Raw genomic sequence first — 56946 nt, forward strand, 5'->3', positions numbered from 1 at the left:
CACAGCTGGCTACGGTGGCGAGCAGACGGCCATCGACCGGGCTGATGCACTCGAAGGTGTCACCGGAAGCGGCGGCGGTGTATTCGCCATTGATGTACGCGCGGCCTTCGATCTTCAGGTCCTTGGCGCGTTGTTCCCAGTCGGCACGGGTCAGGGTGGTCATGCAAGTGTCCTCCTCTTATTTGGATACAAGGGCCTGGGAGATTTAATCCCGGCGCCTCCACGAATTCTTGCCTGGCCAGCCTGCTGTTCGGCTCAAGGCACTTGCCACCCTAAACCAGCGACTGGGGATGTTTCAATATATTTGACATAACGGCGGCAAACGCCCTTGCGATGTTCATTTTAATAAACATAGACTTTGAGCTTTCCAACCGCAGGCCCGACGGGATAAGCCCATGAGCATCCAGGACATCGTTGATTTCAGCCAAGCCAACACCGCCCCCGAACGCTATCGCCCTGCCCCCGAAAAAATCCTCAAGGGCGATCCCGAACAGACGATCTACAACCACTACAACAGCCCATGTGGACAAATGAACGCGGGTGTCTGGGAAGGCGATGTCGGGCAGTGGACAGTCAATTACACCGAACATGAATACTGCGAGATCGTGCAGGGGGTGTCTGTGCTGCGCGATGCCGAGGGGAACGCCAAAACCTTGCGCGCCGGCGACCGCTTCGTGATCCCTGCCGGCTTCAGCGGCACCTGGGAAGTGCTGCAAGCGTGCCGCAAGATCTATGTGGTGTTCGAACAGAAAGACTGATCAGTGAACAGCGGGACGCGGAGCGCCCGAGGCGGCGTTACCACGCAGAGCGTGGGAACGATCATCACAGGCAAAAAAAAGCCCGTATCGTGAGATACGGGCTTTTTTTCACAAGGAAGGAAATCAATTACTTGATTTTGCCTTCTTTGTAGATCACGTGCTTGCGAACGCGCGGGTCGAACATTTTCTTTTCGAGCTTGTCCGGGGTAGTACGCTTGTTCTTGTCGGTAGTGTAGAAGTGACCAGTACCGGCGCTAGAGATCATTCGAATCAATTCACGCATGATAGAGCTCCTTAGATCTTGCCGGCGGCGCGGATTTCGGCCAGCACGACAGTGATGCCACGCTTGTCGATGATACGCATGCCTTTGGCAGATACACGCAGGCGAACAAAACGTTTCTCTTCTTCAACCCAGAAGCGGTGATGCTGCAGGTTCGGCAGGAAACGACGACGGGTTTTGTTATTTGCGTGGGAAATGTTATTCCCAGTCACCGGACCCTTACCGGTAACTTGACAGACTCTCGACATGCCTCAGCCCTCTAAAACCACATGCCCAACCCGGCATGGGTTGGCCGCTTAATCTCTCAGTCATTTGGCGCCAGGCGCCGCGTTTCTTTAGGGTCTTACCGGCTACACCTACAAGCGAAGGAACCGGGCCCCTAGAAAAGAGCGCTGCTTTATACCAGAAAGACCCAGATGCAACAACAGCGAGTGTGTTTTTACCTGGGTAAATCTCGGCTATTGGCGCCTGAACCGTTGCCAGGAGGGGCCGCTACAACAGCCGACCGCTCGTCGCACAGAATGATTTTCAGCGCCCGCAAGTACTCGGACCTGCAAGGTGAAACGCGCTGAGGCGCCATCAAAACAGCATTTGAGCCAAAAGCACAGGCAAAAATAGGCTAGTCATTTAACCAACAGGCCACTACGGTAGGCCTTTTCCAGACTGCACTCGCAGATGGGCCTTCGATTTGCACAGGAAACCTAATATGCGCCTCGCTGCCCTACCGCTATTGCTAGCCCCCCTCTTAATCGCGCCGACGATGGCCGTTGCCGCCACCAATCTGAGCGTTTGCACCGAGGCCAGCCCCGAAGGGTTCGACGTGGTGCAGTACAACTCGTTGACCACCACCAACGCCTCGGCGGATGTGCTGATGAACCGTCTGGTGGACTACGACGCAACCGGCGCAAAACTGGTGCCGAGTCTGGCGGACAGTTGGGACGTCTCGCCAGACGGCCTGACGTACACCTTCAAGCTGCACCCGAACGTGAAATTCCATCGCACCGAGTATTTCACCCCGAGCCGTACCCTGACCGCCGAAGATGTGCGCTTCAGCTTCGAACGCATGCTCGACCCAGCCAACCCGTGGCATAAGATCGCCCAGAGCGGCTTTCCCCATGCGCAATCCCTGCAATTGCCCACGCTGATCAAGAAGATCGACGCACTCGACCCGCTGACCGTGCGCTTCACCCTCGATCACGCCGATTCCACGTTTCTTGCCGCACTGAGCATGGGCTTTGCCTCGATCTACCCGGCCGAATATGCCGACAAACTGCTCAAGGCCGGCACCCCGGAAAAACTCAACAGCCAGCCCATTGGCACCGGTCCCTTCGTTTTTGTGCGATTCCAGAAGGATGCGGTGGTGCGCTACAAGGCCAACCCGGACTACTTCGCCGGCAAACCGACGGTGGACAACCTGATCTTCGCGATCACGCCGGATGCCAATGTGCGCCTGCAGAAATTGCATCGCGATGAATGCCAGATCGCCCTGTCGCCCAAACCCCTGGATGTGGGCGAGGCCGAAAAAGACCCAGCCCTGAAGGTGGAAAAAACCGCAGCTTTCATGACCGCGTTCGTCGCCATCAATAGCCAGCACCCGCCGCTGGACAAGCCCGAAGTACGCCAGGCGATTAACCTGGCCTTCGACAAAGGCAGCTACCTCAAGGCCGTATTCGAAGGCACCGCCGAAGCGGCCAACGGTGTTTACCCACCCAATACCTGGAGCTACGCCAAGGAGCTGTCGGGTTACCCACAGGACCTAGCCAAAGCCAAGGCGCTGCTCAACCGCGCCGGCCTCAAGGATGGATTCAAGACCACTATCTGGACCCGCCCTACCGGCAGCCTGTTGAACCCCAACCCAAATCTTGGCGCTCAACTGTTGCAGGCCGACCTGGCCAAGGTCGGCATCCAGGCCGACATCCGTGTGATCGAATGGGGCGAGTTGATTCGCCGCGCCAAAGCCGGCGAGCATGACCTGCTCTTCATGGGCTGGGCTGGTGACAATGGCGACCCGGATAACTTCCTCACCCCGCAATTTTCCTGCGCGGCAGTCAAGTCCGGCACCAACTTCGCCCGCTACTGCGACCCTGCGCTGGACAAGCTGATCAGCGCTGGCAAGACCACCAGCGAACAAGGCGTGCGCAGCAAGCTCTACCAGCAGGCGCAGGCGCAGATCCAGCAGCAGGCGCTGTGGTTGCCCTTGGCGCACCCCATGGCGTTTGCCCTGACACGCAAAAATGTCGACGGCTATCAGGTGAGCCCGTTTGGTCGCCAGGATTATTCCAAAGTAAGCGTCAAGCCTTAAGCTGCAAGCTGCAAGCTGCAAGCCCGCTTGTGGCTTGCAGCTTCAAACTTGCAGCTGTCCTCACATCCATCCATATTCCGCCATCGACAACGGATCACCATCACCCACGATGATGTGATCCAGCACCCGCACGTCCACCATTTCCAAGGCCTTCTGGAGAACTTTGGTCAACTTTCGATCAGCGGCGCTTGGATCCGCGCTTCCCGAAGGATGGTTGTGGCACAGGATCAATGCCGCCGCGTTGTACGCCAGCGCGCGCTTGACCACTTGCCGGGGATAGACCACAGCCGTATCGATAGTGCCGTGGGACAGCGCTTCGAAACCCAGCACTCGATGTTTGGAGTCGAGAAACAGGCAGCCAAACACCTCGTGAGTTTCATGACGCAGCAGCGCCTTGAGGTATTCGCGCACGGCCAGCGGACTCTCCAGCACCGAATCGTTGCGCAGGCGCTCGGCCATATGGCGCCGGGACATTTCCAGTACCGCCTGCAACTGGGCAAACTTCGCCGGCCCCAGGCCCAACTGCTGATTGAACAGCGTCTGGCTGGCTTCCAGCAGCGGGCGCAGGCCTCCGAATTGCGCCAATAAATGGCGCGCCAGGTCCACCGCACTCCTGCCAGACACTCCGGTGCGCAGGAAGATCGCCAGCAATTCGGCATCGGACAGACTGGCCGCGCCCCACTCCAAAAGCTTCTCTCGCGGCCGCTCGGCAGCAGGCCAATCGCGAATACTCATCCCACCTCCTCTCCATGATGTACGCCGCATGCGCCGCTGTTGCCAGACGGACGCTGTGTTATCGTAGGCCCTCTTTTTTGCATGCGATTTCACCTGGGGAGGGGTCATCGCAGGCGTCACTGAACTGGAAAGGCAAACCAATGCAGCGTCTGTATCGGAAACGCATCGTTCTCGGCGTCGGCGGCGGCATTGCCGCCTACAAGAGCGCAGAGCTGGTTCGCAGGCTCCTGGACCAAGGCGCCGAAGTGCGCGTGGTCATGACCCGTGGTGGCAGTGAGTTCATCACCCCGCTGACCATGCAGGCCTTGTCCGGCCACCCGGTTCACCTGGATCTGCTGGACCCGGCGGCCGAAGCCGCCATGGGCCATATCGAACTGGCCAAATGGGCCGACCTGGTCCTGATCGCGCCGGCTACCGCCGACCTGATCGCGCGCCTGGCCCAGGGCATCGCCGATGACCTGCTGACCACCCTGGTACTGGCCACCGACGCCACCGTCGCCATCGCCCCGGCGATGAACCAGGCCATGTGGCGCGACCCGGCCACCCAGGCCAACACCCAGCTTCTGCAAAGCCGTGGCCTCAAGGTCTTCGGCCCGGCGTCCGGCAGCCAGGCCTGCGGCGACGTCGGCATGGGCCGCATGCTCGAAGCCACCGACCTGGCGCTGTGCGCTGCCGAGTGCTTCCAGCACCTGGCCCTGACCGGCAAACACGTACTGATCACCGCTGGCCCGACCCAGGAAAACATCGACCCGGTGCGCTACATCACCAACCATAGCTCAGGAAAAATGGGCTTTGCCCTGGCTGAAGCTGCGGTTGAGGCAGGCGCACGGGTCACCCTGATCACCGGCCCGGTGCATTTGCCAACGCCTGATCGTGTGACGCGAATCGACGTAGTCAGCGCCAGGGACATGCTGGCGGCCTGTGAGGCTGCCATTCCGTGCGACCTGTTCATCGCCTCGGCAGCGGTTGCAGACTACCGACCGGAAGTCGTTGCGCCGCAAAAGCTCAAGAAAGACCCTACAAGCGGTGATGGCCTGCTCCTGCAAATGGTGCGCAACCCGGACATCCTGGCCACCATCGCCACCCGTCCGGATCGTCCGTTCAGCGTCGGTTTCGCCGCCGAGACCGAACATTTGCTGGACTACGCCGCACGCAAATTGAAAGACAAAAACCTCGATCTGATCGTTGCCAATGATGTCGCCAACCCGAGCATCGGCTTCAACAGCGAGGAAAATGCCATCAGCGTGATCGACCGCGAGTTGCACGCCACCGTTTTCGCCCAGACCAGCAAGGGCAAGATTGCCCGCCAACTGATCTCTTTTATCGCCCAACGGCTGAACCAGGTTTAATGTCCATGCACGCTTTGCAAGCCAAGATCCTCGACCCCCGCATCGGTAGCGAATTTCCACTGCCGGCCTACGCTACCCCAGGCTCCGCTGGCCTGGACCTGCGCGCCATGCTCAAGCAAGACACCGTGCTCGAGCCGGGCCAGACCCTGCTGATCCCCACCGGCCTGTCGATCTACGTCGGCGACCCAGGCCTGGCAGCCCTGATCCTGCCGCGCTCGGGCCTGGGTCACAAACACGGCATCGTGCTGGGCAATCTGGTGGGGCTGATCGACTCCGACTACCAGGGCGAGTTGATGGTGTCGTGCTGGAACCGCGGCCAGACCGCGTTCAACATTGCTGTCGGCGAGCGCATTGCCCAACTGGTACTGGTGCCGGTGGTACATGCACATTTCGAACTGGTGCAGGAATTCGACGAAACCGAGCGCGGCGCCGGCGGTTTCGGGCATTCCGGCAGCCACTGACTAAGCTGAACCTGGCCGGATGCGATTGTCCGGCCAGACGCCACCGCCCGGCTTTTCCGGATGAAGAATACGCACACGGCATCGGCGATTTTTCTACAATAAAATCAAAGAATTACGTACAAATAAGCACGCCGCCGAAGCGCCGATGGCACTTTTACACCACGAACTCTCTGCCGAAAACGCCGTCATACCCTTCAGTTTGAGCCTGCCGGCCAGCCACACCAGGCCAGCCTTGCCCCCTTTCAGATGGAGTTCTTCCCGCGATGAGTACCGCAGCCCGTGTAGCCCCGACTTTTCCCGACAGCATCTTTCGTGCCTACGACATTCGTGGCGTGGTGCCCAAAACCCTGACCGCCGAAACCGCCTACTGGATCGGCCGCGCCATCGGCGCGCAGAGCCTGGCCCAGGGCGAGCCGAATGTTTCGGTGGGCCGTGACGGCCGCCTGTCCGGCCCGGAGCTGGTGGAGCAACTGATCCAGGGCCTGGCAGACAGCGGTTGCCATGTCAGCGACGTCGGGCTGGTGCCCACGCCTGCGCTGTACTACGCCGCCAACGTGCTGGCCGGCAAATCCGGCGTCATGCTTACCGGCAGCCACAACCCGTCGGACTACAACGGTTTCAAGATCGTGATCGCCGGCGATACCCTCGCCAACGAACAGATCCAGGCCCTGCACACGCGCCTGAAAACCAACGACCTGACCAGCGGCACCGGCAGCATAACCAAGGTCGATATCCTGCAGCGCTACTCCGACGAAATCACCCGCGACGTCAAGCTCGACCGCCGCCTGAAAGTGGTGGTGGACTGCGGCAACGGCGCGGCTGGCGTGATCGCCCCGCAATTGCTCGAAGCCCTGAACTGTGAAGTGATCCCGCTGTTCTGCGACGTCGACGGCAACTTCCCCAACCATCACCCGGACCCAGGCAAGCCTGAAAACCTGGTGGACCTGATCGCCAAGGTCAAGGAAGTGGGCGCCGACGTGGGCCTGGCCTTCGACGGCGACGGCGACCGTGTAGGGGTGGTGACCGAAACCGGCGAGATCGTGTACCCGGACCGCCTGTTAATGCTGTTTGCCCGTGACGTGGTGGCGCGCAATGCCAACGCCGAAATCATCTTCGACGTTAAGTGCACCCGCCGCCTCACGCCGCTGATCAAGGAATACGGCGGCCGCCCGCTAATGTGGAAGACCGGACATTCGTTGATCAAAAAGAAAATGAAGGAAACCGGCGCCTTGCTGGCCGGCGAAATGAGCGGTCACGTGTTCTTCAAGGAGCGCTGGTTCGGTTTCGACGACGGCATTTACAGCGCTGCGCGCCTGCTGGAGATCCTCAGCAAGGAAAAATCCACGGCGCAAGAGCTGTTTCAGACTTTCCCCAACGATATTTCTACGCCAGAGATCAATATCCATGTGACCGAGGAGAGCAAATTCAGCATCATTGACGCACTGCACGATGCGCAATGGGGTGAAGGCGCCAACCTGACCACCATTGATGGTGTGCGAGTCGATTACGCCAAAGGCTGGGGCCTGGTTCGCGCGTCCAACACCACGCCGGTGCTGGTGCTGCGCTTCGAGGCGGATACCGAGGCTGAGTTGCAGCGCATCAAGGACGTCTTCCACGTCCAGTTGAAACGTGTTGCCCCTGATCTCCAATTACCGTTCTGATTTTTTACCGGAGCCCTGAATGACTCTCGAACGCGAAGCCGCTGCCAACACCGCCAAGGTCCTGTCCGAAGCGTTGCCTTACATTCGACGCTACGTCGGCAAGACGCTGGTGATCAAGTACGGCGGCAATGCCATGGAAAGCGACGAGCTGAAAACCGGCTTTGCCCGCGACATCGTGATGATGAAAGCCGTGGGGATCAACCCGGTTGTCGTCCACGGTGGTGGACCGCAAATCGGCGATCTGCTCAAGCGCTTGTCGATCGAGAGTCACTTCATCGATGGCATGCGCGTCACTGACGCGCAGACCATGGACGTGGTGGAGATGGTGCTCGGTGGCCAGGTCAACAAAGACATCGTCAACCTGATCAACCGCCACGGCGGCAGCGCCATCGGCCTGACCGGCAAGGATGCGGAACTGATCCGCGCGAAAAAACTGACCGTGACCCGTCAGACGCCGGAGATGACCCAGCCGGAAATCATCGACATCGGCCAGGTGGGCGAAGTGATCGGCATCAACACCGATCTGCTCAACCTGCTGGTCAAGGGTGACTTCATCCCGGTGATCGCGCCCATCGGCGTGGGCGTCAACGGTGAGTCCTATAACATCAACGCCGACCTGGTGGCGGGCAAAGTGGCTGAGGCGCTGAAGGCTGAAAAGCTGATGCTGCTGACCAACATTGCCGGCCTGATGGACAAGCAAGGCAAGGTGTTGACCGGCCTGACCACCCAGCAGGTGGACGAGCTGATTGCCGACGGCACTATCTACGGCGGCATGCTGCCGAAAATCCGCTGCGCGCTGGAAGCCGTGCAAGGCGGCGTCGGCAGCTCGCTGATCCTGGACGGGCGAGTACCGAATGCGATCCTGCTGGAAATCTTCACCGATACCGGCGTGGGCACGCTGATCAGTAACCGCAAGCGTCCCTGATTTACAAAGCACCAAAAAACCGCAGTTTCTTACTGCGCCTACGACAATACGTACCCATGTACGGAATCTTCGTCAGGCAAAGTAGAATCTGCGGTTTTTTATGCACAATGGAAACGCAGCCTACAACGATGATCACGAAAACGCCGCTGAATTTTTTCAGTATTAACGGATATTTCAACACTCACTGAAAACATCATAAAGGGTGAAATTCCTCGACTTTTTTCACCGTAATAGCTATTTTCAACATTCGCTGAAAAGGGCTCAATTAATGAAAGAACTCGAAATTCACTCCAGAGACGCGCTGCGAAGCCTCCTGAGCAAGGTACCGATTCTCGAGATTAAAAGCCTCACATCCATGCCTCCTTCAAAAGGCTGGACTCCCGACTTCATTATCGAGATTAACGCATCAGGCAAATCACGCCCTCTGGTGTGCGAGGTAAAAGCAAACGGTCAGCCCCGATTCATAAACGCGGCCATACTTCAGCTTCGCGACTATGTGAGCGAGCAAAGGCCAGAGGCGACGCCTATTGTGGTAGCACCCTATCTTTCACCCGTAGCAAGACAACTGTGTCGGGAAAAGGGTGTGGGATATCTGGACCTGGAAGGTAATGCCTGGATCTCGTTCGATGGTGTATTCATTGATCACCAAGTAGCTGACAAGCCGCTCTCGGAGCACAGGGAGCTTAAGTCTTTCTTCAAACCGAAATCAGCGCAGATCATACGCACGATGCTTCGGGATCCGGGCCGAGCCTGGCGGGTGGTGGAACTGTGCGAAGCCGCCGGGGTGAGCCTGGGACAGGTCAGCAATGTCCGCACAGCACTACTGAATCGAGAATGGGCAAGAGCGACAAACGACGGCGTATGTCTATCCGATCCTCAAGCGCTCCTGGATGCATGGGCCGAAGCATACGAACCTCCATCAGGAGAGCGTAAGAGCTTCTATACCACCTTACATGGCAGCGCATTGGAAAATGCCGCGCGCATCGCTATTGGAGAAAGGAGCGGCGGACACGCACTTTTTTCCTCCTTTTCTGCCGCTCAATGGCTCGCACCCTATGCCCGCATCAGCACGAATTACTTTTATGCCGACATTGAAGGGCTAGAGAGACTGGTTAAAGCACTACAGTTGGTTCCTGCATCAAAGGGAGAGAACGTTGTCATCACTTTACCCAACGACGAAGGACTCCTACTGGACACCGTTGAACCCGCACCGGGCGCCCTGTGCACCAGCCCAGTTCAGACCTATCTGGATCTATCGGTTGCGGGAGAGCGCGGAAAGGAAGCCGCCGAATATCTACGACAGGAAAAACTGACATGGTCTCGTTAATCCCTCAAGAACCTCAATCTGCCTTAGATTATGACGACAGAACGACAGCTGCCGTGAAGGCGGTATTAGTCGAGATCGGTCAGATCCTTGGTTCCTTCAAAGGCAAGTTTGCAGTGATCGGTGGAGCGGTGCCTTGGCTACTGCTGGCGAACGACGATATGCAGCACGTTGGAACCCTTGATGTCGATTTGAGCTTGGACGCAGAGGCTCTAGGAGATGGCGAGTACGCGACGTTGATTGAAGCACTGATGGGTAATGGGTACGAACAAAGAGGAGAACTGCGGCGATTCCAGCTCGTTCGCCAGGTTCCCGTGCAAGACGGCGGATCGGCGATAGATGTGATCGTGGACTTCTTGATGCCGCGCGACGCCGAAATCATCCAGAACAAACCTCCCATTCTCAACGACTTTGCAGTTCAGCGCGCTGACGGTGCCGACTTGGCGATGCGCTTCTATCAAATGGTTGCCATTGAAGGCTCCATGCCTACGGGTGGCAAAAATCGTGTCGAGGTCGCGGTGTGCTCGATCCCCGCCCTGCTGGCGATGAAGGGATACGCCCTGAACGGAAGACACAAACAGAAGGACGCATATGACATCTACTACTGCGTCCGTAATTTCCCCGGTGGCATGCAAGCGCTTGCAGAGGAATGTCGATCAGTACTGGAAACCGGGAGTGGAGAGCTGGGGTTTCAGTTCATCGGCGAAAAGTTTGATATCGCCGATGGCTATGGTCCGACAGCCGTAAGGCGATTCGTCGAAGACAGCCAAATACTCGGAGATCGCACACCGGACCAATGGCAACAAGACGCTTTCGGGCAGGTTGACGCTTTATTGCGCGTCTTGCGACTGCGGGAGTAGCAGCCCCCCAAGACCCGAGCTGAAAAAAGGCCCCGACCAATTGAATTGGACGGGACCTTTTTTATTGTGGCGATTATTGAACGCCGAACTGCTCGCGATACGCCTTAACTGCCGGCAAGTGCTGCTTGAGCTGCGGATCATCTTCCAGGAACTGCAACACCTGGTTCAACGATACGATGCTTACCACGGGAATGCCGAAATCACGCTCCACTTCCTGGATCGCCGACAACTCACCGTTGCCGCGCTCCTGGCGGTTCAGCGCGATCAGCACACCGGCGGCCTTGGCGCCGTCCTGGGACGCGATGATCTGCATCACTTCACGGATAGCCGTACCGGCCGTGATCACGTCATCAATGATCAATACATCGCCAGTGAGCGGCGCACCCACCAGGCTGCCGCCTTCGCCATGAGCCTTGGCTTCCTTGCGGTTGAAGCACCATGGCAGATCGCGCCCATGGTGTTCCGCCAGGGCAACGGCTGTTGCAGCTGCCAGGGGGATGCCCTTGTAGGCCGGGCCGAACAGCACGTCGAAGGAAATACCGCTTTCAACGATGGCCGCCGCGTAAAAACGACCCAACTGAGCCAGCGCCGAACCCGAGTTGAACAAGCCAGCATTGAAGAAATACGGGCTGGTGCGCCCGGACTTGAGGGTGAACTCACCGAAGCGCAAAACCCCGCGATCGATGGCAAAACGAATGAAATCGCGTTGATACGCCTGCATGAAAAAAGCCTCAGATACCGCGGATTTAGCTAATTAGGTAGACGGCGTGTATCATACACGCACGCGATTTTTGGGGCCATTTATGCGGATCATCAGTGTGAACGTTAATGGTATTCAGGCTGCAGTCGAGCGTGGTTTGCTCAGTTGGCTGCAAGCACAGAATGCCGACGTCATCTGCCTGCAGGACACCCGCGCCTCCGCCTTTGAACTGGACGACCCAGCCTTCCAACTGGATGGCTACTTCCTTTATGCCTGCGATGCCGAAGTGCCCACCCAAGGTGGCGTGGCTTTGTACTCGCGGTTGCAACCCAAGGCGGTCATCAGCGGCCTCGGCTTCGAGACAGCCGACCGCTACGGGCGCTACCTGCAAGCCGATTTCGACAAGGTCAGCATCGCGACCTTGCTGCTTCCTTCGGGGCAGAACGGCGATGAAGACTTGAACCAGAAATTCAAGCTAATGGACGATTTCGCCCGTTATCTGGATAAACAGCGACGCAAACGTCGCGAGTACATTTATTGTGGCTCGCTGTACGTGGCGCAACAGAAGCTGGATATCAAGAACTGGCGCGACAGCCAGCAATCCCCGGGTTTCCTGGCGCCGGAACGGGCCTGGATGGACGAGATTGTCGGCAACATGGGCTATGTCGACGCCCTGCGCGAAGTCAGCCGCGAAGGCGACCAGTACAGCTGGTGGCCGGATAACGAACAGGCCGAAATGCTCAACCTGGGTTGGCGTTTCGACTACCAGCTGCTGACCCCGGGTCTGCGCCGGTTCGTACGCAGTGCCCGCTTGCCACGCCAGCCGCGGTTCTCGCAGCACGCGCCACTGATCGTGGACTACGACTGGACCTTGACCATCTGAGGTCTTTTTCCAGGCAGAAAAAAACCGACAGCGATGTCGGTTTTTTGTGGATGGCTATTATTTGACCAGACGCCAGGTCAGAGGATAGCGATAGGCGATCCCCTTGTTGGCCTTGATACTGCCGATGATGGTCAGCACCACCGTGGCAATCGCCAGGGCAATCATCAGGAAGAAACCAATCACTGCGAAGGCCAGCACGATGCAAGCGATCCAGGCGATGGCGACGGTGATCTGGAAATTCAGGGCTTCCTTGCCCTGATCATCAATAAACGCATCCTGCTCCTTCTTCATCTGCCACAGGATCAGTGGCCCCACAACGCTGCCGAAAGGGAACACGAACCCCAGAAACGCCGCGAGATGGCACAACATCGCCCCCTGCCGCACTTCATAGGAAGGCGCAGGCACCGGCATTTGGCTGTTGTCATTCATGGCGTTTCTCCTTGAGACCGGCTCAGTCAGCCAGTGCGGCGTTCTGCAGTTCGAAAATTTCGCTCATGCCTTTCTGCGCCAGGTCCAGCATGGCGTTAAGTTCAGCTGGCTGGAACGGCGCGCCTTCGGCGGTGCCCTGCACTTCGATGAAACCACCGGTGCTGGTCATAACCACGTTCAGGTCGGTCTCGGCGGCCGAGTCTTCCAGGTAGTCCAGGTCCAACACCGGCTCGCCCTGGTACATGCCCACCGAGACGGCGGCGATCATTTGCTTGAGCGGGTCGCCGCCTTTGAGGCCGCCACGCTTCTTGATCACTTTCAGTGCGTCAACCAGGGCCACCATGGCGCCGGTGATCGAGGCGGTGCGGGTGCCGCCATCGGCCTGGATCACGTCGCAATCGACGTACAGGGTCACGTCGCCCAGCTTGGTCATGTCCAGGGCCGCGCGCAGGGAACGGCCGATCAGGCGCTGGATTTCAAGGGTACGCCCGCCCTGTTTGCCACGGCTGGCCTCACGCTGGTTACGCTCGCCAGTGGCGCGCGGCAGCATGCCGTATTCAGCGGTCAACCAACCCTGGCCCTGGCCTTTGAGGAAGCGCGGCACGCCGTTCTCGACGCTGACGGTGCAGATGACCTTGGTATCGCCAAACTCGACCAGTACGGATCCCTCGGCGTGTTTGGTGTAGTTGCGGGTGATGCGGATCGAGCGGAGCTGATCGGCAGCGCGACCACTTGGACGTTTCATAGGGAATACCTGTACTGAGGACGAAAAACTGCCGAGCATTATAGAGCCGCCAGCCGATTCGGGGCACTTCTAAAAATCCGGTTACGAATGCGCATGTTTGGGCGCCTCCTGCGCACTGCGCTACAATCCTGCGCCTTCTTAACCACCAGCCCGTGTTTGCGGGACTGTAACGCGAGGTACCTCCATGGTGCACAGCATGACCGCCTTCGCCCGCGTCGAAAAAGCCGGCGCACAAGGCACCCTGAGCTGGGAACTGCGCTCGGTCAACAGCCGCTACCTGGAGCCGCATCTGCGCCTGCCGGAGTCGTTCCGCGACCTCGAGGGCGCCGTGCGTGAAGCGCTGCGCCAGGGCATTTCCCGCGGCAAGCTGGAATGCACCCTGCGCTTTACCGAAGAAACCACCGGCAAACCCTTGCAGGTCGACCGCGACCGCGCCGCGCAACTGGTGGCCGCCGCTGAAACCATCGCCAGCCTGATCAAACAGCCGGCCGCGCTGAACCCCCTGGAAGTGCTGGCCTGGCCCGGCGTGCTGGTGGCCGACGCCACCGACCCGCAAGCCCTCAACGCCGAGGCCCTGGCCCTGTTCAACCTGGGCCTCAAGGAACTCAAGGCCGGCCGCGAGCGTGAAGGCGCCGAGCTGGCGCGGTTGATCAGCGAGCGCTTGAGCTCAATCGAAGAAGACGTCGTCACCCTGCGTGAGCTGGTGCCGCAAATGCTCGCCACCCAGCGCCAGAAGGTCCTGGATCGCTTCGCCGACATGAAGGCCGACCTCGACCCCGTGCGCCTGGAGCAGGAAATGGTCCTGCTGGCACAAAAGAGTGATGTCGCCGAAGAGCTCGATCGCCTGAGCACCCACATCCTCGAAGTACGCCGGGTGCTCAAGTCCGGTGGTGCCGCCGGTCGGCGCCTGGACTTCCTGATGCAGGAACTCAACCGCGAAGCCAATACACTGGGCTCCAAAGCGTTCGATCCGCGCAGCACCACGGCTGCGGTCAACCTCAAAGTGTTGATCGAGCAAATGCGCGAACAAGTACAGAATATTGAGTAAGGCACCCTCCATGACCCACAGCACCGGCACCCTTTACATCATTTCCGCCCCTTCGGGCGCGGGCAAGAGCAGCCTGGTCAAGGCCCTGACCGACGCTGACGAGCAGATCCGCATCTCGGTTTCCCACACCACGCGCGCCATGCGCCCGGGTGAAGTGAACGGCGTGCACTATCACTTCGTCGAGCGTACCGAGTTCGTCAAGATGATCGAGCACGGTGACTTCCTGGAGCGCGCCGAAGTATTCGGCAACCTCTATGGCACTTCGCAAAGCCATCTGCAGCAGACGCTGGATGAAGGCCATGACCTGATTCTGGAAATCGACTGGCAGGGCGCCGAACAAGTGCGCCAGCTGATGCCCAAGGCGCGTTCGATCTTCATCCTGCCGCCCTCGCTTGAAGCCCTGCACCAGCGCCTGACCAACCGTGGCCAGGACAGCGACGAGATCATCGAGGGCCGCATGCGCGAAGCCGTCAGCGAAATGAGCCACTACGTCGACTACGACTACCTGATCATCAACGACGATTTTGCCCACGCGCTGGATGATTTAAAGGCGATTTTCCGCGCCAACCAGCTGCAGCAAAAGCGTCAACAACAGCGTTTCGGCAAATTACTCGCCGAACTGCTCGGCTGATTGGCCCTTCCCAAAACCGCTGCAAGGGCTTTACATTGGCACTTTCAGCGGTTTTGCGAGGGTCTGCGAAAAATCAGCGCTTCCCTAAACGCTGGTGATTTTTTAAACTGCTCAGTCCGCTCGCCCAACCGGGCAGCGCGCATCTTGCATTCGCTCCGAGGAATACCATGGCCCGCGTAACCGTTGAAGACTGCCTAGAACACGTGGATAACCGCTTTGAGCTGGTCATGCTCTCTACCAAGCGTGCCCGTCAACTGGCCACTGGCGGCAAAGAGCCCCTGGTCCAGTGGGAAAACGACAAGCCTACCGTTGTAGCCCTGCGTGAAATCGCAGAAGGCCTGATGAGCTATGAGTTCATCGCCAACGCTGAAATCGTTGAAGACGAACCGCTGTTCGCAGCGTTCGAGGACGAGTCCAACGAGGCCGTCTAAGCCTATGCCTGGTCGACGTAGCACGGCGCGGGGTCACAGCCTTCGGCAGGAGTTCACACTTTGCCGAGCATAGACGCCCTCGCCGATCGCTTATCGGCCTACCTCGGCCCCGACCAGGTCAACCTGGTCCGCCGAGCGTATTTCTACGCCGAACAAGCTCACGATGGCCAACGCCGTCGTAGTGGCGAAGCGTATGTCACGCATCCTCTTGCGGTGGCAAATATTCTGGCCGACATGCACATGGACCATCAGAGCCTGATGGCCGCGATGCTGCATGACGTGATCGAAGATACCGGCATCGCCAAGGAAGCGCTCAGCGCGCAATTTGGCGAAACCGTGGCCGAGCTGGTCGACGGGGTCAGCAAACTGACCCAGATGAACTTCGAGACCAAGGCCGAAGCCCAGGCGGAAAACTTCCAGAAGATGGCCATGGCCATGGCCCGCGATATCCGCGTGATCCTGGTCAAGCTGGCCGACCGGCTGCACAACATGCGCACGCTGGAAGTGCTCTCCGGGGAAAAACGCCGGCGAATCGCCAAGGAAACCCTGGAAATCTACGCGCCCATCGCCAACCGGCTGGGCATGCATGCCATTCGTATCGAGTTCGAAGACCTCGGCTTCAAGGCCATGCACCCGATGCGTTCAGCGCGCATCTACCAGGCGGTCAAGCGCGCCCGGGGCAACCGCAAGGAAATCGTCAACAAGATCGAAGAGTCCCTGAGCCATTGCCTGGCGATCGACGAGATCGAAGGCGAAGTCAGCGGGCGGCAGAAACACATCTACGGCATCTACAAGAAGATGCGCGGCAAGCGTCGGGCCTTCAACGAGATCATGGACGTTTATGCGTTCCGGATCATCGTCGACAAGGTCGACACCTGCTACCGCGTGCTAGGCGCTGTACATAATTTGTACAAACCTCTGCCGGGGCGCTTCAAGGATTACATCGCGATTCCCAAGGCCAACGGCTATCAGTCGCTGCATACCACACTGTTCGGGATGCACGGCGTGCCGATCGAGATCCAGATCCGCACCCGCGAAATGGAAGAGATGGCCAACAACGGCATCGCTGCCCATTGGCTGTACAAATCCAGCGGCGATGAGCAGCCCAAAGGCACCCATGCCCGTGCGCGCCAGTGGGTCAAGGGCGTGCTGGAAATGCAGCAACGTGCCGGCAACTCCCTGGAATTCATAGAAAGCGTAAAGATCGACCTGTTCCCGGACGAGGTCTACGTGTTCACGCCCAAAGGCCGGATCATGGAGCTGCCCAAAGGCTCCACGGCGGTCGACTTTGCCTACGCCGTGCATACCGATGTGGGCAACAGCTGTATCGCCTGTCGGATCAATCGTCGTCTCGCGCCGCTGTCCGAACCGCTGCAAAGCGGCTCCACGGTGGAGATCGTCAGCGCCCCAGGCGCGCGGCCGAATCCAGCCTGGCTCAACTTCGTGGTGACCGGCAAGGCGCGTACGCATATCCGCCACGCTTTGAAACTGCAGCGGCGTTCCGAATCCATCAGCCTGGGCGAACGCCTGCTGAACAAGGTGCTCAACGGTTTTGACAGCGCCTTGGACAAGGTCCCGCAGGAGCGCGTGCAAGCGATGCTTCACGAGTACCGCCAGGAAACCATCGAGGACCTGCTCGAAGATATTGGCCTGGGCAACCGCATGGCCTACGTGGTTGCACGCCGCCTGCTCGGCGAAGGCGAACAGCTGCCGAGCCCCGAAGGCCCGCTGGCGATTCGCGGCACCGAGGGCCTGGTGCTCAGCTATGCCAAATGCTGCACACCGATCCCGGGCGACCCGATTGTCGGCCACCTGTCGGCGGGCAAAGGCATGGTGGTGCACCTGGACAACTGCCGCAATATCAGCGAAATCCGGCACAACCCGGAAAAATGCATCCAGCTTTCGTGGGCCAAGGATGTCACCGGCGAATTCAATGTCGAGCTGCGCGTGGAGCTGGAGCACCAGCGTGGCTTGATCGCGCTGCTGGCCAGCAGCGTCAACGCGGCCGACGGCAATATCGAGAAAATCAGCATGGACGAACGCGATGGGCGCATCAGCGTGGTCCAGCTGGTGGTCAGCGTGCACGACCGCGTGCACCTGGCCCGCGTGATCAAGAAACTGCGTGCCTTGACCGGCGTGATTCGCATCACCCGCATGCGTGCGTAGTTCTTCAAACAAGCCATCGCCTATTACAAGGAGTCATTCATGACCAAGACAGTAATCACCAGCGACAAAGCCCCGGCCGCCATCGGTACGTATTCCCAGGCGATCAAGGCGGGCAATACCGTCTACATGTCCGGCCAGATCCCGCTGGACCCAAAGACCATGGAACTGGTGGAAGGCTTTGAAGCACAGACCGTACAGGTCTTCGAAAACCTCAAGTCCGTGGCTGAAGCGGCTGGCGGTTCGTTCAAAGACATCGTCAAGCTGAACATCTTCCTCATCGACCTGAGCCACTTCGCCAAGGTCAACGAGATCATGGGCAAGTACTTCGAACAGCCGTACCCAGCCCGCGCCGCCATCGGCGTCGCTGCCCTGCCAAAGGGCGCGCAGGTTGAAATGGACGCGATTCTGGTCATCGAGTAAAAACACCCGGCGCAGCCTCAACCGCTGCGCCGACTTTGTTTCAGAAGGATTTAGTCATGCGCAAAGCGCTTATTGCCTCTTCGTTGCTCGCATTGCTGCTCGGCGGCTGTGCCAGCAACCCTGCCAATCTGGATGTGAGCGGTACCTGGATCAACCAGGCCGCCATCGATGCGGCAGCCAAGGGCGGCCCTTTGCGTGAAGCCTTGCAGACCTTTGGCCCGAACCTCGAATGGGAGGTCAACACCAAGGCCCTGCAGGCACGCTACTACAACGGTTTTGAAGTAGCGGAAGGCAAGTTGCTGGCGCAAAAGCCCGGCGCCTGGAGCGTGGACTTCTACGGCAGCTCTGCCACCGAGCTCAAGCGTAGAGGCAAAAAGCTGCTGCAGGTGGCCAACGACAACGAGCCTGAGCAACTGTTCACGCGCTCCCAGGACCCGGCTCCGGAGGGCGCACCACTGGGCGCCAACTTCGAGCGGGCGCTTTATGCGGCGTACCTGGGCGGAGACTGGAAGATCACCGACGGTGTCGGTAATGGCGCCACGGTACAGTTCCAGGCCAACGGCAAAGTCGCCGGCCTGCCTGGCGCTGATCAGTATTCGCTGTGCCTGGCCGGGGATTGCGCCTCCATGAGCGGCGGCTACGACAGCCTTTGGCTGCAGGAGAATGGCGTGGGCAACCCGTGGATCTTTGCGCGCAAAGGCAAGCAGCTGGAAATCTTCCAGGCGATCAACACTGCGCAAGCCGATGAAGTGCCTTCCTTCACGCCTGGCCAGCGCCAGTGGTTGCTTGAAAAGCAATAACCGCTGCGACACAGATCCAAATGTGGGAGGGGGCTTGCCCCCGATAGCGTTTCTTCAGTCAACCTCTCTTTGGCTGACACACCGTTATCGGGGGCTAGTCCCCTCCCACATTTTGTCCGTCGTTCAACCTTTCAAAATGGCGGCATAGCCTTCGCGATAAGTCGGATAGGTCGGCTTCCAGCCCAGCGCCTTGATGCGCGCATTGCTGCACTGCTTGCTGCCCGCACGCCGCACACTGGCGTCCTCGGACCACTCCGTCACGCCCAGATACTCGCGCAACCAACCCACCACCTCGGCCAATGGCGCCGGCGCATCGTCGACCCCGATATAAACCTTGTCCAGCGAACCGCCCTGCTCCACATGCCGCAACAAAAACGCCAACACGCCCGCAGCGTCATCGGCGTGAATCCGGTTGCCATATAAAGGCGGGTCGACGGCTACGCGATAACCCTGCCGAACCTGTGTCAGCAGCCACTCGCGGCCCGGGCCATAAATGCCGGTCAGCCGCACGACGCTCGCGGGGATACCACTATTGAGTGCCACTTGTTCGGCTTCGAGCATGATTTGGCCGGAATAACCCTTCGCCTGAGTTTCAGAGGTTTCGTCGACCCACTCGCCATTCTGCTGCCCATATACGCTGCTGCTGGACACAAACAGCAAATGCCTGGGCGTCTGGCCGTAATCGTCCAGCCACTCCAGCACATGCTGCAACCCTTGCACGTAGGCAGCACGGTAACCGGCCTCATCGTGGTCGGTGGCCGCAGCGCAGTACACCAGGTAATCCACCCCGCCGATCGGCCAGGTATCGGGACAGGCTTTATCGAACAGATCACCGGCGATGCCGATCACGCCGGCGGGAAGGCGCGAAATATCGCGGCGCAGGCCATGCACCTCCCATCCTGCGGCCAGCAATTGGCTAGCCAGCCGACTACCCACATCGCCGCAACCGGCAATCACAACAGAAGGCGCAGACATCATAAAACTCCATTCTCAAAGGCGCAGATTAGCCGCGCGAGAGGATCAACGGCCAGTAAAAAGCGAAATAAAGTAACAGTGCCACTTTAGTTAACAAGAATTACTTGCAATAATAACCACCCATTTGTCCTCGACCCACAGGGGTCTGGCAGGACGATCACCCATTCTTTTCTCTCAGGTCCGGCCAGCATGACACGTCATACAAACCCCGCTTCGCCAACCAAGCCTCACAGCCCATCCCGCGCCTGGCGTGCGATTGCTGCGATGCTGTTCAGCGTACTGCTGGCGCCGACCGCCGCCTTCGCTGATGCCACCGCACCTGCCGCACCAGCCGCTGCCGAGCAGAATACCGCCACCCCGGCTGCGCCTGCTGCCGCGCCAACCGACCCGGCCCAGGCTGCAGCTCCTGCCGACGGCACTGGGGTAGTGCTGGAAGAAGACAACACCCTGGGCATGGCCCATGACCTGTCCCCGTGGGGCATGTACCAGAACGCCGACGTGGTGGTGAAAGCCGTGATGATCGGCCTGGCTATCGCCTCCATCATTACCTGGACCATCTGGATCGCCAAAGGCTTCGAGCTGCTGGGCGCCAAGCGTCGTCTGCGCACTGAAATCGTCCACTTGAAAAAGGCCGCCACCCTCAAGGAAGCGAGTGAAACCGCCACCAAGAAGGGCACCCTGGCCAACCTGCTGGTGCATGACGCCCTGGAAGAAATGCGCCTGTCGGCCAACACCCGCGAAAAAGAAGGCATCAAGGAACGCGTCAGCTTCCGCCTGGAGCGCCTGGTGGCCGCTTGCGGTCGCAACATGAGCAGTGGCACCGGCGTACTGGCGACCATCGGTTCCACCGCCCCCTTCGTCGGCCTCTTCGGTACCGTGTGGGGCATCATGAACAGCTTCATCGGCATCGCCAAAACCCAGACCACCAACCTCGCCGTGGTTGCTCCCGGCATCGCCGAAGCCTTGCTGGCTACCGCCCTGGGCCTGGTTGCCGCGATCCCAGCGGTGGTGATCTACAACGTCTTCGCCCGTTCGATCGCCGGCTACAAGGCCCAGGTATCGGACGCGTCGGCAGAAGTCCTGCTGCTGGTCAGCCGCGACCTCGATCACCTGCCTACCGAGCGCAGCTCGCAACCGCACATGGTGAAAGTGGGGTAATCGGCCATGGGCCTGCATTTGAATCAAGGCGACGACGAGCTCGTCGAGAATCACGAAATCAACGTCACGCCGTTTATCGACGTGATGCTGGTGCTGCTGATCATCTTCATGGTGGCAGCACCGTTGGCTACCGTGGACATCAAGGTTGACCTTCCCGCGTCCAGCGCCAAGCCGGCGCCACGCCCGGAGAAGCCGATTTTTCTCAGCGTGAAGGCCGACCAGCGCCTGTTCCTGGGCGAAGAAGAAGTCAAGGCTGAAACCCTGGGGCCGGTGCTCGATGCCAAGACCCAGGGCAAGAAAGACACGACCATCTTCTTCCAGGCCGACAAGGGTGTGGACTACGGCGACCTGATGAGCGTGATGGACGCCTTGCGGGCAGCCGGCTACCTCAAGGTAGGCCTGGTCGGACTTGAGACGGCAGCCAAGAAATGATCACGACGCGCCACAAACTGACGCGTTATGGCAGCAGCCTCGCAGTCGTGCTGGGCGTGCATGCCGTCGCGATCATCATCGCGCTTAAATGGTCCGCGCCCCAGGCGATCCCGTTGCCTCCGGCCGCGATGGTCATCGACTTGGCGCCCCTGCCGGCGCCACCGCCACCGCCTGCACCGCCCAAGGTCGTTGCGCCACCGCCACCACCGGTCGAAGAGCTGCCGCTGCCGAAGTTGGCCGAGGCGCCCAAGCCGACGATCCAGGTGCCTAAGCCGGTCAAGCCCAAACCCAAGCCACAACCGCCCAAGCCGGTGGAGAAAAAGCCCGAGCCGCCCAAGGAGAAACCTTCCGAGGAGCCACCGAGCGACACGCCGCCGAGCAACGCGCCTGCGCAAAAGTCCGCACAGCCTGCTCCGGGTCCATCGGCGCAACAGCTTGCCGCCCAGGCCTCCTGGCAAAGCACCCTGCTGGCGCACCTGCAGAAGTACAAGAAGTACCCGCCGGGCGCCCAGCAACGTGGCAAGGAAGGCATGAACCGCTTGCGCTTCGTGGTCGATGGCGAAGGCAATGTGTTGTCCTACGAGTTGGAGGGCCGCTCCGGCAACGCCGATCTGGACCGCGCCACGCTGGAGATGATCCGCAAGGCTCAACCCCTGCCCAAACCACCGGCAGACCTGTTGAAAAACGGCAGTGTGGAGCTCGTCGCACCGTTCGTTTACAACATCGATAAACGTCGCCGCTAGAGGGCAATGGAAGGGGGCTGGCTCCCTTCCACATTCAGCGGCAGCGAATCAGCAAAATTACCGACAGTCCTCGCTCAATCCCCAGCAAAGTTCTGATAACGTGCGTCTATCGATTGCAGCCGGTATGCTTGGCTCGCAACCTCATGGACGCCCGCTATGACTCTTACAGAATTACGCTACATCGTGACCCTCGCCCAAGAACAGCACTTCGGCCACGCGGCCGAGCGTTGCCACGTCAGCCAGCCGACGCTGTCGGTGGGCGTGAAAAAGCTCGAAGACGAACTCGGTGTGCTGATTTTCGAGCGCAGCAAGAGCGCCGTGCGCCTCACCCCGGTGGGCGAAGGCATTGTTGCCCAGGCCCAGAAGGTGCTGGAACAAGCGCAAAGCATTCGCGAGCTGGCCCAGGCCGGCAAGAACCAGCTGACCGCACCGCTCAAGGTCGGCGCCATCTACACCGTCGGCCCGTACCTGTTCCCCCATCTGATCCCGCAACTGCACCGCGTCGCGCCGCAAATGCCGTTGTATATCGAAGAAAACTTCACCCACGTGCTGCGCGACAAACTGCGCAACGGCGAGCTGGACGCGATCATCATCGCCTTGCCGTTCAACGAGGCGGACGTGTTGACCCTGCCGCTCTACGACGAGCCGTTCTACGTACTGATGCCCGCCTCGCACCCGTGGACGCAGAAGGAAACCATCGACGCCGGCCTGCTCAATGACAAGAGCCTGCTGCTGCTCGGCGAAGGCCACTGCTTCCGCGACCAGGTGCTGGAAGCCTGCCCGACCCTGACCAAAGGCAACGACGGCGCCAAGCACACCACGGTGGAATCCAGCTCCCTGGAGACCATTCGCCACATGGTCGCGTCCGGCCTGGGTATTTCGATCCTGCCGTTGTCGGCGGTAGACAGCCATCACTACGCCCCCGGCGTAATCGAAGTGCGCCCACTTACGCCGCCAGTGCCCTTCCGTACCGTGGCAATCGCCTGGCGCGCCAGCTTTCCACGGCCAAAAGCGATTGAGATCCTCGCCGACTCGATCCGCCTGTGCTCGGTGGCCAAGCCGCCTGCTGCGAGCTAAGTAACCGTATGACTGAGCTGTCGCAGGTGCCGGTGACGGCACTCAAGGGTGTCGGTGAGGCCATGGCCGAGAAACTCGCCAAGGTCGGCCTGGAGAACCTCCAGGACGTGCTGTTCCACCTGCCGCTGCGCTATCAGGATCGCACCCGCGTCGTGCCCATCGGCCACTTGCGTCCCGGCCAGGACGCGGTGATCGAAGGCACCGTCAGCGGCGCCGACGTGGTAATGGGCAAGCGCCGCAGCCTGGTGGTGCGCCTGCAGGACGGCACCGGTGGCCTGAGCCTGCGCTTCTACCATTTCAGCAATGCGCAGAAAGAAGGCCTCAAGCGCGGCACCCGCGTGCGTTGCTACGGCGAAGCGCGTCCGGGGGCCTCGGGCCTGGAGATCTACCACCCGGAGTACCGCGCCATTACCGGCGACGAACCGCCGCCGGTGGACACCACCCTCACGCCGATCTACCCGCTGACCGAAGGCCTTACCCAGCAACGCCTGCGCCAGTTGTGCATGCAAACCCTGACGATGCTCGGCCCGCAAAGCCTGCCCGACTGGCTGCCGCTGGAGCTGGCCCGCGACTATCAACTGGCGCCTCTGGCGGATGCGATTCGCTACCTGCATCACCCGCCGGCCGACGCCGATGTGGACGAACTCGCCCTCGGCCATCACTGGGCCCAGCATCGCCTGGCCTTCGAAGAACTGCTGACCCATCAACTGTCCCAGCAGCGCCTGCGCGAAAGCATGCGCTCGCTGCGCGCACCGGCGATGCCCAAAGCCACGCGCCTGCCCGCGCAATACCTGGCCAACCTGGGCTTCGCACCGACCGGCGCGCAGCACCGCGTCGGCAACGAAATAGCCTACGACCTCAGCCAGCAGGAACCGATGCTGCGCCTGATCCAGGGCGATGTGGGCGCGGGCAAGACCGTGGTCGCCGCCCTCGCCGCCTTGCAGGCCCTGGAAGCCGGTTACCAGGTCGCGTTGATGGCGCCCACGGAAATTCTCGCTGAGCAACACTTCATCACCTTCAAACGCTGGCTCGAGCCGCTGGGGCTGGAAGTCGCGTGGCTGGCCGGCAAGCTCAAGGGCAAGACGCGCGCAGCGGCGCTGGAGCAGATTGCCGGCGGCGCACCGATGGTGGTGGGCACCCATGCGCTGTTCCAGGACGAAGTGCAGTTCAAGAACCTGGCCCTGGTGATCATCGACGAACAGCACCGCTTCGGCGTGCAACAGCGCCTGGCCCTGCGCCAGAAAGGCGTGGGCGGGCGCATGAACCCGCACCAGTTGATCATGACCGCCACGCCCATCCCACGCACCCTGGCCATGAGTGCCTACGCCGACCTCGACACCTCGATCCTCGACGAACTGCCCCCCGGCCGTACGCCGGTCAACACCGTGCTGGTCACCGACACGCGACGCGTCGAAGTGATCGAGCGCGTGCGCGGCGCCTGCGCCGAAGGCCGCCAGGCTTACTGGGTGTGTACGCTGATCGAAGAGTCCGAGGAGCTGACCTGCCAGGCCGCCGAAACCACCTATGAAGACCTCACCAGTGCCCTGGGCGAGCTCAAGGTCGGGCTGATCCACGGCCGTATGAAACCTGCCGAAAAAGCTGCAGTGATGGCCGAGTTCAAGGCCGGCAACCTGCAACTGCTCGTGGCCACTACTGTGATCGAGGTCGGCGTGGACGTGCCCAACGCCAGCCTGATGATCATTGAAAACCCCGAACGCCTGGGCCTGGCCCAACTGCACCAGTTGCGCGGCCGCGTCGGCCGAGGCAGCGCCGCCAGCCATTGCGTGCTGCTGTATCACCCGCCGCTGTCGCAGATCGGCCGCCAACGGCTGGGCATCATGCGCGAAACCAACGACGGCTTTGTCATCGCCGAAAAAGACCTCGAGCTGCGCGGCCCGGGAGAAATGCTCGGTACCCGCCAAACCGGTCTGCTGCAATTCAAGGTCGCCGACCTGATGCGCGACGCCGACCTGTTGCCCGCAGTGCGCGATGCGGCGCAGGCGCTGCTGGAACGCTGGCCTGAGCATGTCAGCCCGCTGCTCAACCGCTGGCTGCGGCACGGGCAGCAATACGGCCAAGTGTGACAGCCGGCTCACTTATCCGACCTACACCTCTACCAAGCTGGTTATACTCCAATGAATGAAAAAAATTGGATCAGGCCATGTCAGAAGTTGCCCTCGCTACCGCCCCACTGACCGCCCCGCCGGTCATTCGGGCGTTGCTCGCAAAGCTCGCCATCCCCTACACGGAAGTCGCCGAACAGACGGGCCTGAACCCTGCGCGAAAGGTCCAGGCGGTACTGCTCGAAGATGCCGTTGGCGCGCTCATGGTGCTGTTCCCCCAAAGCCAGTTGCTCGACCTCAACCGCCTTACCGAGCTCACCGGTCGGCGCCTCACCGCCGTGGCGCCGGAGCGCGTCGAGCGCATGCTGGGCAAGCATGAGCTGAACCTGCTGCCGGGCCTGCCGCCGCTTACCAGTTCGCCGTGCCTGTATGAAGGCAGCCTGCTCAACGAGCCGAGTCTATTGGTGCATTCGGGCGAAGCCGGGTTGCTGCTGGAAATCGCCAGCGAGTACTTCAAGACCATGCTGACCAAGGCCAGTGCGGCTCAGTTCGGCGAGCCCCTGAGCAACATTCGCCCCAACCTCGACCGCCCCAATGATGACCGTGAGGAAATCACCCAGGCGATGCAGGCATTCACTGCCCGCCGTATTCAGCAACGCCTGGAAGCGACCATCGAGATTCCGCCGCTGGCCGACACCGCGCAGAAGATCATCAAGCTGCGTGTCGACCCCAACGCCACCATCGACGACATCACCGGCGTGGTGGAAACCGACCCGGCCCTGGCCGCCCAAGTGGTGAGCTGGGCGGCGTCGCCCTACTACGCTTCGCCGGGCAAGATCCGCTCGGTGGAAGACGCCATCGTGCGCGTGCTGGGCTTCGATCTGGTGATCAACCTGGCGCTGGGCCTGGCCCTGGGTAAAACCCTGAGCCTGCCCAAGGACCGCCCGCATCCGTCCACGCCGTACTGGCACCAGTCGATCTACACCGCCGCCGTGATCGAAGGCCTGACCCGCGCCATGCCCCGCGCCCAGCGCCCGGAAGCCGGCCTGACCTACCTGGCAGGGTTGCTGCACAACTTTGGTTACCTGCTACTGGCCCATGTGTTCCCGCCGCACTTTTCGCTGATCTGCCGCCACCTGGAGGTCAACCCGCACCTGTGCCACAGCTACGTGGAACAACACCTGCTGGGCATCAGCCGCGAGCAGATCGGCGCCTGGCTGATGCGTTACTGGGACATGCCGGACGAACTGTCCACCGCCCTGCGCTTCCAGCACGACCCGAGCTATGACGGGCAGTACGCCGAATACCCGAACCTGGTGTGCCTGGCCGTACGCCTGTTGCGCAGCCGAGGAATCGGTTCCGGGCCGGATGAAACCATTCCGGATGCGCTGCTCGAGCGCCTGGGCTTGAGCCGGGAAAAGGCTGAAGACGTGGTCGGCAAGGTGCTGGATGCCGAGGTGTTGTTGCGCGAACTAGCCTCGCAGTTCAGCCAGCACTGAACCTGATCATTCCCACGCTCCGCGTCACCACTTAAGAGCGGACGCGGAGCGTCCAAAGCGGCATTCCCACGCAGAGCGTGGGAACGATCACTGAACGCTTACTTCTTTTTCTTCGGCTTCAGATACTTGGTCAACCCCTGGAACCAGATCACCAGCCCCGGGTTGCCCTTGATCTGGATCGATTTGTCCTGAATCCCCGTCATGAACGCCAGTTGCTTGTTCTTCGCCTGCATCGTGGCGAAGCCGTAGGCGGCGTCTTTGAAGGCAATCGCAAACGCCGGCTCAGGGTGTACACCCGAGCGGCTAGTGATGCGTTGGTCTTTGACGATGAAGTGACGGGCAACCTTGCCGTCGAGGGTCTGCAGCTGGAAGGCCAGGTCTTTGTCACCTAGCTGCTGCTGGAAGGCGGGGTTGGTGCGGCTGGCTTTGCCCATCATCAGGCCCAGCACCCACAGGAGAAGACGAAATTTCATGCACACGGCCTCGGTGTAATTATTGAGTGGCCGCAGCAGTGTAACGATTTGCAAACAGAACGCCACCGATCTCGCGCTTTAGCGGGAGATCGGTTGACGTTTAACGCTTATAGCAACAGGTTACTTAAACGTTAGGGCAAGGAACCGGGGCCCAGTCGGCCAGGTTTGGATCGCGGCAGCTGCCTTCGAGCTGAGCCTTGCCGGAGCTGGCGACCTGCTTGCTTTCAGCCTGCTTGGCCTGAACGGTCTGGATGCTCTTCTCGGTGGTCACCGCTTCTTTCGGCACGGTCGGGAGCACGGGTTTCTTGGCCGGCTTCACGGCTTTCTTGCCTTTGGCCGGAGTGACCACAGGCGTGGTGTCGGCGGTGGCCACGGTCACCACGTCGCTACGCTGCACGCCAACCTGCTGCAGGTCTTTCTCGTAGGCCTGGGTGTAGTTGTTCAGGTCTTCGCTGGCTTTGCCGTTGACTGCAACGATCAAGTCATTGGATTCCTTCAGGCCCGCAACGATTTCCGCCAGGCGCTTGCGGCCCTCGGTGTCGTTGACGGTCTTGGCCTTGCGGTCTGCGACCAGCTTGGTGAATGCGCTCTGGTAGCACTGTTGCGAAGCCTTGGCATAAGCAGTGCTGCGGTCGATGTCCGAGGCGCTTTTGTTGAAGTCGGTGGAGTAGGAAGCGATGCGCTGGTTGTCATCGCTGATCTGCTTCTGACGCTCGGTGTAGTAACCCGCCGCGCCACCCGCCAGGGCGCCGCCCGCTGCGCCGATAGCGGCGTTACGGCCGCGCTTTTCCTTGTCGCCGGTCAGGGCGCCCAGCAAGGCACCGCCGGCCGCGCCGATGGCTGCGCCGGTCACCACCGACTTGGTCATGTTCGAATCGGTAGCACGCAGGTGCTGCACCGGCTCGTAGCAGTTGGGGTAGTACTCAACCTTGGTGCTTGACGCGACCTTGGACGCAGGCGACGTTGCGCAACCGGTCAACACGGTGCTGAAACCGGCCGCAATCAGCAGCAGGTGACGCTTGGAAACCGTCTTACGGGAAAAAAGCATAGGTGTGATCTCTATTAAGTTTGACTTGCCCAGCACGGCCCACCGCCGCCTGAGTCCCTTCCAAGCTCGCTAGACAGCCAACGATCAAGACCGCTGACCGCTCGCTGCGAGCAATTCCTTCAAGATCGTCGCCGGGTCGGCCCGCTGTTGCTTGCGGTAGTTGCCGACATGGCGAACGAACAGTGTCGCGCGCGTCACCAGGCTCTTGCCGAGCACCGGCTTGCGATCCAACTCTTCCTTGATTCGTTGAAACTGGGTCTGGATCACCGCATCGGTGTAGCGCGTGCCGGTAGCCAGGTTGTCGATGTAGATCGCCACGGCGCCGTCCAGCGCGCTGCGCCCATTGGCGATGGCCATGTCGAACAGCTGCGCGCTGGCCTGGTCTTTATTATCCACGGCTTGCTGGCGGCTCTTCTGCAGGTTGGCCAGGCGGATGTTGTAGTTGCTGATGGTCTCGGCCACCAACGCGGCGGACTGAATCAGGTTGCCTGCCGCCTCCTCGCGCTGCTGGGCGATCAGCGAAACGTTGCGCTTGAGCTCTTCGTTGACCAGCCCCAGTTCGGCCTGCAGCTTGGGGTCGACGCTGGCGGCGATGATGCTGTCCAGGCGCTTGGTCGGGTCCTGGGCGTCGTCGATGGCGTCGGTCAGCGACGCCAGGCGGCCTTCTTTCTGCCACTGCGCAAACAGCTCCTTGTAGCGCGAGCGCGGCGCCGACAGCGCGCCAATCGCCACGCGAAACCCGGTGGTCTCGTTGCTTTGCTCGGTGCCATCGGCGGCAAACAGCGGGTACTCGCGGCGCATGCCAGTGAACAAGGTGCCTTCGCCTTCCAGGTAATTGCCGCCCTTGACCACGAAGCCGCCATAGGTGCCCTGGCGGCGCCCGGCGTGCACCAGTTGGAAGGATTCCTGGACCATTTCCGCAGCGTTGCCGATCACATCGAACATCCCGATCGGGTTGGGCAGCTTGGTGCCGATAGGCATCAGCCGTGCCGCCTGGCCGGTGCCGCCGGCGACCTGGTTGAACACCGCGTAATCGCTCAGTGGACCGTCGTTTTCACTGCCCTCGACGCGGCGCGGAAACAGGCGGCCTTCCAAGTCCTGACGACTCACTGCCTGGCCACCGCGCGCGGCGAATTCCCATTCCACTTCGGTGGGCAAGCGCACAAAGCCCAGGCCGCCGTCTTCGGCCGAGGCACCGCGCCCACTCACCGGCAGTAACTCGCGGTGGTATTTCATCAGCCAGGCGCTGTACACCGCCGAGAAACGCTCGGCTTCAAAGCGCGACAGTTTCACTTTGGGCAAGCGCCCGGCCATACCCTCAGGCGCATCACAGGCCGGCGCCGGCTCGCCGCTGGCCAGCGACTGCGCCTGGGACATTACCTGGGCGTACTGGCGGGCGGTCACTTCGTACTTGCCGATGAAGTACAGCATGGGCTTGAGCGGGGTCTTGGCGTCGGTCTTCGGCATCAGCGGCGCGATGACGGTGTTCCAGTCCTTGGGCAGGTCCTTGAGGGTGAACTGGCCATTGATGAAGTCGCGCCGGTAACCGGAGATAAACGATTGCTGGTAGCCCGCCTCGCCTTCGGCAAAGGGATAACCGAGGCTCACCTCACGGTCGTCCAGGGTGCCCTGGGCCAGCACATAGGCGTAGCGGAACACCATATTGCCTTCGCATGGCAGCGGCAGGCTCACGTCGTCCGGCAACGGCTTGGGGTTGTCGAGCTTGTCGCTTGCCTCATCGGCCCAGGCCAGCGAGGCCAGGCTCAGCGCCACACAGGCGCCCAATAACTTAAACATCTCTGATTCCTTCAGAAGCCTGGATACGCGCCACTCGCCAACCGCCACATGCCGCCGCCACGGCGCTGACGCCGAGCACAGCCGCCAGGGCCAAGCCGTAGTGACGCGCCAACAGATGGCTGGCGTATTCGCCCGGCACCTGCACGAATAATCGATTCAAACCCGCCTCGGCCAGGCTATACAGCCCGGCACTGAGTACGGCGGCAAAACTTGCGCTGTACAGCGCCTGCATCACGACGAACAGCAACAGCGCAGCGGTGGAAAAGCCCAGTAAGCGCAACACCGACAACTCCCGACGTTTACGCGCCACCGCCGCCAACGCCCCGGCGAAGGTCGCCGCAAACGCACCGGCCAACGCCAACCCGCAGATGATCCAGAATACGAGCGACAGGTTGCGACTCAACGACTGCACCTGGGCGATGGTTTGCGCCTGGGTCGACACCAGCACGTTCTGCCCGGCGAAATACAGCCGCAGCCGTTCCACATCGCTGAGCGTGCGCGCATACAAACGAAACGCCGGGTACACCCGCTGCTCGCCCACACCCGCCGCTTCACCCTCCCACTGCAACGCCGGCACTGCGCGACCATCGCGGTAATCTTCCACCGCCTCCAGCAACGCCAGGTCAGCAAACAACCCGTCACGGGCGAAGGCTTCCAACGGCAATACCGCCAGCACCTGCACCCGCGTGCGCTGCGCCTCGACGCGCCCCGCCAGTTGCCGCGCAAAGCGGGGCTCCAGCCAGTCGCCGGGCCGGGCCGCGAGCTTTTCGGCGGCGGTATGGCTGAGCACGATCTGGTCCAGGCCCTTCGGCATCGGCAAGCCAGCCAACAACGGGTCGCCCGCAGCGGTCGGCAGCATCTCCACTACCACGGTGCCCAACTGCGCGGTCGCCGCAATCTGCCGCGTACGCGCGATGGCAAACGCCACATCACTACGCTGGCCAAGCTGCTCGACGAGGGCGCTGCTGAATCGACCGCCGCCCAGCGGAATAATTTCACGGGTGGCGGGGTCGGTCTCCAAGCGTTGGGTCAAACTGCTAACCAGTCCAAACTTCAGGCCAAATAACACCAGCAATGGCGCGATGACCGCCACCAGCGCCAGCACCGAACAGGCCGACAGCCACGCATCGTTGCGATAGTCCTGCCAAGCGAGCGACGAGACCAGGGCGATGCGCATCAGCACGCCTCCCCAAGTGTCGCCGTGACGCCGCCGTCCGCATCGCGACGGCAGCCGATGCGGCGCACTTGCAAGCCACTGGCGCGGGCCAAGGGTTCATCATGGGTGGCAATCACACAGGCGGCGCGGTGTTCACGGGCCTGGGCCAGCAGCGCCTGCATCACGCGCTCGGCATTGAGCGGGTCGAGGGATGCGGTCGGCTCATCGGCCAGTACCAGTTGCGGCGCGTGGGCCAAGGCGCGGGCACAGCTCACACGCTGGCGCTGGCCCACCGACAACGCGGCCGGACGCTTGTCCAACTGGTCACTGATTTCCAGCTGCTCGGCCAGGCGCGCCACGCTGCCGTCGTCCTTTAACCCCAGCAACTGGCGGGACAAGGCGATATTGCCGCGCACATCGAGAAACCCCAGCAGCCCGCCGGTCTGCAGTACATAGCCCAAATGCCGGCTGCGCAACTGGGCCAAGGCGGTTTGGCTGTCTGCGCGCCAAAGCCCGCCGATGTCGAACTGGTTGAACTCAAACTGGCCGATCCGATCCGGCGCCAACACCAGCGCCAACATGTCCAGCAAGGTGCTCTTGCCGCAGCCGCTGGGCCCGACAATCGCCAGTTGTTCACCCGCGCGCAGCTGCAGCGCCGGAACCACCAGGCTATAGCGCTGGCTGCCGACGCCCCGGCTCTTGTGCACCGCGTTCAGGCTCAGCATCACGGCAACGTCGACAACGGCACGCGGTACAACGCGTCGCCCGGTTCGGCATCGCCGAAACGCACCCAATTGGCCAGGTCATTGTGGAAGGTCTCGTAGAGGCGGATTTTCGAATCCAGCTCGTCGATAAAGTCTTCCTGTTCGGCCACGCTCAACGACAACCACAGGTCCTGGGTCATGTTCAGCGACTTGCTGCGATACGGCAGGCCCTCCAGATATTCGCCCAGCAGGCCGCCGTCGGCCAGATTGCCGCCTTTGCGCAGGGCCTGCGGGTCGCGGCTCATATAGGCCGAGGCGCTGGCGATTTCCTGGAAGAAGTCCTTGGGTGAGCTTTGGGTTTTGCGCGCCGCATCGACGATCAGTTTCAGCGACTGCTGCAGGTCGTTCAATTGCAGCTTGGTCAGCATCACGCACACCTGGAACGCCGGCAGCGCCGGGTTGGTCAGGTCGCGGTCGGCAGTCCAGGCGCTGACCAGCTGGGGCGCCTGGCTCGCGGTTTTGCGACCAAGGAAATCCATGTGCATCGCATAACCGACCGCGGCGGATTTATCCGCCAGGCTCGGCGTGGCACTGAGCAGCGGCACCGGCTGCGGCGTGTTGCTGCGCACCTGATGCACGAGGTTGGCGAACACCGTGCCAATCTCGTCGACGCGCTCACCGAGCTTGTGCACGTCACCACCGGGCACCGACGTGTACAGGTCGCCGATCCGTGGGTTGGCGTCGGCGGTCAGGATGCGGTACTGGCTTTCGGCGCCGGCATGGGTTTTCTTGCCGGCGTCAGTGCGCAGATGCAGCGCGTAGATCTTGATCTGCTTGCCCAACGCCGCCTGGCGCACTTCGGCTTCGTTCATCTGGGTGGCGGCGAACGGGTCGTTCTTGCGCAACGCACCGGCATCGGAGACCAGCAGGATGATGCGCCCGCCGTAGCCGGACCAATCCATGCCGTCCACCGCCTGCATCACCCCGGCAAACGCGTCTTCGTTGAACGAATGGCTGGACACCGTCGAGGCCTTGACCTGACGCGCCATGTCGAGGAAGCGTTGCGGATCGCGGCCCTGGTCGAGGGTGATCAGGGTCTTGGCCACGTATTCCAGGCCGGGGGTTTTCTTGATGCTGTTGCGAAAGCCCACCAGCCCGAAGCTGACGCTGTCCAACTCGCCGCGCTCGGCAATTCGGGTTTGCAGCTCGTGTACTACGTCGCGCACTTGATCGATATACGGCTGCATCGACACGGTGGTATCGACCACCAGCACCACCGCCGTGCGGAAAGCGTCGGCATTGGCGCTGGTCACGGGCGTCGCCGGCTTGGCGACCGCGCTGCTGCCAGGGTCGATGGAGGCGACATTAAGCAGCTGCACGGGCTGGCCGTTGTCGTCGAAGCTCTCTTTGGAATCAAAAATCGGCAGCAGGTAGAACTGGTTTTGCGGCACCGCGCTGGCGGTGGGTTCCAGGGCCAGCACTTGTTGATTGTCGTCGCGGTTGTTCTGCGCCTTGGCCAACACAGCTTTCGCCGCAGCCGGATCGGCCAGCAGTTTTTCCACCTCAGCGGACTGGCGCAGGAACATCACCGGGGCACGGCCTGAGCGCTCGGTGAATTTGAGCACCAGGCTTTGCTTCCAGTCACTGACTTGGGAGGCCGGCAACCAACCGTCGCTGCGTCCGTCGGTAGCGGCGCCGACACGCACCCAAGGGCTGCCGTCGACTTCTTTGCGCTGGTACACATACAGCACGGAAAACGCCGGCAAGACTTTGCCCGGTGCACTGCCCGCATCGGCAGACAGTTTGGCGCCGGGCTTGCTGAGCACGCGTTGGAACAGGGTTTTCTTGCCGGCCATCAGCAACGGACGCTGGCCGCCATCCGCAACCGCCGCAGGTGGCTTGGCTGCAGGCACCACGGCAGCAGGCGGCTTGACCGGCTCGTCGGCGGCGCTCAACCACCAGTAACTGGCGCCACCGATGGCCAGTGCCACCGCTACGGCAACCGCCGCCAGCGCCACTACCGGCCCACGGCGCTGTTCGCTGTGGTGCACCGGCGCGACTACCGGTTGACGCGCGGGTTGTGGCTTGTCCGTGGGTATTTCGATGGACTCCGGCGTGATCCCCGCCAGGTCAAAACTGATGGGGATCGGCAGCGGCCGCACCAGGGTGGCCTCCGGCGAATCCGCCGGCAGTTGATCCAGCGCCAGCAGCAACGCCGTCGCATCCGGATAACGCTCCGCCGGGTCCTTGGCCAGCAACTTGCGCAGCACGCCCTGGTAACGGCCATGGTGCACCGGCAACTCCGGCAAGGGCTCCGTCAGATGGGCCAATGCGGTGGAGAGCGCATCGGTGCCGCTGTAAGGCAGCTCGCCGACCAGAATCTCGTAGAGCACCACGCCCAGCGCATACAGGTCGGCGCGCCCGTCGATCTCCTGGCCGCGAGCCTGTTCCGGGCTCATGTAGCTGGGCGTGCCCACGGCAAAGCCGGCCTGGGTGAATTGGGTGCGGTCGTCCAGGGACTTGGCGATGCCGAAGTCCGACAACACCGCCGTACCATCGGCGCGGAACAGAATGTTCGCCGGCTTCACGTCGCGGTGCACCAGGCCCTGGGCATGGGCGTACCCGAGCGCCGAGGCGATCTGGCGGATCAGCGTCACGCCCTGCTCCGGGGTCAGCCCGGCGGCGATGCGCTCCTTGAGCGTGCCGTTGGGCAGGTACTCCATGGCCATGTAGTACAGCTCATCGACATTGCCGATGTCATGGATGGTCACCGTGTGCGGGTGCGACAAGCGCGCCAGGGTCTTGCCTTCGCGCAGGAAGCGCTCGCAGAAGCTCGGGTCGGCCGCCAGCGCCGCCGCCATCACCTTCAGGGCCACCTTGCGCTCCAGCGAACGCTGGGTCGCCAGGTACACGTTGGCCATGGCGCCTTCGCCGATCTCGCCCTCGATGTCATAACCGGGGATGACGATGTTCATGGCGACACCTTCACGACGATGGTGGTGATGTTGTCCGGTGCGCCGCGATTGAGCCCCAGGTGGACCAGGCTGCGCACGATTTCATCCGGCGCGTCGTGGCCGAGGACCTCACGGATTTCGTGGTCCTCGACGGTCTTGGTCAGGCCGTCGCTGCACAGCAGGAAACTGTCGCCGGGGGCGATCAGCAGATCGACCGCCGCCACGTCCAGTTGCGCTTCCACGCCCACCGCACGGGTCACGATATTGGCGCGCGGGTGCACACGGGCATCGGCTTCGCTGAGCAGGCCGCTGTCTTGCAGGTCCTGCACGTAGCTGTGGTCGCGGGAGATGCTTTCCAACTCGCCGTCGCGCAGGCGGTACAGGCGGCTGTCGCCGGCCCACAGGCACACCCCGCGCAAGCCGCGCGCCGCCAGCACCACGACGGTGCTACCCATCATGGTCACGCCCCGATTGGCGGTTTCTTCACGGACCGCCGCATTGATGCGGATCAGGTCGTTGCGCAAGGCGGCCGCGTATTCCTCAAGGGAGCGCCCCACCGGCACATTGCGCAGGCTGTCGACAATCAGGCTGCTGACATAATCCCCCGCCGCGTGGCCGCCCATGCCATCGGCCACCACCCACAGGCGGTTTTGCGGCAGGTCCAGGCATGCGTCTTCATTGACCTGGCGCACCATGCCCACATGGCTTTTGCTCGCCGATTGATACGTCGCCCCCATCTACACCACACCTTCTTGTCCGAGCAAAAACTGCGCAAAATCGCGGGCGGCAGGCAAGCCCTGACACCGTAATAAACCGGGGGAAATACGCTGCGAACCCCGGCCCCACCAGAGGCTGGCCCCTTCGCAGGCCTGTTCGGCGAGCGCCGCCATGCGCCCGTGAGGCACGCTGGCGGCCACCCGTTGCAAGCCGGCGAAACGGCTGTCGAGCGCACGCGGTTCGGTCGCCGGCACGCCCAGGCGGTCGAGGCCATCGTTGAACCCTTCGAACGTCGCGCCCGCGTCCAGAGTGCTGAGCAGCAGCTCTTCGGTCTGTTCGAACCAGGCATCCGGCCCGCCCACCAGGGCGGCGGGGTTGGTGTCGTGATCAAGCACCGCCACCACCGCCAGCGGAAAATAACGCCCGACCCGATCAATACTCGGCATCACTACACCCGCCGCCGCGTCCGGCCCGCACACGCCTGGCGCGAGTACGAAGCGCCACAGCGGGCTGACCAGATAAGCGTTGAGCCAATCAGCGCCCAGGCTGTTCTGGCTGGCGAGCAAACCCGCCGCCAGCCAGCTGTCCCACGGGCCGATAAAACTCTGGGGCAAGGCGCGGCTGACGAAATCACCGCGGCTGGCCAACTTGCCGTAGAAACCCAGCGTGGTCATAGCCGCTCCGGCAGGCTGAAGCCGCTGAGCACACGGCTCTTGAACGGGTTGAAGGCGCTATTGGCGCGCAGCTCGTAGGCAATGCTCGCGCCGTCGACCCGCAGGCGCAGGTTGAAGCGGTCCGGCGAGTTGCCGGCGGTCAGGTCCGATTGTTCCAGCAGGCGGAACCAGGCCCAGGGGCCGTCGAGGGTCACGCCGGAGCGTCCGCTGGCCGCTGGCGGCATGATCGAGATACGCACCACGCCACTGCTGCCGGGGTTCGGCCATTGCATCGCCACCGGCCGGCTCGGGCCGTGGTCGTAGCTCAGTTGCTGGCCGTCGAGATCAAGCAGGAACTGGGTGATGGTCGGGTCCATCGACACCGGCTTGAGTTCGAAGCGCACGATGGGCTGGGTGCCCCCCGATCTGAAGAACGCGTCACGAATCGTTGCCGCGCGCTGGAAGGTTTGCAGCACGCCCGGCGCAATGCCGAGCTTCTGCGCCGCGCCCGGCTGCCAGCGCCAGGTCTGGGCCGAGGTGTCGACGTAGGGCTGCAGGTACTTGCGGAAGTAGTTATCCATCACCCCGCCGACGCCGAAGAACTGGCCGAAGTCATCCAGGGTCGCGTCCCGCGCACTGCCCGGCGACATCGGGTAGCGCCCGGCCAGGGACTGGCGATACACGTTGACCACTTCGCTGACCCAGGCCGCGTTCAGCTGGTTGCGCACGCCGCCCATCATGCTGTTGGTGGTGGAATTGACCACCGACTTGACCATGCCCTGCACCAGCGCAGGCTGGCGCTCGGCGTTCAGGCTGACCCGCGTGGCCGCCGCTGCCGCCTGGTTCTTCGCCTCGCCCAGCAAGGCATCGCCGCTGGCACCGACCATGGCGCTGACCTGCACATACAGCGCGTTCATGTCCGATAGCAGGCCGTCGATCGCCGCCGGCTCGCCCTCGTTTTTGCTGACGATGCTGTTGAGTTCGGCAAAATGCGCGGTGACCGGGTCATCCGCAGCCGCAGGCGCGTTGGCGCTCGCTTGCTCCTGGCCGAGCAGGCTGCCCAGGCGCTCCTTGAGCTTGTCGACACCGCCCTCCACCGGCACGCCCTTGGCGGCCAATTGGCGCTCTTCGGCTTGCAGGTCAGTCTCCCTGGCCACCGCCACCAGCAGCTTTTTCAGCGGCGAGGTCGGCCCGGAGATCACGCGCAGCACATCGGCCGCCTGGGCCACGCTGGTGATCGGCACAAAGTCGATGTCTGCCAGCAACGCATCCCATTGGCGCTGGTAATCCTGGAAATACAAGCGGCGCACATCGGCGGCCAGGCTCACCACGTTCTGTTGATCGGCCTGTGCCTGGCCGAGCACCCATTGTTCTTCAGCCAGGGTACCGGTCTGGTTCAGGCTGCTCAGCAAAAAGCCCTGGCGATAGCCCTTGGCGGTGAAAAACCCGCTCAGCGGTTCGCCCAATGGCTTGCCGCTCTTGCGGCTGAACACCAGCGCAGCATCGCGGCCGGCGGCTTCGTTGAGGCGAAAGTCCGGGATGCCGTCGGGCAGTTTCTGACGCTTGACCCGGTCGTAGACGCGCTGGGCCACCGGCAGTTGTTGCAGTTGACGGCGCAGGTCATCGATCAGGCGTGGGTCAAGGCGCGCATTCGGTGGGTGGCGGTCAAACAGTGCCTGCAAATGCCCGGTCAACGCCTGGCGCTGATCGGCCGGCAGGTCGCGTGGCAGGTTGCGGTCCCAGTCGAGGGCGATCCAGGCCTTGATGAAGTCCGGGTCGTAATGCTCGCTGTCGGCCAGCATCAGGTAGGCCTTGAGGCCTTCGTAGAGAAAGTCCGAGTTGCCGCCGCCATGCAATTGTTCTTCGATGCGCGTGACCAGGCGCGGCGCGAACACCGCAATCAACAACTTGCGATAGACGCTCGCGGACTCGGCTTCGAGCATGTCGCCCTGGTACAGCCCCAGCCCTTCGGACCAGCTCGGCGAATCGCCTGCCAGGTTCTTCACCGCGTTGAGCAGCGGCAGCACCGCCAAGACTTCACGCTGCGCCGGGCTGAGGTTCTGCACGGCCTGGCCCAGGGGCGCGACCTTCTGATCGACCTGGGCGATATACGCCTGGTTGGCGCGATAACTTACCCACCACAGGCCGCTGACCACCACCACGGTGGCCACGGTGGCGGCCAGCACACCCCGGGCGATCCACTTGCGGCGGCGCTCGACTTTCGGGTTCACCCCTACCAGGCCACGCTCGGCGAACGCCACGGCGGTGAACAGCTTTTCGATGAAGTAACTGCGCCCGGTGCCGCTCTGGCGCGCCAGGTGCTGACGGTCCAGGTTCATGCTCTGGGCCATGGCGCCGATCAGGCGGTCAATCGGGCTGCCTTCCTGGGTGCCGCTGGTGAAGTACACGCCGCGCAACAGCACGCGCTCTTCGAAGGCGTTGGGTTTGAACACCCCTTCGAGGAAGCTTTGCAGGCAGTCTTTCAGCGCACCGAACTGTTGCGGGAAGCCATAGATCAGGTCGCGGCGCGCCGGGTCGCGCTCTTGTTGCAGGCGTTCCACCAGGCGCTCGTTGAGGCGTTGCTCCAGGCCGGCGAATTCGCTCTGCAGATGGGCCAGCGGGCTGTCGCTGTGTTTGCCGTCGTCCAGGGCAAAGGTCATGCCCCACACCTGGGCGCGGTCTTCCTTGCTCAGGTTGTCGAAGAACTCCATAAAGCCCGGCACCAGGTCGAGCTTGGTCAGCATCAGGTAGATCGGGAAACGCACCCCCAGCTGGGTGTACAGCTCCTGGATACGCAAGCGAATCGCGGCCGCGTGGGCGGCGCGTTCGGCGTCGGTCCCGAGCAGCAGATCCGAGAGGCTGATGGCAATGAACGCGCCGTCGATGGGGCGGCGTGAACGCTGCTTTTTCAACAGGTCAAGAAAGCCCAGCCAGGCGGCCTTATCGACCGTGGAGTTGCTGTCCTGGGTGGTGTAGCGCCCGGCGGTGTCGAGCAAAACGGCCTGGTCGGTAAACCACCAGTCGCAGTTGCGCGTGCCGCCGACGCCGCGCACCGCACCGGCGCCCAACTGCGCAGCCAACGGGAAGTGCAGCCCGGAATTGACCAGCGCGGTGGTCTTGCCCGAACCCGGTGGGCCGATGATCACGTACCACGGCAGCTCATAGAGATTGCGGCGTTCGTCGCCACCCAGCTTGGCTTTCTTGAGCAGCGCCAAGGCCTCGTCCATGCGCTGGCGCAGGGTGCCGAGCTCTTCGGCGGTGGCGACGCTGTTGGGGTCGACCGGGGTTTCTGCGGCCAGGCTGCGCATGACTTCGGCGGCCTGACGGCGCGCCTGGATGATGCGCAGCACGCGATAGGCGATCCACAGCGCAAACACCAGGATGATCAGCGCCCAGCGGCGCCCTTCCGGCACCAGCACATCGAGCAACGGCCCGACGAACCAGATGATCAAGCCCAGGGCGATCAAACCCAGCACGGGGATCACCCAGCGAATCATGAAACTGAACAACGCCTTCACTCGACGCCCTCCGCCAATACGGTGATTTCAACCCGACGATTGCGGGCACGGCCTTCGGCCGTACTGTTGGTCGCCAACGGCTCGGTGTCGCTGCGGCCTTCGGCGCTGAAGCGCTCGGCCTGGCCAGTCTTGGCCGCAAGGATTTCCAGTACCGACTTGGCCCGCGCTTCGGACAGCGCCCAGTTCGACGGGAAGCGCAGCGTGGCAATCGGACGATTGTCGCTGTGGCCGGTCACCCGCACCTGGCCCTTGACCTTGCGGACCGCGTCGGCGATGCGCAGCATCAGCGGCTGGTAGTCATCGACGATGCTGGAGCTGGCGGACGCAAACAGTTCATCGCCACGAATTGTCACCACCGAGCGATCAACCTTGTCTTCCACGGCCACGCGGCCGGCCTTGATGTCTTCGGCCAGGAACCCGGCCAGACGCGGCCGTTCGATCACTTTTGGCTGCGCCACCGGACGGTCGATGGCCTGCACCGGGATCTCGCCCAGGGCATGGATATTCTTGAACACAGGTTCAGCCTGCGACGCCAGCAGCATGCGCAGGCCAAACAGCAACGCCAGCAGCAGCGCCAGGCCGATCGCCACGGCAATCCACGGCGGCATGAATTGCGCCAGGCGATCGCGGGCCACGGTCACGCCGCGCCAGTGCGGCGACAGCTCACGCTCGTGCTCGCCCCGCGCAGTGCGAATCGCGGCGGCGGTGCGCTCGCGCAAGGCTTCCAACTGGCTGCGCCCGTCGGTCATCACGCGGTAGCGGCCTTCGAACCCCAGGCACATGCACAGGTACAACAGCTCCAGCAGGTACAGGCGTTCCCGTGGGCTTTGCAGGCAGTGGTCCAGTAATTGGAAGACCTTTTCGCCGCCCCAGGCTTCGTTATGCACGGTGATCAGCAAGCTCTGTTTGCCCCAATCGCTGGTGCTGCCCCAGGGCGTGCTCAACACGGCTTCATCCAGGGCGGTGCACAGCGCGTAGCGGGCCAGCAGCACTTCGTTGCGCGCCACACCGGCGGCTTCGGCGCGCTCTTCGAATTGGCGCAGATAGGCCAACAACTGCGCGCGCAGGCTAGCTGGCGCCGGGTGCGCGATGGTGTTGCGCAACCGCGTCAGCAAGGCCAGCAGCGGGCCGGCGGCGCTTTCCAGCGGGTTCAGGCCCTGGCTTTTGCCGGTGAGCATCGGCGCGGCCGGCATCGACAAGGGCGCCGGCTCCGCACGCGCAGGTTCCGGCGCACGGCCGCCTGGGCGCGGCATGAACTGAGTGCGGTCATCATCATTGGGATGCATCGCGGTTTATCCTCGGATCGCCCAGAAGGCCAGGTTCAAACCCGGGAACTGCCCGGCGATGTGGAAGGCGAAACCGCCGGAATTGCTCAACTGCTGCCAGTGCTCGCTGCCCCGGTCCAGCTCGTAATAGGTGCTGCCCGCGTGATACGGCAACTGGCGTGGCGCCACCGGCAACGGCAGCAGACCAATGCCCGGCAACTGCAGGTTGACCAGGTCGCGGATGTGCTCCACCGAGCCGACCTTGCTCTGCTGGCCGAAGCGCGCACGCAGGGTTTCGCCGGGCACGTCGGCACGCACCACGAGGATGAAGCTGGCGTTGTCGAGCAGGGTCTTGTCGGCCAGCATCGCCACGTGGATGCCGTAGGCCTTCTCCACAATCGGGATCGGCGTGGCCTTGCTGTCGATCAGCATCGACAGCGCTTCGCGCAGGGCCGCCATCACCGGGGCGAAGCTCAGGGCCAGGTCGTCGTGCTGGTAGTGCGGGTATTCCTGGGGGCGCCGGCTGGAGGTGGAAAACGTCGAAAACTCACCGGCAAGGCTGACCAGCTCGCTGAAGAGGCGTTCCGGGTGCAGCGGGCTCAACTGGCTGAAGTGCTGGATCAGCGGCTGGGCGCGGTTGACCAGTTGCAGTAGCATGAAGTCGGCGATTTCCGAAGCGCCACCGGCACCCGAGGCCACCACACGACCGGCCAGGGCTTCGCCACGTTGGTGCAACAGGCCGAGCAACTCACTGCGAAATGCGCTCAGCGGTTTGCTCGCGGCCACGTCCAGCACCGGCGGAATGTAGCTGTCATCGAGCACCAGTGCGCGGTCGGCGCGCTTTTCCTTGATGCGCACCAGGCCAATGGCGGCGTAGTCGCTGATGCCGTCCTGGGCGGTCAGCAAACGCAACGCCCGCGAGCCCACGGCCACCGGCGCGCGGTTTTCGAAGGGTGCGTTGTCGTCGCGCACTTCACGCACCTGGCTCACGTAGCGCGCCGCTTCCAGGGCCTCGCCGGCATCCACGGTGTCACGCGCGCCGGCGCGTTTGAGCGGCAGGGCCAGGTACACCAGGCCGTCGCGCAGGTTATCGTCGATATTCAGCGGGCTAGGCGCCAGGTCGTCCTGGGGAATATTGAATGGCGTGCCGTCCGGCAACAGGCCACGCGCCGACACAATGGCCAGCTTGCCCTGGGCGAGCAGGCCCTGGTCGATCAGCAACTCGGAAAAGCCCCAGGCGCCAGCGGACAGCGGACGGCTGCGGGCGTCGATCAGGTTTTCCAGGTAACGGTCATGCTGCTGGAAGTGCTGCGTTCCGATGAACATGCCTTCCGACCAGACCACGCGATTGTTCCAGGACATGGGGGCTCCGATTGCTTGTTAGTGGGCTGGGCTGGCGGGGGTAGCCACGACGTCTGCGCGCACAGCACGCACATCGAGGCTGATCTGATATTCGGTGTATTGGCGTGGCGGCACGTTGATAACGGTGCGCCATTGCGCGCGGTCCAGCTCGCGATAGCCCACCAGCAAGCCGATTTGGCGCGTGGCCGGGTCGAGATCGCGCTGGATGCTCAGCTGTTGGCCGGGCTGAATCACCACTTCGTCCTGGTCGAGCAGGTCCAGGCCAAGGGTGGATTGCGCACGATCGGCCAGGGCGAAGTAATCGGAGCGGGCGAAGGTGGCGGCGTTTTTCAGCTCGAAAATACGCACCCGTACCGGGGCGGCCTGGCCATTGGCGCCGGGGTTGAGCCCGGCAATCGCGTGAAAATGCAATTCGACGGCAGCCGTGTCCGCTTCAGCCTCGGCAGCGGCTTCGGGTTTGGCCGCGTCCTTGGCACACGCCGCCAGCAGCAGCGCGGTGGCGGCTACGAGTAAAAACCTGGGAATCATCCTGCGTCCTCAATGACGTGCTTAGCTATCCGTTTTATCCATCAGTGCGACGCGGTTCAGCGTCGCTGTCGTGCGCTGTGTTCTTCGTAGGCCCGGCTGAATTCGCGGCCGAACAGGTCCTGGAAATCTTCCTGGGCCTCGCGGGAAATAGTGTTGTAAAGCTCAGTGAATTGCTGCCAGTACTGGGCCTGGCGCGAGCCGTTGAAAATACTCGAGAGGCCAGCGGGCTTGCCCATGCGCTCTTCCAATTGCGCCGGTTCAAAGCGCAGCAGCAGGTGCTTGAGCGCGGCTTCCACGCCGGCCATCACCGCCAATTGGTGGGTGCGCAGGTCGTCGAAACTGTCACGTACCGCGACATCAGGCGCCATAAACGCCTGGTTGCCGTGACGAAGCAGCAGCAGTAACGCTTCGTCGGCATTCGGGGCGAATTTCAACGGGTTGTTTTCGGCGGGGCGGATCATGGTTTGCTGCATGCGAAATTCGCCCTTGAGGCTGGCGCGGGCACGCAATACGTCGATCAGGCCTTCGACCATCAGCCTGTAGCTGCGGCCGATGCTTTCCATCTGGGCGCAGGCAGCGGCCTGGTCCAGGCGCATCTGATCGAGGCCGGCACCGCGCAGAAAGGCTTGCAGCAGGTCGGGCTGTGGCTGGGCGTCGCCGTCGGGGCGCGCAACAGGCTCAACCACGGGCGGCGGTGGGGGCATCGGCGCGGGAGCTGGCGCAGCATTGATGAGCGGCGCGGGCGCGTCGCCAAACGGGTCCCAGTCTTCGGGAATCACCGAACCTTGTACCACTGGAGTGTCGGCAACCGGCACGGCGACCGGCTCCGGCGCACGGAAGTCGTGTTGTTCGGACGGCACATGGTCCGCCACGGTGGGCGGTGGCACGGCGGCGGGGCTGAGGAAGTCGAACAGGTCCGGCAGGGTTTCCATCGACGAGGCGCCATGGAACTGCGGCGCGATCATTGGCGTCGGCGCGGGCGGGCTCGCCACCGCGCCCATCAGCGCTTCAAAGCTGTTCGGCGACTCACCGGCAAACGGCTGGCTGTCGACGGCCTGCACGTTGAAATCGATGCGCGCCTGGATTTCGTAATCGCCGATCCGGATCAGCTCGCCATCCTGCAGCGGCTCGCTGTTACCCCGGCGCAAACGGATACCGGCGTTAACCAACTCCACACCGTTGGTGCTGTTATCGGTCAGGTAATAACGGCCATCTTTGTATTGAATAATGCAATGTTGGGAGGAGACGAGGCGCTCGGGGTCGGGCAGTACCCAGTCGTTTTCCGAACTGCGGCCGATCGCCATCGAGCCCTGGTTCATGGACTTTTCGGAGCACTGCCCAGGGGTAATCTTGTGATAACTAGTGATAGTCAAACACAGCGACATCTTGCCTCCTTGCTGATACATCGCGCGCGGTCGATCCAAGGGCTACGCTTGCCTGGATACTCCGCCAGGTCGTGGGGACGACCGTCTAAATCTGCAATTGCCAGCATGATCGCTGATCTTATCTGGCTTGCATGACAAAAATCCTCTGCGGGCGCACGGTTCGACCCACCAGTCGCGCAGGTTGTTAAACACCGCACATCTGTCACAGAGGGCGAATAGCTTACCTTGACAAGGCATAAGTACTACACCAAAAATGCACAACTTCTTGAACATCAATGATGGCACGATAGTGGCACTCTGATGGTATCACCAAGAACATGCAAAGTTCACCGCGCAACTAATGCATGCATTGCCCGGCATCTAACGGGCTGATAGGGAGATCGAACTCAGTGGATGTGCCATTGTTGCTCACCGCCGTTTCCGCGTCCTCGCCCTGTGGCGAAGACATGGAATATGACGCGCAATTTCTGCAATTGGAACGTGATGCCAAGGGCCAGCCCGAGCGCAGCATGGGCGATTCGATCCTGCCCGCTGAGCCACCCGAATGGCGCAGCATCCAGCAGCAGAGCCTCGACTTGCTGCAGCGCAGCAAAGACCTGCGCATCACCCATTTCCTGCTGCAAAGCTCGCTCGCCCTGCAAGGCGTGGTCGGGCTGGCCGACGTCCTGACCCTGATCGATGCGTTATTGCGCCAATACTGGGCCGACCTGCACCCGCGCCTGGATGCCGATGACGATAACGACCCCACCGTGCGCATCAACGCGCTGTCCGGCTTGACCGGCGACACCACGATTCGTCTGCTGCGCGAGAGCATCCTCACGCGTTCGCGCACCTTCGGCCCGGTGAGCCTGCGCGCCGCGTTGAACGCCAGCGGCCTGCTGAGTTTTCCCGATGAACAACTGGGCGCCCAGCAACTCAACGCCGCGTTCCTCGACAGCGACCCGGAGCAACTGCAGGCCACCCGCGACGCCTTGAGCGCGGCGCGTGCCGCCTGCGAAGCCATCGAACAACAGGTCAACGAGCAGGTCGGTTCCGCCCAGGGCGTAGACCTCAGCGCGTTGAAACAGCCGCTCAAGCAGGCCTTGCAACTGCTCAATCAAGCGGTGCCAGGCACCGACAGCAGCAGCGAACCCGAGGCCGTCAGTGAAGACAAAGCTCCCTCGGTGGACTACGCCGCCCCCGCAGCCCCCCGCCCTGCCGGCGATATCGCCAGCCGCGATGAGGTGCTGCGCAGCCTCGACAAAATCCTTGCGTATTACACCCGGCACGAGCCTTCGAGCCCGCTGCCGGTGCTGTTGAACCGCGCGAAGAATCTGGTGCACGCCGATTTCGCGGCCATCGTGCGCAATCTGATTCCCGACGGCATGTCCCAATTTGAAAACCTGCGCGGCCCGGACAGCGAGTAAGCCGCCGGACCGTGCAGTAACAACACCGTCGCTCAAGCGACCAGGAGCAGCAACGTGGCGAAGCAAAGTTCTCAGAAATTCATCGCGCGCAACCGCGCGCCTCGAGTGCAGATCGAGTACGACGTCGAGCTCTACGGCGCCGAGAAAAAGGTCCAGCTGCCCTTCGTCATGGGCGTGATGGCCGACCTCGCCGGCAAGCCTGCCGAGCCGCTGGCACCCGTGGCCGACCGCAAGTTCCTTGAAGTGGACGTCGACAACTTTGACTCCCGCCTCAAGGCCATGCAGCCACGCGTGGCGTTCCACGTACCCAATGAGCTGACAGGCGAAGGCAACCTGAGCCTGGACATCACCTTCGAAAGCATGGACGACTTCAGCCCGGCCGCCGTGGCGCGCAAGGTCGATTCCTTGAACCAGCTGCTCGAAGCCCGCACCCAACTGGCCAACCTGCTGACCTACATGGACGGCAAGACCGGCGCCGAAGAAATCATCATGAAGGCGATCAAGGACCCGGCACTGCTCCAGGCACTTGCCAGTGCGCCCAAGCCTGCAGGGGAGCAGTAAGCATGACTGACAATACCGTTCGCGAAGGCGCGTCCAACCTGGGCGCCACCGAAGAAACCAGCGAGTTCGCCTCGCTGTTGATGCAAGAATTCAAGCCCAAGACCGAGCGCGCCCGCGAAGCCGTGGAAACCGCCGTGCGCACCCTGGCCGAACAGGCTCTGGCGCAAACCGACCTGGTGTCCAACGACGCGATCAAGTCGATCGAATCGATCATCGCCGCCATCGACGCCAAGCTCACCGCCCAGGTCAACCAGATCATCCATCACCCGGACTTCCAGCAACTGGAAAGCGCCTGGCGTGGCCTGCATTACCTGGTCAATAACACCGAGAGCGATGAGCAGCTGAAGATTCGCGTGCTCAACATCTCCAAGCCGGACCTGCACAAGACCTTGAAGAAATTCAAAGGCACGGCGTGGGACCAGAGCCCGATCTTCAAGAAGATGTACGAAGAAGAATACGGCCAGTTCGGCGGCGAACCCTACGGCTGCCTGGTAGGCGACTACTACTTCGACCAGTCGCCGCCCGATGTGGAATTGCTGGGCGAGCTGTCGAAAGTCTGCGCCGCCATGCACTCGCCATTCATCGCTGCGGCTTCGCCGACCGTGATGGGCATGGGCTCGTGGCAGGAACTGTCGAACCCGCGCGACCTGACCAAGATCTTCACCACCCCGGAATACGCCGGCTGGCGCTCGCTGCGTGAATCGGAAGATTCGCGCTACATCGGCCTGACCATGCCGCGCTTCCTGGCGCGCCTGCCGTATGGCGCCAAGACCGACCCGGTGGAAGCCTTCGCCTTCGAAGAAAACACCGACGGCGCCGACAGCTCCAAGTACACCTGGGCCAACGCCGCGTACGCGATGGCGGTGAACATCAACCGTTCGTTCAAGCACTACGGCTGGTGCTCGCGCATCCGTGGCATCGAGTCCGGCGGTGAAGTGGAAAACCTGCCGGCCCACACCTTCCCGACCGACGACGGTGGCGTGGACATGAAGTGCCCGACCGAAATCGCCATCAGCGACCGCCGTGAAGCGGAACTGGCGAAGAACGGTTTCATGCCGCTGCTGCACAAGAAAAACACCGACTTCGCCGCGTTCATCGGCGCCCAGTCGTTGCAGAAACCGGCCGAATACGATGACCCGGACGCTACCGCCAACGCCAACCTGGCCGCGCGCCTGCCGTACCTGTTCGCCACCTGCCGTTTCGCGCACTACTTGAAGTGCATCGTGCGCGACAAGGTCGGCTCCTTCAAAGAGAAGGACGAAATGCAGCGCTGGTTGCAGGACTGGATCCTCAACTACGTCGACGGTGACCCGGCGCACTCCACCGAAACCACCAAGGCCCAGCATCCCTTGGCAGCCGCCGAAGTGATCGTGGAAGAAGTGGAAGGCAACCCGGGGTACTACAACTCCAAGTTCTACCTGCGTCCGCACTACCAGCTCGAAGGGCTGACGGTGTCGTTGCGTTTGGTATCGAAGCTGCCTTCTGCAAAAAGCGCCTAACTAACTCGCTCGTTCCCACGCTCCGCGTGGGAATGCCGCCCGGGGACGCTCTGCGTCCCAGTAACGCAGAGCGTCACAGGATGCGTTACCACGCAGAGCGTGGGAACGATCACCAAATCAAGTGGCCTGGGCCACACAGGGAGAAAACATGGCTGTTGATATTTTCATCAAGATCGGCGACATCAAGGGCGAGTCCATGGACAAGGCCCACAAGGACGAGATCGACGTGCTGAACTGGAGCTGGGGCATGGCCCAGTCCGGCAACATGCATGTGGGCGGTGGCGGCGGCGCGGGCAAGGTGAATATCCAGGACCTGTCGCTGACCAAATACGTCGACAAGGCGTCGCCGAACCTGATGATGCACTGCGCCAGCGGCAAGCACATCGACAAGGTCAAGCTGACCGTGCGCAAGGCCGGTGGCGAAAGCCAGGTCGAGTACATGGTGATCAACCTGGAAGAAGTCCTGGTGACCTCGCTGAGCACCGGCGGTTCAGGCACCGATGACCGCCTGACCGAGAACGTCACCCTGAACTTCGCCCAAGTGATGGTCGACTACCAGCCGCAGAAAGCCGACGGCACCAAAGACGGCGGCGCGATCAAGTTTGGCTGGAACATCCGTTCCAACACCAAGCGCTGATAGCCCTTGTGACCGTGGTTTCACGCCACGGTCGCAAACCTTATGTTCCTCTCGCAACCCGTCCGTGGAGCTGCTTTGGTGGTAACTGAAATCGCTTCCCGCGACCGTCTGCAACCGTCCCTGCTGGACCGGCTGACCGACGACGACCCAACCAATCCAAAGGAAAGCGCGGACAAACGCGTGCTGTCCCTGACCCAATTGAAAGCCTCGGTATTGCGCGACCTGGCGTGGCTGCTCAACACCACGTCGTTGCTCGATGCCGATGCCACGCTGCACACCCCGGCCGGCACCTCGGTGGTCAATTACGGCCTGCCGGCACTGGCGGGCAACAGCGTTTCCAGCGTGGACATCAAGGCCCTGGAAGCGCTGATCTACCAAGCCATCGCGACGTTCGAGCCGCGCATCCTGCGCCACACGCTGCGCGTCAAAGCCCGCGTCGGCCAGGGTGAAATGAACCACAACGCCTTGAGTTTCGAGATCGAAGGCGACCTGTGGGCCCAGCCGGTGCCGTTGCGCCTGCTGCTGCAAACCGACCTGGACCTGGAGTCCGGCCATGTGCGTGTAGTGAACGCCGACCAACGGAGGCGCCCATGAACCCGCGCCTGCTGGAGCTGTACAACCAGGAATTGCACCACGTGCGCGAAAGCGCCGCCGAGTTCGCCAAGGAATACCCGAAGATCGCCAGTCGGCTGACCCTGTCCGGCATGGACTGCGCCGACCCGTACGTCGAACGCCTGCTCGAAGGCTTTGCCTACCTCACCGCCCGCGTGCAGCTCAAGCTCGACGCCGAGTACCCGACCTTCACCCACAACCTGCTGGAAATCGCCTACCCGCATTACCTGGCGCCCACGCCGTCGATGACCGTGGTGCAACTGCAGACCGACCCCGACGAAGGCTCCCTCGCCAGCGGCTTCCCCCTGCCCCGCGACACAGTACTGCGCGCCGCCCTGGGCCGTGAAACCCAGACCTGCTGCGAGTACCGCACCGCGCACCCGGTGAAGCTGTGGCCGTTGCAGGTGAGCAATGCCGAATACTTCGGCAACCCTGCCGCCGTGCTCGGCCGCCTGGCCGCCAGCGAACCGAAAGCCAAGGCCGGCTTGCGCCTGACCCTGCGCACCGGCGCCGAGTTGCCATTCAACAGCCTCGACCTGGATAACCTGCCGCTGTACCTCAGCGGCGCCGATGAGCAACCGTTCCGCCTCTATGAACAATTGCTGGGCAACGCCTGTGCGGTGTTCGCACGCAAGCCCGGCGGTGATTGGGTTGAGCGCTTGCCTCAGGACGCCTTGCGCTCACGGGGCTTTGACGATGCCGACGCGGCCATGCCGGTGGTAGCGCGTGCGTTCCAGGGCTATCGGTTGTTGCAGGAATACTTCGCCCTGCCCCACCGCTTCCTGTTCGTCGAATTCGCCGAACTGAGCCGTGCGGTCAAACGCTGCGACGGCCAGGAGCTGGAATTGATCGTGCTGTTCGACCGTCACGAGCCGAGCCTGGAGGGCAGCGTGGGCGCGGCGCAGTTCCTGCCGTTCTGCACGCCGGCGATCAACCTGTTCCCCAAACGCGTGGACCGCATCCACCTGTCCGACCGGGTCAACGAACACCATGTGATCGCCGACCGCACGCGGCCGATGGATTTCGAGATTCATTCGTTGAGCGGCATCACCGGCCATGGCACCGGGCCGGAGCAGCCATTTTTGCCGTTTTACGCGGTGCGCGATCCCTCCCGCTACGGCCGCGACCAAGCCTATTACACGGTGCGCCGCGAACCGCGTGTGCTGTCCAGCGACCAGCGCCGCAACGGCCCGCGTTCCACCTATGTGGGCAGCGAAACCTTCGTCAGCCTGGTGGACAGCCGGCAAGCACCGTACCGCCATGATCTGCGCCAGTTGGGTGTGACCGCACTGTGCACCAACCGCGACCTGCCGCTGTTCATGAGCGTGGGCAACGGCAAGACCGATTTCACCCTGGCCGACAGCGCCCCAGTGCTCTCGGTGCGGTGCGTCGCAGGTCCCAGCCGCCCGCGCCCCAGCCATGCCCACGATGCCAAGGCCTGGCGGCTGATCAGCCAGTTGTCGCTCAACTACCTTTCCTTAAGCGAACAGGGCCAGGGCGCCGGTGCCTTGCGTGAGCTGTTGCGCCTGTACGGCGACAGCAACGACGCCGCCCTGCAATTGCAGATCGAAGGCTTGCGCGACGTCAGCAGCAAGGCGGTGACCCGACGCCTGCCAATGCCGGGCCCGATTGTGTTTGGCCGCGGGTTGGAGATCACCCTGGAATTCGATGAAAACGCGTTTCGCGGCACCGGCGTGTTCCTGCTCGGTGCGGTGCTGGAACGCTTCCTGGCACGCTACGTGTCGATCAACAGTTTTACCGAGACGGTGATCCGTACCACCGAACGCGGCGAGATCATGCGATGGAAAGCCAAGCCCGGACGTCGTCCGACCCTGTGAGTACCCTGGACGCGATGCACCAGGAGCCCTGGGAATATGACTTCTTCCAGGCGCTGCGGCGTATCGAGTGCGAATCGCCGGACCTGCCGCGCCTGGGCCATTCTCTGCGCCTGGCGGATGACCCGCTGCGCCTGGGCCAACGGGCCGATTGCACCTTCGCCCCGGCCACACTGGCCTCGGTCGACCCCGGCGGTGACGGCAAGCCGGCGCGGCTGGAGCAGTTCTTCTTCGGCCTCGGCGGCCCCAACGGCCCGCTGCCGCTGCATATCACCGAGTACGTGCGCGAGCGCCAGCGCAACAATGCCGACAGCACCAGCAAACAGTTCCTGGATGTGTTCCACCATCGCCTGCTGACCCTGTTCTACCGGGCCTGGGCCGAGGCACGCCCGACGGTCAGCCATGACCGCCCGGATGATGACTACTGGTCCGCACGCCTCGCCGCCTTGAGTGGCCGAGGCATGCCGAGCTTGCTCAACCAGGGCTTGATCCCCGACACGGCGAAGCTGCATTACAGCGGCCACCTGTCGGCGCAGACCCGTTACCCGGATGGCTTGAAGGCCATCCTCAGCGAGTACTTCGGCTTGCCGGTGGAAATCGAAGAATACGTCGGCCAATGGCTGGAATTGCCCGAACGCAGCCGCGTCGGCGTCAGCGCCAACCGGCTCGGCGTGGATTTCTGCCTGGGCAGCCATGTGTGGGACCGCCAGCACAAATTCCGCATTCGCCTCGGGCCGCTGAAACTCGACGATTACATGGGCATGCTGCCCGGCCACCAGCCGTTCAACGAGCTGGTGGCGTGGGTCGCCGAGTACCTGGGCCATGAACTGGACTGGGACTTGAACCTGGTTCTGCAACAACCCGAAGTCCCGGCGCTGCAACTCAACGGCCAGTTCCGCCTGGGCTTCAATACCTGGCTCGGCCAACCTGCGCATGACGCCAACGACCTAATCCTGGCACGGCATTACGCCGATCACGCCACCACCTCAAGGAATCCAGAGCATGGGTGAAATCAGTCGCGCCGCACTGTTCGGCAAACTCAACAGCGTGGCCTACAAGGCCATCGAAGCCGCCACCGTGTTCTGCAAACTGCGGGGCAACCCGTATGTGGAACTGGCCCACTGGTTTCACCAATTGCTGCAGCTGCAGGACTCGGACCTGCACCGCATCATCCGCCAGTTCAACGTGGAGCCGGCGCGCCTGGCCCGCGACCTCACCGAAGCCCTGGACCGCCTGCCGCGTGGCTCGACCTCGATCACCGACCTGTCGTCCCATGTGGAAGAAGCCGTGGAGCGCGGTTGGGTGTACGGCAGCCTGATGTTCGGCGAAAGCCAGGTGCGCACCGGTTACCTGGTGCTGGGCATCCTGAAAACCCCGAGCCTGCGCCATGCGCTGCTGGGCTTGTCGGCCGAGTTCGACAAGATCAAGCCCGAGGCCTTGAGCGAGCGCTTTGATGAATACGTCGGCGACTCGCCTGAGAATGCCCTCGGCGCCAGCGATGGTTTCAATGCTGGTGTGCCTGGCGAAGCCAGCGGCGCCATGGCCCCCAGCGCGATGGGCAAGCAGGAAGCGCTCAAGCGGTTTACCGTCGACCTGACCGAACAGGCGCGCAGCGGCAAGCTCGACCCGATCGTGGGGCGCGATGAAGAGATTCGCCAACTGGTGGATATCCTCATGCGTCGGCGCCAGAACAACCCGATCCTCACTGGTGAAGCCGGGGTGGGCAAGACAGCCGTGGTCGAAGGTTTCGCCCTGCGCATCGTCGCCGGCGATGTACCGCCGGCGCTCAAGGACGTGGAACTGCGCAGCCTCGACGTGGGCTTGCTGCAAGCCGGCGCGAGCATGAAAGGCGAGTTCGAACAGCGCCTGCGCCAAGTCATCGAAGACGTGCAGGCCTCGGCCAAGCCAATCATCCTGTTTATCGACGAGGCTCACACCCTGGTCGGTGCCGGTGGCGCTGCCGGTACTGGCGATGCGGCCAACCTGCTCAAGCCTGCCTTGGCCCGTGGCACCTTGCGTACCGTGGCCGCCACGACCTGGGCCGAGTACAAGAAGCACATCGAAAAAGACCCGGCCCTGACCCGCCGCTTCCAGGTGGTGCAAGTTGCCGAGCCGTCGGAAGACAAAGCGCTGCTGATGATGCGCGGCGTGGCCTCGACCATGGAGAAACACCATCAGGTGCAGATTCTCGATGAAGCCCTGGAAGCCTCGGTGAAGCTGTCCCATCGCTACATCCCCGCGCGCCAGTTGCCAGACAAATCCGTGAGCCTGCTGGACACCGCCTGCGCCCGCGTCGCCATCAGCCTGCACGCCGTGCCTGCCGAAGTGGACGACAGCCGTCGCCGTATCGAAGCGCTGGAAACCGAACTGCAAATCATCGCCCGGGAACATGCGATCGGCATTGCGATTGGCGCGCGTCAAACCAACAGCGAAGCGCTGCTGACGGCCGAGCGTGAGCGCCTGGCCAGCCTGGAAAGCCGTTGGGCCGACGAGAAAGCCTTGGTGGATGAGCTGCTCGCCACCCGCGCGACGCTGCGTGAAAAAATCGGCGAAGTCGACAGCGGCAACGACGAATTGCGCGCCCAACTGGTGGACCTGCAACAGCGCCTCAGCGCCCTGCAAGGCGAAACCCCGTTGATCCTGCCCACCGTGGATTACCAGGCCGTGGCCTCGGTGGTCGCCGACTGGACCGGTATTCCGGTGGGCCGCATGGCGCGCAACGAACTGGAAACCGTACTCAACCTCGACCAGCACCTCAAGAAACGCATCATCGGCCAGGACCACGCCCTGCAGATGATCGCCAAGCGCATCCAGACCTCCCGCGCCGGCCTCGACAACCCGAGCAAGCCGATTGGCGTGTTCATGCTGGCCGGCACCTCGGGTGTGGGCAAGACCGAAACCGCCCTGGCCCTGGCCGAAGCCATGTACGGCGGCGAGCAGAACGTGATCACCATCAACATGAGCGAATTCCAGGAAGCCCACACGGTTTCCACCCTCAAAGGTGCGCCACCGGGCTATATCGGCTATGGCGAAGGCGGCGTGCTGACTGAAGCGGTGCGGCGCAAACCCTATAGCGTGGTGCTGCTGGACGAGGTGGAAAAAGCCCACCCGGATGTGCATGAAATCTTCTTCCAGGTGTTCGACAAGGGCGTGATGGAAGACGGCGAAGGCCGGGTGATCGACTTCAAGAACACCTTGATCCTGCTGACCACCAATGCCGGTACCGAGCTGATTTCCCGCGTCTGCAAAGACCCGGCGAACATCCCCGAGCCCGAGGAAATCGCCAAGGCCCTGCGCCAGCCGCTGCTGGAGATTTTCCCACCCGCGCTGCTCGGCCGCCTGGTAACCATTCCCTATTACCCGCTGAGCGACGAGATGCTCAAGGCGATCACTCGCCTGCAACTGAACCGCATCAAGAAGCGCGTGGAGAATACCCACAAGGTCGCCTTCGACTACGACGACGCGGTGGTCGACCTGATCGTCTCACGCTGCACCGAAACCGAAAGCGGCGGGCGCATGATCGACACCATCCTGACCAACAGCCTGCTGCCGGACATGAGCCGTGAATTCCTCACGCGCATGCTCGAAGGCAAGGCGCTGGCGGGGGTGCGCATCAGCAGCCGGGATAATGAATTGCACTACGACTTCAGCGATTAACCTGACGAAATACTGCTCAAAATGTGGGAGGGGGCTTGCTCCCGATAGCGGTGCACCAGTCACCCAATGTATCAACTGACACACTGCTATCGGGAGCAAGCCCCCTCCCACATTTGGATTCGGTTTCTTCAGTTATTAAGGCGTTTACGGGACTATCGATGCTATTCAACCAAGCCTCACGCCTGGCCAAAATCACCAGCCCTCTCGGGCCGGATGTGCTGCTGCTCAATGAAATGGGTGGCGGTGAAGAGTTAGGAAGGCTGTTCAACTATGAGCTGCAACTGACGTCCCTGGACGCCAACATCGACCTCAACCAGTTGCTGGGCAAGCCAATGAGCGTCGGCCTGCAACTGGCCGACGGTGGCGAGCGGCACTTTCACGGCATCGTCGCGCGCTGCAGCCAGAACATCGACCAGGGCCAGTTCGCCAGTTACCAGGTGACGCTGCGCCCCTGGCTGTGGCTGCTCAGCCGCACCTCCGACTGCCGGATTTTCCAGAACCTGAGCATCCCGCAGATCATCAAGCAGGTGTTCCGCGACCTGGGTTTTTCCGACTTCGAAGATGCCCTGAGCCGGCCGTATCGCGAGTGGGAATACTGCGTGCAGTACCGCGAGACCAGCTTCGATTTTGTCAGCCGCCTGATGGAACAGGAAGGCATCTACTACTTCTTCCGCCACGAGCAGGACCGTCACGTGCTGGTGCTGGCCGACGCCTACGGCGCCCACACCACGGTGCCCGGCTACGCGTCGATCCCGTATTACCCCAAGGACGAGCAGCAGCGCGAACGCGACCATATGCATAACTGGCACCTGGCGCAGGAAGTGCAGCCGGGTTCGCTGGAGCTCAACGACTACGACTTCCAGCGCCCCAGCGCCAGCATCGACGTGCGCTCGGCCATGCCGCGCCCGCACACCGCCGGCGACTATCCGCTGTACGACTATCCCGGCACCTACGTGCAGAGCGCCGACGGCGAACACTACGCGCGCACCCGCATCGAAGCCCTGCAAACCCTGCATGAACAGATCGAGTTCGCCGGTAATGCCCGTGGCCTGGGTTCGGGCCACTTGTTCAGCCTCACCGGCTTCAGCCGCCAGGACCAGAACCGCGAATACCTGATTGTCGGCTGTCGCTACTACATCGTTCAGGAAAGCCTGGAAAGCGGCGGCGGCGCAGGCGGCGCGCAGTTCGAAAGCAGCCTCACCTGCATCGACGCCCAGCAAAGCTTCCGCCCGCTGGCCAACACTCACCGCCCCGTCGTCAAAGGCCCGCAGACCGCACTGGTGGTGGGCCCCAAGGGCGAGGAAATCTGGACCGACCAATACGGCCGCGTGAAGGTGCACTTCTACTGGGACCGCCACGACCAGTCCAACGAGAACAGCTCGTGCTGGATCCGCGTATCGCAATCCTGGGCCGGCAAGAACTGGGGCTCGATGCAGATCCCACGGATCGGCCAGGAAGTGATCGTCAGCTTCCTCGAAGGCGACCCGGACCGACCGATCATCACCGGGCGGGTGTACAACGCTGAGCAAACCGTACCTTACGACCTGCCGGAGAACGCGACCCAGAGCGGCATGAAAAGCCGCTCGAGCAAAGGCGGCACGCCGGCCAACTTCAATGAAATCCGCATGGAGGACAAGAAGGGGTTGGAGCAGTTGTACATCCATGCCGAGCGTAACCAGGACATCGTGGTGGAGGTGGATGAGAGCCATTCGGTGGGGCATGACCGGAATAAGAGTATTGGGCATAACGAGACGGTGACCATCGGCAATAATCGCCTGCGCATCGTCAAGCAGGAAGACATCCTCTCGGTAGGCCAGCGCAAGACCGACAGCATCAGCCAAAGCTACGTGATCGAAGTGGGCGAAAACCTGCGCCTGGTCTGTGGCGAAAGCATCCTCGAGCTCAACGCCAGCGGGCAGATCAACCTGACCGGTGTGCAAATCAGCTTCTACGCCAGCGGTGATGCCGAGTTCAACACCGGCGGCGTCCTGCACCTGAACAACGGTGGCGGCGCGGGCGCCACGCCTGATGGCCAGGGCGTGAAAGCCAGCATCGACGCCAATATCAAAGCCGCGTTCCCCACGCCTAAAAGCTCCTGACGAGACCTGTTTTTATGACGTACCGAATCAATGAGTTCCAGTTTCAGTTGCCTGCCGGCGAACTGCAGGACGCGACGATCAACATCCTCAAGTTTCCCGAGCTGGGCACGTCCCTGATCGTCAGCCGTAGCTTGCTCGCCGAAGGCGAAACCCTGCACAGCAACTTCAACGACCAGCTCCAGCGCCTGGAAAAACAGGTGCAGGAGTTGCGCTATCAACCCGGCG

Annotated in this window: 51 protein-coding genes and 1 pseudogene (2 of these 52 cut by a window edge); 31 read left to right on the top strand and 21 right to left on the bottom strand. The window is 62.2% G+C overall.

What is annotated here, in order from left to right; all coding sequences use genetic code 11:
* A protein-coding gene (locus tag C4J91_RS26680) for an aldehyde dehydrogenase (RefSeq protein ID WP_124364967.1) crosses the window boundary here: on the bottom strand, positions 1–163 show its 5' portion. 1331 nt of this gene lie to the left of the window's left edge; the window shows 163 of its 1494 coding nt (coding positions 1–163); its start codon is at positions 161–163; its stop codon lies off the left edge, out of view.
* Between the two features lie 232 nt (positions 164–395).
* Here C4J91_RS26680 and C4J91_RS26685 point away from each other — a divergent pair, with 232 nt between their 5' ends.
* Entirely contained in the window at positions 396–758 is a 363-nt protein-coding gene (locus C4J91_RS26685; protein WP_124364968.1) for a cupin domain-containing protein, read from the top strand.
* 127 nt (positions 759–885) lie between these two features.
* On the opposite strand, the gene rpmG is transcribed toward C4J91_RS26685, so the two are convergent.
* Both rpmG and rpmB read right to left on the bottom strand, forming a co-directional pair.
* Positions 886–1041 (bottom strand): 50S ribosomal protein L33, encoded by a 156-nt coding sequence (gene rpmG / locus C4J91_RS26690; protein ID WP_003176906.1) that lies wholly within the window; start codon positions 1039–1041, stop codon positions 886–888.
* Positions 1042–1052: 11 nt separating this feature from the next.
* Positions 1053–1286 carry a 50S ribosomal protein L28 gene (gene rpmB / locus C4J91_RS26695; protein WP_003176907.1) on the bottom strand — a complete coding sequence of 78 codons (234 nt, stop codon included), beginning with the start codon at positions 1284–1286 and terminating at the stop codon, positions 1053–1055.
* Positions 1287–1744: 458 nt separating this feature from the next.
* Between rpmB and C4J91_RS26700 the strand changes: the two genes are divergently transcribed.
* Positions 1745–3340 (top strand): ABC transporter substrate-binding protein, encoded by a 1596-nt coding sequence (locus C4J91_RS26700; protein WP_124364969.1) that lies wholly within the window; start codon positions 1745–1747, stop codon positions 3338–3340.
* Positions 3341–3400: 60 nt separating this feature from the next.
* On the opposite strand, the gene radC is transcribed toward C4J91_RS26700, so the two are convergent.
* On the bottom strand, positions 3401–4075 hold the full coding sequence (gene radC, locus C4J91_RS26705; protein ID WP_124364970.1) for a DNA repair protein RadC: 675 nt from the start codon (positions 4073–4075) through the stop codon (positions 3401–3403).
* A 140-nt stretch (positions 4076–4215) separates the two neighbouring features.
* Between radC and coaBC the strand changes: the two genes are divergently transcribed.
* From coaBC to C4J91_RS26740, 6 genes and pseudogenes are all read left to right on the top strand, one after another.
* The gene (gene coaBC, locus C4J91_RS26710) at positions 4216–5424 is read left to right on the top strand and encodes a bifunctional phosphopantothenoylcysteine decarboxylase/phosphopantothenate--cysteine ligase CoaBC (protein WP_048723622.1); all 1209 of its coding nucleotides are present in this window, start codon (positions 4216–4218) and stop codon (positions 5422–5424) included.
* A 5-nt stretch (positions 5425–5429) separates the two neighbouring features.
* Positions 5430–5885 (top strand): dUTP diphosphatase, encoded by a 456-nt coding sequence (gene dut / locus C4J91_RS26715; RefSeq protein ID WP_124364971.1) that lies wholly within the window; start codon positions 5430–5432, stop codon positions 5883–5885.
* Between the two features lie 257 nt (positions 5886–6142).
* Positions 6143–7546: pseudogene (locus tag C4J91_RS26725) on the top strand (phosphomannomutase/phosphoglucomutase); the annotation flags it as partial.
* A gap of 19 nt (positions 7547–7565) precedes the next feature.
* A complete protein-coding gene (gene argB / locus C4J91_RS26730; protein ID WP_124364973.1) occupies positions 7566–8471 on the top strand; it encodes an acetylglutamate kinase in 906 nt (301 codons plus the stop codon).
* 268 nt (positions 8472–8739) lie between these two features.
* Positions 8740–9798: a type IV toxin-antitoxin system AbiEi family antitoxin gene (locus C4J91_RS26735; RefSeq protein WP_124364974.1), complete on the top strand. Its 1059-nt coding sequence runs from the start codon at positions 8740–8742 to the stop codon at positions 9796–9798.
* A complete protein-coding gene (locus tag C4J91_RS26740; protein ID WP_124364975.1) occupies positions 9786–10655 on the top strand; it encodes a hypothetical protein in 870 nt (289 codons plus the stop codon). Before C4J91_RS26735 ends, C4J91_RS26740 begins: the two co-directional genes overlap by 13 nt.
* Before the next feature lie 73 nt (positions 10656–10728).
* Here the strand turns inward: C4J91_RS26740 and pyrE are convergent, their stop codons facing one another.
* Entirely contained in the window at positions 10729–11376 is a 648-nt protein-coding gene (gene pyrE, locus C4J91_RS26745; RefSeq protein ID WP_027608288.1) for an orotate phosphoribosyltransferase, read from the bottom strand.
* 82 nt (positions 11377–11458) lie between these two features.
* Here pyrE and C4J91_RS26750 point away from each other — a divergent pair, with 82 nt between their 5' ends.
* Positions 11459–12238: an exodeoxyribonuclease III gene (locus tag C4J91_RS26750; RefSeq protein ID WP_003195493.1), complete on the top strand. Its 780-nt coding sequence runs from the start codon at positions 11459–11461 to the stop codon at positions 12236–12238.
* 57 nt (positions 12239–12295) lie between these two features.
* On the opposite strand, the gene C4J91_RS26755 is transcribed toward C4J91_RS26750, so the two are convergent.
* Both C4J91_RS26755 and rph read right to left on the bottom strand, forming a co-directional pair.
* Entirely contained in the window at positions 12296–12667 is a 372-nt protein-coding gene (locus C4J91_RS26755) for a DUF4870 domain-containing protein (RefSeq protein ID WP_124364976.1), read from the bottom strand.
* A 22-nt stretch (positions 12668–12689) separates the two neighbouring features.
* Positions 12690–13412, bottom strand: a complete 723-nt coding sequence (gene rph / locus C4J91_RS26760) for a ribonuclease PH (RefSeq protein ID WP_124364977.1) — start codon at positions 13410–13412, stop codon at positions 12690–12692.
* Positions 13413–13596: 184 nt separating this feature from the next.
* Between rph and C4J91_RS26765 the strand changes: the two genes are divergently transcribed.
* The 6 genes from C4J91_RS26765 to C4J91_RS26790 all read left to right on the top strand — a co-directional run bounded on the left by C4J91_RS26765 (position 13597) and on the right by C4J91_RS26790 (position 18908).
* Complete coding sequence (locus C4J91_RS26765) at positions 13597–14460, top strand: YicC/YloC family endoribonuclease (protein WP_124364978.1); 864 nt, start codon at positions 13597–13599, stop codon at positions 14458–14460.
* A 10-nt stretch (positions 14461–14470) separates the two neighbouring features.
* Entirely contained in the window at positions 14471–15091 is a 621-nt protein-coding gene (gene gmk, locus C4J91_RS26770) for a guanylate kinase (RefSeq protein WP_003213284.1), read from the top strand.
* A gap of 167 nt (positions 15092–15258) precedes the next feature.
* Positions 15259–15522: a DNA-directed RNA polymerase subunit omega gene (gene rpoZ, locus C4J91_RS26775; RefSeq protein ID WP_003176920.1), complete on the top strand. Its 264-nt coding sequence runs from the start codon at positions 15259–15261 to the stop codon at positions 15520–15522.
* 60 nt (positions 15523–15582) lie between these two features.
* On the top strand, positions 15583–17688 hold the full coding sequence (gene spoT, locus C4J91_RS26780; RefSeq protein ID WP_124364979.1) for a bifunctional GTP diphosphokinase/guanosine-3',5'-bis pyrophosphate 3'-pyrophosphohydrolase: 2106 nt from the start codon (positions 15583–15585) through the stop codon (positions 17686–17688).
* Positions 17689–17727: 39 nt separating this feature from the next.
* Positions 17728–18108: a RidA family protein gene (locus tag C4J91_RS26785; RefSeq protein ID WP_124364980.1), complete on the top strand. Its 381-nt coding sequence runs from the start codon at positions 17728–17730 to the stop codon at positions 18106–18108.
* 56 nt (positions 18109–18164) lie between these two features.
* Entirely contained in the window at positions 18165–18908 is a 744-nt protein-coding gene (locus tag C4J91_RS26790) for a hypothetical protein (RefSeq protein WP_124364981.1), read from the top strand.
* Positions 18909–19031: 123 nt separating this feature from the next.
* Here the strand turns inward: C4J91_RS26790 and C4J91_RS26795 are convergent, their stop codons facing one another.
* Positions 19032–19883 carry an SDR family oxidoreductase gene (locus C4J91_RS26795; protein WP_124364982.1) on the bottom strand — a complete coding sequence of 284 codons (852 nt, stop codon included), beginning with the start codon at positions 19881–19883 and terminating at the stop codon, positions 19032–19034.
* 189 nt (positions 19884–20072) lie between these two features.
* Between C4J91_RS26795 and exbB the strand changes: the two genes are divergently transcribed.
* The 6 genes from exbB to C4J91_RS26825 all read left to right on the top strand — a co-directional run bounded on the left by exbB (position 20073) and on the right by C4J91_RS26825 (position 26855).
* Positions 20073–21041: a tonB-system energizer ExbB gene (exbB, locus tag C4J91_RS26800; RefSeq protein WP_124364983.1), complete on the top strand. Its 969-nt coding sequence runs from the start codon at positions 20073–20075 to the stop codon at positions 21039–21041.
* Between the two features lie 6 nt (positions 21042–21047).
* Positions 21048–21473: a TonB system transport protein ExbD gene (exbD, locus tag C4J91_RS26805; protein WP_003195519.1), complete on the top strand. Its 426-nt coding sequence runs from the start codon at positions 21048–21050 to the stop codon at positions 21471–21473.
* Positions 21470–22216 (top strand): energy transducer TonB, encoded by a 747-nt coding sequence (locus C4J91_RS26810; protein WP_124364984.1) that lies wholly within the window; start codon positions 21470–21472, stop codon positions 22214–22216. The genes exbD and C4J91_RS26810 overlap by 4 nt, the downstream gene beginning before the upstream one ends.
* 156 nt (positions 22217–22372) lie before the next feature.
* On the top strand, positions 22373–23293 hold the full coding sequence (locus tag C4J91_RS26815) for a hydrogen peroxide-inducible genes activator (RefSeq protein ID WP_124364985.1): 921 nt from the start codon (positions 22373–22375) through the stop codon (positions 23291–23293).
* Positions 23294–23301: 8 nt separating this feature from the next.
* A complete protein-coding gene (gene recG / locus C4J91_RS26820; protein WP_124364986.1) occupies positions 23302–25377 on the top strand; it encodes an ATP-dependent DNA helicase RecG in 2076 nt (691 codons plus the stop codon).
* A 77-nt stretch (positions 25378–25454) separates the two neighbouring features.
* On the top strand, positions 25455–26855 hold the full coding sequence (locus C4J91_RS26825) for an aminoacyl-tRNA deacylase and HDOD domain-containing protein (protein WP_124364987.1): 1401 nt from the start codon (positions 25455–25457) through the stop codon (positions 26853–26855).
* A 98-nt stretch (positions 26856–26953) separates the two neighbouring features.
* Here the strand turns inward: C4J91_RS26825 and C4J91_RS26830 are convergent, their stop codons facing one another.
* The 13 genes from C4J91_RS26830 to tagH form a co-directional block, all read right to left on the bottom strand.
* Complete coding sequence (locus C4J91_RS26830) at positions 26954–27328, bottom strand: helicase (RefSeq protein WP_124364988.1); 375 nt, start codon at positions 27326–27328, stop codon at positions 26954–26956.
* A gap of 124 nt (positions 27329–27452) precedes the next feature.
* Positions 27453–28376 carry a type VI secretion system-associated lipoprotein TagQ gene (gene tagQ / locus C4J91_RS26835; protein ID WP_124364989.1) on the bottom strand — a complete coding sequence of 308 codons (924 nt, stop codon included), beginning with the start codon at positions 28374–28376 and terminating at the stop codon, positions 27453–27455.
* Between the two features lie 84 nt (positions 28377–28460).
* Positions 28461–30173, bottom strand: coding sequence for an SUMF1/EgtB/PvdO family nonheme iron enzyme (locus C4J91_RS26840; protein ID WP_124364990.1), 1713 nt, complete (start codon positions 30171–30173; stop codon positions 28461–28463).
* Complete coding sequence (locus C4J91_RS26845) at positions 30166–31350, bottom strand: ABC transporter permease (RefSeq protein WP_124364991.1); 1185 nt, start codon at positions 31348–31350, stop codon at positions 30166–30168. Before C4J91_RS26845 ends, C4J91_RS26840 begins: the two co-directional genes overlap by 8 nt.
* On the bottom strand, positions 31350–32054 hold the full coding sequence (locus C4J91_RS26850) for an ABC transporter ATP-binding protein (protein ID WP_124364992.1): 705 nt from the start codon (positions 32052–32054) through the stop codon (positions 31350–31352). The genes C4J91_RS26845 and C4J91_RS26850 overlap by 1 nt, the downstream gene beginning before the upstream one ends.
* Positions 32054–35008 carry a serine/threonine-protein kinase gene (locus tag C4J91_RS26855; RefSeq protein WP_124364993.1) on the bottom strand — a complete coding sequence of 985 codons (2955 nt, stop codon included), beginning with the start codon at positions 35006–35008 and terminating at the stop codon, positions 32054–32056. Before C4J91_RS26855 ends, C4J91_RS26850 begins: the two co-directional genes overlap by 1 nt.
* Positions 35005–35724, bottom strand: coding sequence for a PP2C family serine/threonine-protein phosphatase (locus C4J91_RS26860; RefSeq protein WP_124364994.1), 720 nt, complete (start codon positions 35722–35724; stop codon positions 35005–35007). The genes C4J91_RS26855 and C4J91_RS26860 overlap by 4 nt, the downstream gene beginning before the upstream one ends.
* The gene (gene tagF / locus C4J91_RS26865) at positions 35725–36378 is read right to left on the bottom strand and encodes a type VI secretion system-associated protein TagF (RefSeq protein WP_124364995.1); all 654 of its coding nucleotides are present in this window, start codon (positions 36376–36378) and stop codon (positions 35725–35727) included. It lies immediately after the preceding gene.
* Entirely contained in the window at positions 36375–39875 is a 3501-nt protein-coding gene (gene tssM / locus C4J91_RS26870) for a type VI secretion system membrane subunit TssM (protein ID WP_124364996.1), read from the bottom strand. The genes tagF and tssM overlap by 4 nt, the downstream gene beginning before the upstream one ends.
* The gene (locus tag C4J91_RS26875) at positions 39872–41161 is read right to left on the bottom strand and encodes a DotU family type VI secretion system protein (RefSeq protein WP_124364997.1); all 1290 of its coding nucleotides are present in this window, start codon (positions 41159–41161) and stop codon (positions 39872–39874) included. Before C4J91_RS26875 ends, tssM begins: the two co-directional genes overlap by 4 nt.
* 6 nt (positions 41162–41167) lie before the next feature.
* Positions 41168–42502 (bottom strand): type VI secretion system baseplate subunit TssK, encoded by a 1335-nt coding sequence (tssK, locus tag C4J91_RS26880; RefSeq protein ID WP_124364998.1) that lies wholly within the window; start codon positions 42500–42502, stop codon positions 41168–41170.
* A gap of 18 nt (positions 42503–42520) precedes the next feature.
* Positions 42521–43030, bottom strand: a complete 510-nt coding sequence (gene tssJ / locus C4J91_RS26885; RefSeq protein ID WP_124364999.1) for a type VI secretion system lipoprotein TssJ — start codon at positions 43028–43030, stop codon at positions 42521–42523.
* Between the two features lie 56 nt (positions 43031–43086).
* Positions 43087–44415 (bottom strand): type VI secretion system-associated FHA domain protein TagH, encoded by a 1329-nt coding sequence (gene tagH, locus C4J91_RS26890; RefSeq protein ID WP_124365000.1) that lies wholly within the window; start codon positions 44413–44415, stop codon positions 43087–43089.
* 389 nt (positions 44416–44804) lie between these two features.
* On the opposite strand from tagH, the gene tssA reads away from it, so the two are divergent.
* The 10 genes from tssA to C4J91_RS26940 all read left to right on the top strand — a co-directional run.
* Positions 44805–45821 (top strand): type VI secretion system protein TssA, encoded by a 1017-nt coding sequence (tssA, locus tag C4J91_RS26895; protein ID WP_124365001.1) that lies wholly within the window; start codon positions 44805–44807, stop codon positions 45819–45821.
* Positions 45822–45875: 54 nt separating this feature from the next.
* Positions 45876–46382 (top strand): type VI secretion system contractile sheath small subunit, encoded by a 507-nt coding sequence (gene tssB, locus C4J91_RS26900; RefSeq protein ID WP_003195557.1) that lies wholly within the window; start codon positions 45876–45878, stop codon positions 46380–46382.
* Between the two features lie 2 nt (positions 46383–46384).
* Entirely contained in the window at positions 46385–47881 is a 1497-nt protein-coding gene (gene tssC / locus C4J91_RS26905; RefSeq protein WP_124365002.1) for a type VI secretion system contractile sheath large subunit, read from the top strand.
* 148 nt (positions 47882–48029) lie between these two features.
* Positions 48030–48518, top strand: a complete 489-nt coding sequence (locus tag C4J91_RS26910) for a type VI secretion system tube protein Hcp (RefSeq protein ID WP_005792512.1) — start codon at positions 48030–48032, stop codon at positions 48516–48518.
* Positions 48519–48596: 78 nt separating this feature from the next.
* Complete coding sequence (tssE, locus tag C4J91_RS26915; protein WP_042945974.1) at positions 48597–49112, top strand: type VI secretion system baseplate subunit TssE; 516 nt, start codon at positions 48597–48599, stop codon at positions 49110–49112.
* Entirely contained in the window at positions 49109–50968 is a 1860-nt protein-coding gene (gene tssF / locus C4J91_RS26920; protein WP_124365003.1) for a type VI secretion system baseplate subunit TssF, read from the top strand. Before tssE ends, tssF begins: the two co-directional genes overlap by 4 nt.
* Positions 50932–51975: a type VI secretion system baseplate subunit TssG gene (gene tssG / locus C4J91_RS26925; protein ID WP_124365004.1), complete on the top strand. Its 1044-nt coding sequence runs from the start codon at positions 50932–50934 to the stop codon at positions 51973–51975. Before tssF ends, tssG begins: the two co-directional genes overlap by 37 nt.
* Positions 51968–54622: a type VI secretion system ATPase TssH gene (gene tssH / locus C4J91_RS26930; protein WP_124365005.1), complete on the top strand. Its 2655-nt coding sequence runs from the start codon at positions 51968–51970 to the stop codon at positions 54620–54622. The genes tssG and tssH overlap by 8 nt, the downstream gene beginning before the upstream one ends.
* 158 nt (positions 54623–54780) lie before the next feature.
* Positions 54781–56721, top strand: coding sequence for a type VI secretion system Vgr family protein (locus tag C4J91_RS26935; protein WP_124365006.1), 1941 nt, complete (start codon positions 54781–54783; stop codon positions 56719–56721).
* Between the two features lie 14 nt (positions 56722–56735).
* Positions 56736–56946: the 5' end (the start) of a DcrB-related protein gene (locus tag C4J91_RS26940; protein ID WP_124365007.1), read on the top strand. Its footprint extends 224 nt past the window's final position; the window shows 211 of its 435 coding nt (coding positions 1–211); the start codon lies at positions 56736–56738; the stop codon falls past the right edge of the window.

Source organism: Pseudomonas sp. R3-52-08 (assembly GCF_003851745.1).
In the GTDB taxonomy this organism is placed as follows: Bacteria; Pseudomonadota; Gammaproteobacteria; order Pseudomonadales; family Pseudomonadaceae; genus Aquipseudomonas.

What these genes read in the sequence shown, in the direction of transcription:
- gmk (WP_003213284.1), top strand. Translation starts at nt 14,471, where the DNA reads ATGACCCACAGCACCGGCACCCTTTACATCATTTCCGCCCCTTCGGGC.
- pyrE (WP_027608288.1), bottom strand. Translation starts at nt 11,376, where the DNA reads ATGCAGGCGTATCAACGCGATTTCATTCGTTTTGCCATCGATCGCGGG.
- C4J91_RS26765 (WP_124364978.1), top strand. Translation starts at nt 13,597, where the DNA reads ATGGTGCACAGCATGACCGCCTTCGCCCGCGTCGAAAAAGCCGGCGCA.
- C4J91_RS26685 (WP_124364968.1), top strand. Translation starts at nt 396, where the DNA reads ATGAGCATCCAGGACATCGTTGATTTCAGCCAAGCCAACACCGCCCCC.
- C4J91_RS26795 (WP_124364982.1), bottom strand. Translation starts at nt 19,883, where the DNA reads ATGTCTGCGCCTTCTGTTGTGATTGCCGGTTGCGGCGATGTGGGTAGT.
- rpmG (WP_003176906.1), bottom strand. Translation starts at nt 1,041, where the DNA reads ATGCGTGAATTGATTCGAATGATCTCTAGCGCCGGTACTGGTCACTTC.
- rpmB (WP_003176907.1), bottom strand. Translation starts at nt 1,286, where the DNA reads ATGTCGAGAGTCTGTCAAGTTACCGGTAAGGGTCCGGTGACTGGGAAT.
- C4J91_RS26735 (WP_124364974.1), top strand. Translation starts at nt 8,740, where the DNA reads ATGAAAGAACTCGAAATTCACTCCAGAGACGCGCTGCGAAGCCTCCTG.
- tssH (WP_124365005.1), top strand. Translation starts at nt 51,968, where the DNA reads ATGGGTGAAATCAGTCGCGCCGCACTGTTCGGCAAACTCAACAGCGTG.
- exbB (WP_124364983.1), top strand. Translation starts at nt 20,073, where the DNA reads ATGACACGTCATACAAACCCCGCTTCGCCAACCAAGCCTCACAGCCCA.
- rph (WP_124364977.1), bottom strand. Translation starts at nt 13,412, where the DNA reads ATGAAACGTCCAAGTGGTCGCGCTGCCGATCAGCTCCGCTCGATCCGC.
- C4J91_RS26875 (WP_124364997.1), bottom strand. Translation starts at nt 41,161, where the DNA reads ATGCATCCCAATGATGATGACCGCACTCAGTTCATGCCGCGCCCAGGC.
- C4J91_RS26840 (WP_124364990.1), bottom strand. Translation starts at nt 30,173, where the DNA reads ATGTTTAAGTTATTGGGCGCCTGTGTGGCGCTGAGCCTGGCCTCGCTG.
- tssG (WP_124365004.1), top strand. Translation starts at nt 50,932, where the DNA reads ATGGAAAGCCAAGCCCGGACGTCGTCCGACCCTGTGAGTACCCTGGAC.
- C4J91_RS26855 (WP_124364993.1), bottom strand. Translation starts at nt 35,008, where the DNA reads ATGAACATCGTCATCCCCGGTTATGACATCGAGGGCGAGATCGGCGAA.
- C4J91_RS26935 (WP_124365006.1), top strand. Translation starts at nt 54,781, where the DNA reads ATGCTATTCAACCAAGCCTCACGCCTGGCCAAAATCACCAGCCCTCTC.
- exbD (WP_003195519.1), top strand. Translation starts at nt 21,048, where the DNA reads ATGGGCCTGCATTTGAATCAAGGCGACGACGAGCTCGTCGAGAATCAC.
- C4J91_RS26785 (WP_124364980.1), top strand. Translation starts at nt 17,728, where the DNA reads ATGACCAAGACAGTAATCACCAGCGACAAAGCCCCGGCCGCCATCGGT.
- C4J91_RS26815 (WP_124364985.1), top strand. Translation starts at nt 22,373, where the DNA reads ATGACTCTTACAGAATTACGCTACATCGTGACCCTCGCCCAAGAACAG.
- coaBC (WP_048723622.1), top strand. Translation starts at nt 4,216, where the DNA reads ATGCAGCGTCTGTATCGGAAACGCATCGTTCTCGGCGTCGGCGGCGGC.
- C4J91_RS26850 (WP_124364992.1), bottom strand. Translation starts at nt 32,054, where the DNA reads ATGCTGAGCCTGAACGCGGTGCACAAGAGCCGGGGCGTCGGCAGCCAG.
- tssF (WP_124365003.1), top strand. Translation starts at nt 49,109, where the DNA reads ATGAACCCGCGCCTGCTGGAGCTGTACAACCAGGAATTGCACCACGTG.
- rpoZ (WP_003176920.1), top strand. Translation starts at nt 15,259, where the DNA reads ATGGCCCGCGTAACCGTTGAAGACTGCCTAGAACACGTGGATAACCGC.
- recG (WP_124364986.1), top strand. Translation starts at nt 23,302, where the DNA reads ATGACTGAGCTGTCGCAGGTGCCGGTGACGGCACTCAAGGGTGTCGGT.
- dut (WP_124364971.1), top strand. Translation starts at nt 5,430, where the DNA reads ATGCACGCTTTGCAAGCCAAGATCCTCGACCCCCGCATCGGTAGCGAA.
- tagH (WP_124365000.1), bottom strand. Translation starts at nt 44,415, where the DNA reads ATGTCGCTGTGTTTGACTATCACTAGTTATCACAAGATTACCCCTGGG.
- C4J91_RS26910 (WP_005792512.1), top strand. Translation starts at nt 48,030, where the DNA reads ATGGCTGTTGATATTTTCATCAAGATCGGCGACATCAAGGGCGAGTCC.
- argB (WP_124364973.1), top strand. Translation starts at nt 7,566, where the DNA reads ATGACTCTCGAACGCGAAGCCGCTGCCAACACCGCCAAGGTCCTGTCC.
- C4J91_RS26750 (WP_003195493.1), top strand. Translation starts at nt 11,459, where the DNA reads ATGCGGATCATCAGTGTGAACGTTAATGGTATTCAGGCTGCAGTCGAG.
- radC (WP_124364970.1), bottom strand. Translation starts at nt 4,075, where the DNA reads ATGAGTATTCGCGATTGGCCTGCTGCCGAGCGGCCGCGAGAGAAGCTT.
- C4J91_RS26810 (WP_124364984.1), top strand. Translation starts at nt 21,470, where the DNA reads ATGATCACGACGCGCCACAAACTGACGCGTTATGGCAGCAGCCTCGCA.
- tagF (WP_124364995.1), bottom strand. Translation starts at nt 36,378, where the DNA reads ATGACCACGCTGGGTTTCTACGGCAAGTTGGCCAGCCGCGGTGATTTC.
- C4J91_RS26860 (WP_124364994.1), bottom strand. Translation starts at nt 35,724, where the DNA reads ATGGGGGCGACGTATCAATCGGCGAGCAAAAGCCATGTGGGCATGGTG.
- C4J91_RS26700 (WP_124364969.1), top strand. Translation starts at nt 1,745, where the DNA reads ATGCGCCTCGCTGCCCTACCGCTATTGCTAGCCCCCCTCTTAATCGCG.
- C4J91_RS26755 (WP_124364976.1), bottom strand. Translation starts at nt 12,667, where the DNA reads ATGAATGACAACAGCCAAATGCCGGTGCCTGCGCCTTCCTATGAAGTG.
- tagQ (WP_124364989.1), bottom strand. Translation starts at nt 28,376, where the DNA reads ATGCTTTTTTCCCGTAAGACGGTTTCCAAGCGTCACCTGCTGCTGATT.
- C4J91_RS26845 (WP_124364991.1), bottom strand. Translation starts at nt 31,350, where the DNA reads ATGCGCATCGCCCTGGTCTCGTCGCTCGCTTGGCAGGACTATCGCAAC.
- C4J91_RS26830 (WP_124364988.1), bottom strand. Translation starts at nt 27,328, where the DNA reads ATGAAATTTCGTCTTCTCCTGTGGGTGCTGGGCCTGATGATGGGCAAA.
- C4J91_RS26790 (WP_124364981.1), top strand. Translation starts at nt 18,165, where the DNA reads ATGCGCAAAGCGCTTATTGCCTCTTCGTTGCTCGCATTGCTGCTCGGC.
- tssK (WP_124364998.1), bottom strand. Translation starts at nt 42,502, where the DNA reads ATGTCCTGGAACAATCGCGTGGTCTGGTCGGAAGGCATGTTCATCGGA.
- C4J91_RS26740 (WP_124364975.1), top strand. Translation starts at nt 9,786, where the DNA reads ATGGTCTCGTTAATCCCTCAAGAACCTCAATCTGCCTTAGATTATGAC.
- tssJ (WP_124364999.1), bottom strand. Translation starts at nt 43,030, where the DNA reads ATGATTCCCAGGTTTTTACTCGTAGCCGCCACCGCGCTGCTGCTGGCG.
- tssC (WP_124365002.1), top strand. Translation starts at nt 46,385, where the DNA reads ATGACTGACAATACCGTTCGCGAAGGCGCGTCCAACCTGGGCGCCACC.
- C4J91_RS26825 (WP_124364987.1), top strand. Translation starts at nt 25,455, where the DNA reads ATGTCAGAAGTTGCCCTCGCTACCGCCCCACTGACCGCCCCGCCGGTC.